The organism is Collinsella sp. SGI.184 (assembly GCF_050313415.1).
Classification (GTDB): Bacteria; Actinomycetota; Coriobacteriia; order Coriobacteriales; family Coriobacteriaceae; genus Collinsella.
Genome location: NZ_JBNPLJ010000007.1, coordinates 1 through 57,055 on the forward strand (window position 1 = coordinate 1; position 57,055 = coordinate 57,055).

At 61.8% G+C, this 57,055-nt stretch carries 51 protein-coding genes, 3 tRNA genes, 1 other RNA gene and 1 pseudogene (1 of these 56 cut by a window edge); 17 read left to right on the forward strand and 39 right to left on the reverse strand.

The window, feature by feature from the left end:
- Positions 1-107: 107 nt before the first annotated feature.
- The 23 genes from ACQRAJ_RS03600 to ACQRAJ_RS03710 all read right to left on the reverse strand — a co-directional run bounded on the left by ACQRAJ_RS03600 (position 108) and on the right by ACQRAJ_RS03710 (position 22,364).
- Positions 108-2,939 (reverse strand): molybdopterin-dependent oxidoreductase, encoded by a 2,832-nt coding sequence (locus ACQRAJ_RS03600; RefSeq protein ID WP_427747741.1) that lies wholly within the window; start codon positions 2,937-2,939, stop codon positions 108-110.
- The gene (locus ACQRAJ_RS03605; protein ID WP_427747742.1) at positions 2,939-3,853 is read right to left on the reverse strand and encodes an FAD binding domain-containing protein; all 915 of its coding nucleotides are present in this window, start codon (positions 3,851-3,853) and stop codon (positions 2,939-2,941) included. Before ACQRAJ_RS03605 ends, ACQRAJ_RS03600 begins: the two co-directional genes overlap by 1 nt.
- A gap of 121 nt (positions 3,854-3,974) precedes the next feature.
- Positions 3,975-5,330 (reverse strand): NADP-specific glutamate dehydrogenase, encoded by a 1,356-nt coding sequence (gdhA, locus tag ACQRAJ_RS03610; protein ID WP_154515369.1) that lies wholly within the window; start codon positions 5,328-5,330, stop codon positions 3,975-3,977.
- Between the two features lie 349 nt (positions 5,331-5,679).
- A tRNA-Sec gene (locus tag ACQRAJ_RS03615) sits at positions 5,680-5,776 on the reverse strand.
- Positions 5,777-5,812: 36 nt separating this feature from the next.
- The gene (gene selB / locus ACQRAJ_RS03620) at positions 5,813-7,780 is read right to left on the reverse strand and encodes a selenocysteine-specific translation elongation factor (RefSeq protein WP_427747743.1); all 1,968 of its coding nucleotides are present in this window, start codon (positions 7,778-7,780) and stop codon (positions 5,813-5,815) included.
- Entirely contained in the window at positions 7,777-9,234 is a 1,458-nt protein-coding gene (selA, locus tag ACQRAJ_RS03625; protein WP_427727522.1) for an L-seryl-tRNA(Sec) selenium transferase, read from the reverse strand. Before selA ends, selB begins: the two co-directional genes overlap by 4 nt.
- A 140-nt stretch (positions 9,235-9,374) precedes the next feature.
- The gene (locus tag ACQRAJ_RS03630; RefSeq protein WP_427727524.1) at positions 9,375-10,214 is read right to left on the reverse strand and encodes a formate/nitrite transporter family protein; all 840 of its coding nucleotides are present in this window, start codon (positions 10,212-10,214) and stop codon (positions 9,375-9,377) included.
- A gap of 39 nt (positions 10,215-10,253) precedes the next feature.
- A complete protein-coding gene (locus ACQRAJ_RS03635; protein WP_427727526.1) occupies positions 10,254-10,463 on the reverse strand; it encodes a hypothetical protein in 210 nt (69 codons plus the stop codon).
- Between the two features lie 11 nt (positions 10,464-10,474).
- Complete coding sequence (locus ACQRAJ_RS03640) at positions 10,475-10,624, reverse strand: hypothetical protein (RefSeq protein WP_427747744.1); 150 nt, start codon at positions 10,622-10,624, stop codon at positions 10,475-10,477.
- 421 nt (positions 10,625-11,045) lie between these two features.
- Positions 11,046-11,119: transfer RNA gene (locus tag ACQRAJ_RS03645), tRNA-Gly, on the reverse strand.
- Between the two features lie 6 nt (positions 11,120-11,125).
- Positions 11,126-11,202: transfer RNA gene (locus ACQRAJ_RS03650), tRNA-Pro, on the reverse strand.
- Between the two features lie 91 nt (positions 11,203-11,293).
- Positions 11,294-12,652: a branched-chain amino acid transport system II carrier protein gene (gene brnQ, locus ACQRAJ_RS03655; protein WP_427727543.1), complete on the reverse strand. Its 1,359-nt coding sequence runs from the start codon at positions 12,650-12,652 to the stop codon at positions 11,294-11,296.
- A 67-nt stretch (positions 12,653-12,719) separates the two neighbouring features.
- Entirely contained in the window at positions 12,720-13,859 is a 1,140-nt protein-coding gene (locus ACQRAJ_RS03660) for an aminotransferase class V-fold PLP-dependent enzyme (RefSeq protein ID WP_427747745.1), read from the reverse strand.
- On the reverse strand, positions 13,856-14,107 hold the full coding sequence (locus ACQRAJ_RS03665; RefSeq protein WP_427747746.1) for a DUF3343 domain-containing protein: 252 nt from the start codon (positions 14,105-14,107) through the stop codon (positions 13,856-13,858). Before ACQRAJ_RS03665 ends, ACQRAJ_RS03660 begins: the two co-directional genes overlap by 4 nt.
- 19 nt (positions 14,108-14,126) lie before the next feature.
- Complete coding sequence (gene yedF, locus ACQRAJ_RS03670; protein ID WP_427747747.1) at positions 14,127-14,753, reverse strand: sulfurtransferase-like selenium metabolism protein YedF; 627 nt, start codon at positions 14,751-14,753, stop codon at positions 14,127-14,129.
- Positions 14,754-14,813: 60 nt separating this feature from the next.
- Entirely contained in the window at positions 14,814-15,863 is a 1,050-nt protein-coding gene (gene selD, locus ACQRAJ_RS03675; protein WP_427747748.1) for a selenide, water dikinase SelD, read from the reverse strand.
- Positions 15,864-15,947: 84 nt separating this feature from the next.
- Positions 15,948-16,388, reverse strand: coding sequence for a BadF/BadG/BcrA/BcrD ATPase family protein (locus ACQRAJ_RS03680; protein ID WP_427747749.1), 441 nt, complete (start codon positions 16,386-16,388; stop codon positions 15,948-15,950).
- A gap of 7 nt (positions 16,389-16,395) precedes the next feature.
- The gene (locus ACQRAJ_RS03685) at positions 16,396-16,710 is read right to left on the reverse strand and encodes a 2-hydroxyacyl-CoA dehydratase (RefSeq protein WP_427747750.1); all 315 of its coding nucleotides are present in this window, start codon (positions 16,708-16,710) and stop codon (positions 16,396-16,398) included.
- Between the two features lie 152 nt (positions 16,711-16,862).
- Positions 16,863-17,933: a sulfate/molybdate ABC transporter ATP-binding protein gene (locus tag ACQRAJ_RS03690; RefSeq protein WP_427747751.1), complete on the reverse strand. Its 1,071-nt coding sequence runs from the start codon at positions 17,931-17,933 to the stop codon at positions 16,863-16,865.
- 3 nt (positions 17,934-17,936) lie between these two features.
- Positions 17,937-19,418: a molybdate ABC transporter permease subunit gene (gene modB, locus ACQRAJ_RS03695; RefSeq protein WP_427747752.1), complete on the reverse strand. Its 1,482-nt coding sequence runs from the start codon at positions 19,416-19,418 to the stop codon at positions 17,937-17,939.
- 115 nt (positions 19,419-19,533) lie between these two features.
- On the reverse strand, positions 19,534-20,406 hold the full coding sequence (gene modA / locus ACQRAJ_RS03700) for a molybdate ABC transporter substrate-binding protein (RefSeq protein ID WP_427747753.1): 873 nt from the start codon (positions 20,404-20,406) through the stop codon (positions 19,534-19,536).
- Between the two features lie 205 nt (positions 20,407-20,611).
- Positions 20,612-21,091 (reverse strand): MogA/MoaB family molybdenum cofactor biosynthesis protein, encoded by a 480-nt coding sequence (locus tag ACQRAJ_RS03705; RefSeq protein WP_427719679.1) that lies wholly within the window; start codon positions 21,089-21,091, stop codon positions 20,612-20,614.
- Positions 21,092-21,101: 10 nt separating this feature from the next.
- Positions 21,102-22,364, reverse strand: coding sequence for a molybdopterin molybdotransferase MoeA (locus tag ACQRAJ_RS03710; protein WP_427747754.1), 1,263 nt, complete (start codon positions 22,362-22,364; stop codon positions 21,102-21,104).
- 210 nt (positions 22,365-22,574) lie between these two features.
- On the opposite strand from ACQRAJ_RS03710, the gene ACQRAJ_RS03715 reads away from it, so the two are divergent.
- Both ACQRAJ_RS03715 and ACQRAJ_RS03720 read left to right on the forward strand, forming a co-directional pair.
- Complete coding sequence (locus tag ACQRAJ_RS03715) at positions 22,575-23,996, forward strand: chloride channel protein (protein ID WP_427747755.1); 1,422 nt, start codon at positions 22,575-22,577, stop codon at positions 23,994-23,996.
- Between the two features lie 87 nt (positions 23,997-24,083).
- Positions 24,084-25,046, forward strand: a complete 963-nt coding sequence (locus tag ACQRAJ_RS03720) for a diacylglycerol/lipid kinase family protein (protein WP_427747756.1) — start codon at positions 24,084-24,086, stop codon at positions 25,044-25,046.
- An 87-nt stretch (positions 25,047-25,133) separates the two neighbouring features.
- Here ACQRAJ_RS03720 and ACQRAJ_RS03725 read toward each other — a convergent pair whose 3' ends face one another.
- From ACQRAJ_RS03725 to ACQRAJ_RS03740, 4 genes are all read right to left on the reverse strand, one after another.
- Positions 25,134-25,514, reverse strand: a complete 381-nt coding sequence (locus tag ACQRAJ_RS03725) for a peptide chain release factor family protein (RefSeq protein ID WP_427747757.1) — start codon at positions 25,512-25,514, stop codon at positions 25,134-25,136.
- An 83-nt stretch (positions 25,515-25,597) separates the two neighbouring features.
- Positions 25,598-26,176, reverse strand: a complete 579-nt coding sequence (locus ACQRAJ_RS03730) for a xanthine phosphoribosyltransferase (protein WP_427747758.1) — start codon at positions 26,174-26,176, stop codon at positions 25,598-25,600.
- Between the two features lie 58 nt (positions 26,177-26,234).
- Positions 26,235-26,423 carry a hypothetical protein gene (locus ACQRAJ_RS03735; RefSeq protein WP_427747759.1) on the reverse strand — a complete coding sequence of 63 codons (189 nt, stop codon included), beginning with the start codon at positions 26,421-26,423 and terminating at the stop codon, positions 26,235-26,237.
- A gap of 239 nt (positions 26,424-26,662) precedes the next feature.
- Positions 26,663-27,946 carry an O-acetylhomoserine aminocarboxypropyltransferase/cysteine synthase family protein gene (locus ACQRAJ_RS03740; RefSeq protein ID WP_427719685.1) on the reverse strand — a complete coding sequence of 428 codons (1,284 nt, stop codon included), beginning with the start codon at positions 27,944-27,946 and terminating at the stop codon, positions 26,663-26,665.
- Positions 27,947-28,175: 229 nt separating this feature from the next.
- On the opposite strand from ACQRAJ_RS03740, the gene ACQRAJ_RS03745 reads away from it, so the two are divergent.
- Positions 28,176-28,622, forward strand: a complete 447-nt coding sequence (locus tag ACQRAJ_RS03745) for a C-GCAxxG-C-C family protein (protein WP_427747760.1) — start codon at positions 28,176-28,178, stop codon at positions 28,620-28,622.
- 67 nt (positions 28,623-28,689) lie between these two features.
- On the opposite strand, the gene ACQRAJ_RS03750 is transcribed toward ACQRAJ_RS03745, so the two are convergent.
- The 3 genes from ACQRAJ_RS03750 to rpsA all read right to left on the reverse strand — a co-directional run bounded on the left by ACQRAJ_RS03750 (position 28,690) and on the right by rpsA (position 31,555).
- Entirely contained in the window at positions 28,690-29,328 is a 639-nt protein-coding gene (locus ACQRAJ_RS03750) for a YigZ family protein (RefSeq protein WP_427747761.1), read from the reverse strand.
- Between the two features lie 355 nt (positions 29,329-29,683).
- An RNA gene (gene rnpB, locus ACQRAJ_RS03755) (RNase P RNA component class A) lies at positions 29,684-30,045 on the reverse strand.
- 343 nt (positions 30,046-30,388) lie between these two features.
- A complete protein-coding gene (gene rpsA / locus ACQRAJ_RS03760) occupies positions 30,389-31,555 on the reverse strand; it encodes a 30S ribosomal protein S1 (protein ID WP_154515317.1) in 1,167 nt (388 codons plus the stop codon).
- A 313-nt stretch (positions 31,556-31,868) separates the two neighbouring features.
- Here rpsA and ACQRAJ_RS03765 point away from each other — a divergent pair, with 313 nt between their 5' ends.
- Positions 31,869-32,627, forward strand: a complete 759-nt coding sequence (locus ACQRAJ_RS03765) for an HAD family hydrolase (protein ID WP_427747762.1) — start codon at positions 31,869-31,871, stop codon at positions 32,625-32,627.
- A gap of 87 nt (positions 32,628-32,714) precedes the next feature.
- Here the strand turns inward: ACQRAJ_RS03765 and ACQRAJ_RS03770 are convergent, their stop codons facing one another.
- Complete coding sequence (locus ACQRAJ_RS03770) at positions 32,715-33,104, reverse strand: hypothetical protein (RefSeq protein ID WP_118098410.1); 390 nt, start codon at positions 33,102-33,104, stop codon at positions 32,715-32,717.
- Positions 33,105-33,402: 298 nt separating this feature from the next.
- Between ACQRAJ_RS03770 and trpS the strand changes: the two genes are divergently transcribed.
- From trpS to ACQRAJ_RS03785, 3 genes are read left to right on the forward strand one after another with little or no spacing between them, the layout of a single operon-like run.
- Positions 33,403-34,452, forward strand: coding sequence for a tryptophan--tRNA ligase (trpS, locus tag ACQRAJ_RS03775; protein ID WP_427719689.1), 1,050 nt, complete (start codon positions 33,403-33,405; stop codon positions 34,450-34,452).
- A gap of 1 nt (position 34,453) precedes the next feature.
- Positions 34,454-35,284: an HAD-IIB family hydrolase gene (locus ACQRAJ_RS03780; RefSeq protein ID WP_427747763.1), complete on the forward strand. Its 831-nt coding sequence runs from the start codon at positions 34,454-34,456 to the stop codon at positions 35,282-35,284.
- A gap of 51 nt (positions 35,285-35,335) precedes the next feature.
- Complete coding sequence (locus ACQRAJ_RS03785; RefSeq protein WP_427719691.1) at positions 35,336-35,668, forward strand: MGMT family protein; 333 nt, start codon at positions 35,336-35,338, stop codon at positions 35,666-35,668.
- A gap of 1,407 nt (positions 35,669-37,075) precedes the next feature.
- Here the strand turns inward: ACQRAJ_RS03785 and ACQRAJ_RS03790 are convergent.
- On the reverse strand, positions 37,076-38,326 hold the full coding sequence (locus tag ACQRAJ_RS03790; RefSeq protein ID WP_117799207.1) for an MFS transporter: 1,251 nt from the start codon (positions 38,324-38,326) through the stop codon (positions 37,076-37,078).
- 394 nt (positions 38,327-38,720) lie between these two features.
- Between ACQRAJ_RS03790 and ACQRAJ_RS03795 the strand changes: the two genes are divergently transcribed.
- From ACQRAJ_RS03795 to ACQRAJ_RS03815, 5 genes and pseudogenes are all read left to right on the forward strand, one after another.
- Positions 38,721-39,740 carry an SPFH domain-containing protein gene (locus ACQRAJ_RS03795; RefSeq protein ID WP_117734981.1) on the forward strand — a complete coding sequence of 340 codons (1,020 nt, stop codon included), beginning with the start codon at positions 38,721-38,723 and terminating at the stop codon, positions 39,738-39,740.
- Positions 39,741-39,804: 64 nt separating this feature from the next.
- Positions 39,805-39,996: an Arc family DNA binding domain-containing protein gene (locus tag ACQRAJ_RS03800; protein ID WP_117734980.1), complete on the forward strand. Its 192-nt coding sequence runs from the start codon at positions 39,805-39,807 to the stop codon at positions 39,994-39,996.
- A gap of 346 nt (positions 39,997-40,342) precedes the next feature.
- Complete coding sequence (locus tag ACQRAJ_RS03805; protein ID WP_368145195.1) at positions 40,343-40,963, forward strand: helix-turn-helix domain-containing protein; 621 nt, start codon at positions 40,343-40,345, stop codon at positions 40,961-40,963.
- A gap of 100 nt (positions 40,964-41,063) precedes the next feature.
- Positions 41,064-41,417, forward strand: coding sequence for a hypothetical protein (locus tag ACQRAJ_RS03810; protein ID WP_427747764.1), 354 nt, complete (start codon positions 41,064-41,066; stop codon positions 41,415-41,417).
- A 146-nt stretch (positions 41,418-41,563) separates the two neighbouring features.
- Positions 41,564-41,734 (forward strand): annotated as a pseudogene (locus ACQRAJ_RS03815) (helix-turn-helix transcriptional regulator); the annotation flags it as partial.
- Positions 41,735-42,100: 366 nt separating this feature from the next.
- On the opposite strand, the gene ACQRAJ_RS03820 reads toward ACQRAJ_RS03815, so the two are convergent.
- A complete protein-coding gene (locus tag ACQRAJ_RS03820) occupies positions 42,101-43,423 on the reverse strand; it encodes a serine dehydratase subunit alpha family protein (RefSeq protein WP_427747765.1) in 1,323 nt (440 codons plus the stop codon).
- Between the two features lie 270 nt (positions 43,424-43,693).
- Between ACQRAJ_RS03820 and rpiB the strand changes: the two genes are divergently transcribed.
- On the forward strand, positions 43,694-44,161 hold the full coding sequence (gene rpiB, locus ACQRAJ_RS03825) for a ribose 5-phosphate isomerase B (protein ID WP_427747766.1): 468 nt from the start codon (positions 43,694-43,696) through the stop codon (positions 44,159-44,161).
- Between the two features lie 176 nt (positions 44,162-44,337).
- Here rpiB and ndk read toward each other — a convergent pair whose 3' ends face one another.
- From ndk to ACQRAJ_RS03845, 4 genes are all read right to left on the reverse strand, one after another.
- Positions 44,338-44,742 carry a nucleoside-diphosphate kinase gene (gene ndk / locus ACQRAJ_RS03830; protein WP_055251725.1) on the reverse strand — a complete coding sequence of 135 codons (405 nt, stop codon included), beginning with the start codon at positions 44,740-44,742 and terminating at the stop codon, positions 44,338-44,340.
- 384 nt (positions 44,743-45,126) lie between these two features.
- Positions 45,127-46,557 (reverse strand): argininosuccinate lyase, encoded by a 1,431-nt coding sequence (argH, locus tag ACQRAJ_RS03835; protein ID WP_427747767.1) that lies wholly within the window; start codon positions 46,555-46,557, stop codon positions 45,127-45,129.
- Between the two features lie 118 nt (positions 46,558-46,675).
- The gene (locus tag ACQRAJ_RS03840) at positions 46,676-46,846 is read right to left on the reverse strand and encodes a hypothetical protein (protein ID WP_427747768.1); all 171 of its coding nucleotides are present in this window, start codon (positions 46,844-46,846) and stop codon (positions 46,676-46,678) included.
- Between the two features lie 232 nt (positions 46,847-47,078).
- The gene (locus tag ACQRAJ_RS03845; protein ID WP_035138001.1) at positions 47,079-48,305 is read right to left on the reverse strand and encodes an argininosuccinate synthase; all 1,227 of its coding nucleotides are present in this window, start codon (positions 48,303-48,305) and stop codon (positions 47,079-47,081) included.
- A 554-nt stretch (positions 48,306-48,859) separates the two neighbouring features.
- On the opposite strand from ACQRAJ_RS03845, the gene ACQRAJ_RS03850 reads away from it, so the two are divergent.
- A complete protein-coding gene (locus ACQRAJ_RS03850; protein WP_427747769.1) occupies positions 48,860-49,687 on the forward strand; it encodes a Cof-type HAD-IIB family hydrolase in 828 nt (275 codons plus the stop codon).
- Between the two features lie 272 nt (positions 49,688-49,959).
- Here the strand turns inward: ACQRAJ_RS03850 and polA are convergent, their stop codons facing one another.
- Entirely contained in the window at positions 49,960-52,710 is a 2,751-nt protein-coding gene (polA, locus tag ACQRAJ_RS03855; protein ID WP_427747770.1) for a DNA polymerase I, read from the reverse strand.
- A gap of 166 nt (positions 52,711-52,876) precedes the next feature.
- On the opposite strand from polA, the gene ACQRAJ_RS03860 reads away from it, so the two are divergent.
- On the forward strand, positions 52,877-54,274 hold the full coding sequence (locus ACQRAJ_RS03860) for an aminopeptidase (protein WP_427727595.1): 1,398 nt from the start codon (positions 52,877-52,879) through the stop codon (positions 54,272-54,274).
- Positions 54,275-54,377: 103 nt separating this feature from the next.
- Complete coding sequence (locus ACQRAJ_RS03865) at positions 54,378-55,187, forward strand: YaaA family protein (RefSeq protein ID WP_427747771.1); 810 nt, start codon at positions 54,378-54,380, stop codon at positions 55,185-55,187.
- A 40-nt stretch (positions 55,188-55,227) separates the two neighbouring features.
- On the opposite strand, the gene ACQRAJ_RS03870 is transcribed toward ACQRAJ_RS03865, so the two are convergent.
- A complete protein-coding gene (locus ACQRAJ_RS03870; RefSeq protein ID WP_427747772.1) occupies positions 55,228-55,743 on the reverse strand; it encodes a hypothetical protein in 516 nt (171 codons plus the stop codon).
- A 171-nt stretch (positions 55,744-55,914) separates the two neighbouring features.
- Here ACQRAJ_RS03870 and thiC point away from each other — a divergent pair, with 171 nt between their 5' ends.
- Positions 55,915-57,055, forward strand: the 5' portion of a protein-coding gene (gene thiC / locus ACQRAJ_RS03875; RefSeq protein WP_099431544.1) for a phosphomethylpyrimidine synthase ThiC. It continues 194 nt past the right edge of the window; only the first 1,141 of its 1,335 coding nucleotides appear in the window; the start codon lies at positions 55,915-55,917; its stop codon lies beyond the right edge, outside the window.

Consider the following 57,055-nt stretch of genomic DNA (forward strand, 5'->3'; position numbering starts at 1 on the left):
CCAAATTAGCTACCCCCATCGGCTATCTCCCGCAGCCCACAATTCGGTTGAAAAGTGGGCTGCGGTTTCCCCGGGCTAGGCAAAGAGCGTCGACAGCGACTCCTCGCCTACTCCCCCAGCAGGGCCTTCTCGGGCGTGATCGGCAGCGAGCGAACCTGGTGGCCGGTGGCGTGCGCCACGGCCGAGGCAACGGCGGCAAGCGGTGTGTTGATGACGACCTCGCCGATCGACTTGGCGCCAAACGGGCCCGTCGGCTCGTAGCTCGGCTCAAAGGCCACGCGAATGCTGCCGATATCCAGGCGCGTGGGCAGCTTGTAGCTCATAAAGTTACCGGTGCGCAGGCGACCGCGGTCGTCGTGCTCGACAATCTCGTAGAGTGCGTGACCGATGCCCTGGGCAATGCCGCCCTCGGCCTGGACGCGCGCGAGTGCCTCGTTGATCACGGTGCCGCAGTCCACAGCCGCCGCATAGTCCACCACAGTCACCTTGCCGGTGGCCTTGTCGACCTCGACCTCGGCAATGCCGGCCATAAACGGCGGAGGCGAAACGGGCAGGCAGGCAGAAGCATGCGAGGTGAGTGCGTCGCCGCCCGCGATGTTCTTGACGCACAGGTTGGCAAAGTCGCGCAGCGTGAGGTAGCGGCCGCACTCGCGAGCGGCGCGCTCGTCAAACAGACGCACGTACTGGCCATCAAAGACCACGTCGGCGGCGTCCACGTCCCACATCTGGGCGGCCTTGGCGCAGATCTTCTCGCGCAGCTCGGTCGCGGCATTCTTGGCTGCCAGGCCCGTCACGTACGTGCCCGAGCTCGCGTACGAGCCGGCATCGAACGGCGAGACGTCGGTGTCCACGCCGCGCACCACGATAAGCGAGCTCTCCACGCCCAGCTCCTCGGCGGCAATCTGCGCCAGGATCGTGTCGACACCCATGCCGTTATCGGTAGCGCCGGTCGAAAGCGTAATGAAGCCGTCCTCCTCCAGGCGCATGTCGATGCCGCCGATATCCACGTTGGAGATGCCCGAGCCCTGCATGGTGAGCGCGCAGCCCAGAGCACGCACGCGGTCGCCCAGGTCCACGGCCAGCGGCTTGTCGCGCCAGCCGATCATGTCCATCGCACGCAGCAGGCAGCGGTCGAGCGCGCAGGCGTTGAGCTTTTCGTTGTAGTACTGCGGCATAATCTCGCCCTCGCGCACGATGTTCTTAAGACGCAGGTCGGCGGGATCCATGTGCAGCATGTCGGCGAGCTCGTTGACGGCGCTCTCCACGGCAAACTGGCCCTGGGTGGCGCCGTAGCCGCGATACGCACCGCCACGGTTGGTGTTGGTGTAGACGGCGTCCCACCTAAAGCGGCTCGCCTTCACGTGGTTGTAGATGGGCAGGCTCTTGTGGCCCGAGAGGCCGATCGTCGTGGTGGCATGTTCGCCATACGCGCCGGCGTTGGACAACGTGTGCAGGTCGATGGCCGTGATGGTGCCGTCTTTCATGGCGCCCAGCTTGACGGTCATCTGCATCTGGTGACGCGAGTTGCCCGCAGTGATGGTCTCCTCGCGGGTGTAGCAGCAATAGCTCGGACGGCCAGTCTGCTGCGTCACGAACGCCACGAAGATCTCGCAGCAGCCCGTCTGCTTGGAGCCAAAGCCGCCGCCGATGCGCGGCTTAATAACCTGCACCTGCGACTGCGGAATGTCGAGCGACTGCGCAACCATGCGGCGCACATGAAAGGGCACCTGCGTGGAGGTGGTCACCGAGATGCGGCCGAACGCGTCGGTCGTCGCGAAGGCACGGAAGGTCTCCATGGGCGCGGTCTGCGTGGCCTGGCTGGTGTAGGTGCGCTCAAAGACGATGTCGCTCTGGGCGAAGGCCTCGTCCAGGTCGCCAAAATCGCTGGTACCGCTGCACACCAGGTTGCGAGCAACGTCGCCGCCCTGCGGGAACATAAAGGTCACGTCGCCCTCGGGGTGGACCACGATGTCGTTATCGAGCGCCTGGGTAAAGTCGAGCAGAGGCTCGAGCACCTCGTAGTCGACCTTGATGAGCTTGAGCGCCTTGTCGGCGGCCTCCTCGGTCTCGGCGGCGACGATCGCCACCTCCTCGTTTTGGTAGCGCACCAGGTTCTCGAGGATCAGGCGGTCGTAGGGGCTCGGCTGCGGATAGCTCTGGCCGGCGATAGTAAAGCGGCGCTTGGGCACGTCCTCGTAGGTGTAGACGCCCACCACGCCGGGCACCTTCAGGGCGCGCGACGTATCGATGGAGCGAATCTTGGCACGGGCATACGGGCTGCGCTTGAGCTTGACGATAAGGGCGCCGGCGGGCACCAGGTCTCCTGTGTAGACGGGGCGCCCCTCGAGCAGGGCCTTCGAGTCCTTCTTGGGCTGCTTATGGGTGATCTGCTTGTACGAGACGCCATCGCAGCTGGTGTCGTTGACCGGAAGCTCGGGCATCTCAAAGCCCACCTGCACGCCGGACTCGTTAAGGAAGCGGACGATGGCGCGCAGCTGGCTCTCGTAGCCGCTGCAACGGCAGAGGTTGCCGGCGAGCTGGCGCGAGAGCTCCTCGCGCGTGGCGACGAGGCTCGGGTCCTCCTTGGCGGCGCGGGCAAGCGCCAGCACGTTCATGATGAGGCCGGGGGCGCAAAAACCGCACTGCTCGGCGCCTTCGGCAGCCATTGCGTGGGCGAGTGCCTCGGACTCGGCCTTGAGGCCCTCGAGCGTGGTGACGGAGCGGCCCTCGACGCGCGCAGCGGGAACCGAGCAGCTCAGCACCGGGTCGCCGTCGAGCCACACCGTGCACAGACCGCAGTTAGTAGTCTCGCAGGCGCAGCGCACCGACGCGCAGCCCTGCTCGCGCAGCAGCGCAAAGAGCATGGTGTCGGGGGCAATCTGAACCTTGACCTTGCGGCCGTTGAGCGTAAAGGAAAGATCGATGAGTTTGGCAGCCATTAGCGCACCTCGCTAGAATCGACGCCGGGCACGCGGCGGCAGGAATACTCGTCCGTGGCAAACTTAGGCACTTGCACGCCCTCGAGCTCGCAGGCAAGCGAGGCCGAAAGCTCGATGCCGGCGGCGCGGCGCACGGCCTGCACGGCAAGCGGCGCCGAGATGCAACGGCGATAGTCGGCCGAGCCCCACAGGTTGGTGCCGTAGCTCAGTGCGCGTACGGACGCGGCCAGGGCGCGCAGCTCGTCCTCGGGAGGCTGCTCGCTCACCAGGCCGCACGCCTCGCCCTGCAGCGGGGTCGCGCGCAGCGGGCGTGCGCCCACGGTGACATGCCAGCTGTTGTCCCACCAGGCAGCGGTGACGTTTAAGGAGGGGAAGTCGGTCGCGGCCTTGCGCACGGCCTCGTAGCTTGCGCGGTAATCGTGCTTAACGACCACCACGTGCTCGATCACGTCGCGCACGTAACCCATATCCACGAACTCGGCGAGCGGCACGCGGCCGGCACCCGTCAGCTCAACGTACGAATCGAGCGCCAAAAAGGCCGAGAGCACGTCCGAGAAACCAAAGCGACCGTAGATGCTGCCGCCCACCGTGGCGGTGTTGCGCAGCTGCACGCCCACGATATCGTGGACGGCGAACTCAAAGACATGGTTGACAAGCGCGTTGAGCTCGGCATGGCGCTCGAGCTGGCGCAGGGTGCACATGGCACCGATGCGAAACTCGGTCTCGGTCTCCTCGATCTGATCGAGTCCGCAGGCCGAAAGGTCAATCGCCGTCGCCACGCGACGCGAACCCAGGCGCATCCAGATGCCGCCACCCACAATCTTGTTGTTGCGGTTCTTCTGTAAGAGCTCATAGGCTTCGGCCGCGTTTCCAACGCGAACGTAGGTACCGAACTTGAGTACGTTCTCCCCCATCTCTTCACTTGTCCAGTACCTCTAAGTGTACCAAACGAGGGCGCACAGCCCTCGCCACCATAGAAAAAGGCTCCCAGCCGGATGGCTGGGAGCCTCATCACATGCTATGTCGAGCGAAGATTTAGCAGACGCCCTGGGCGAGCATGGCGTCGGCGACCTTCAGGAAGCCGGCGATGTTGGCGCCCATGACAAAGTTGCCCTCCTGGCCGTACTCCTTGGCGGTGTCGTCCACGTTGTGGAACATGCCGCGCATGAGCTGCTCGAGCTTGCCGTCGACCTCCTCGAAGGTCCAGGACAGGTGCTCGGCGTTCTGGCTCATCTCCAGGCCGGACACGAGCACGCCGCCGGCGTTGGCAGCCTTACCGGGCATAAAGGCGACGCCGTTCTCCTGGAAGTAAGTCGTGGCCTCGATGGTCGTGGGCATGTTCGCGCCCTCGCCGACCACCTTGCAGCCGTTGGCGACGAGCGCCTGGGCGTCCTCGAGCAGCAGCGTGTTCTCGCGAGCGCAGGGCAGCGCGATGTCGCAGGGCAGCTGCCACACGCCGCGGCCGTCGCCCTCGTGCCACACGGCGTTGGGCTTCTCGTCAACATACATGGCGAGCGTAACGCCCTTGTCGTGGCCGGAGCGCTTCTTGTTGTAGACGTGCTCGAGCACGGTGTAGTCGATGCCGTCGGGATCCTCGACCCAGCCGTGGGTATCGGAGCAGGCGAGCACCTTGCCGCCGAGCTGGGCGACCTTCTGGACCGCGTAGATAGCGACGTTACCGGAGCCGTGAACGACAACGTTCTTGCCCTCGAAGGAGTCGCCGCGGCTCTTGAGGTACTCGTCCACAAAGTAGACCAGACCGTAACCGGTGGCCTCGGTACGGGCGAGCGAGCCGCCAAAGGAGAGGCCCTTGCCGGTAAGGACGCCGGTCCACTCGTTGGTCAGGCGCTTGTACTGACCGAACATGTAGGCAACCTCGCGGCCGCCAACGCCCAGGTCGCCGGCGGGAACGTCGGTGTTGGGGCCAATGTGGCGATAGAGCTCGGTCATGAAGGACTGGCAGAAGTGCATGATCTCGTTGTTGGACTTGCCCTTGGGGTCAAAGTCGGAGCCGCCCTTGCCGCCGCCCATGGGAAGGGTGGTCAGGCTGTTCTTGAGGATCTGCTCCAGACCCAGGAACTTGAGCATACCCAGGGTGACCGTCGGGTTAAAGCGCAGGCCGCCCTTGTAGGGTCCAATGGCAGAGTTGAACTCGACGCGGTAACCGCGGTTGACCTGAACCTTGCCCTGATCGTCGACCCAGGGAACACGGAACATAACGATGCGCTCGGGCTCGACGAGGCGCTCCAGCAGGGCGGCCTCCTCGTACTCGGGGTGGGCGTCGAGCGCCGGCTGGATGGTGCCGAGGATCTCGGTCGCGGCCTGGATGAACTCAGGCTGCTCGGGATAGCGGGCCTTGAGCTCTTCGAGAACTTTCTGCGTGTAGCTCATGCTTCCTCCAATGATGGGAAACGAAAATGTCGGTCACGGCACCCCATGCGCCGCGAACTTTATCGTGTATGGATAATATCGCACTGTTGCAGCAAAGTTTCGCATAAGCCGACGAGCAGATGTTTCGTTTTGATTACGATGCAGGTAGAAGCGTTTTTGAGCACCCGACGTACAAATCGCGTGTTTCGAAGCTGTTTCGTCCACATGTTCCAAACCACCACATTGGGGACACATGATGCGCCCGGGCACACCGGCGGCAAGACAGACGACACGGCCGACCCGCACAAAAACAAAACAGCGCCTTTGCGGCACGCAGCAAGACCGCGAGCACAAAAGCGCTGGTGGCGTGTGGCGGGAACGTATGTGAATCGAACACATCCAAGACGTTTTGCACGCCTCGCAACGGTTTTGAGGACCGCGGAGCCCACCGGAGCCCATCCGTTCCCAAGTGCGGCGGTATTTTACCAAACCGAGCAGCCAGTCTAGCGTAGGGACCTCAGGCCGCCGGCTTCCTTGTCGAGCACCGTAAAGCGCACGGCATCCAGGTGCTCCAAGATGCTGATGGCACGTTTGCGCGACACGCCCAGCGCCTCGCGCAGCACACTCGTGGTGGCAGCGCCGCCGGCTGCCTCAATGGCAGCGGCGACAAGCTCGCGCGCATGGGCTTCCGAGATGGCAGACAGGGCAACGTCGCGCTCGACCTTAACGATCGAGCGGTTGAGCGAAAGCTCGCGCAGGGCGCGCGTCATGGTGTCGCGGTCGAGCTGCAGTCGCTCACCCACCTCGGGCAGCGTCGGCGCATCGAGGCCGGCCCCGTCGAGCAGCGCCACAATGCGCTCACACGCCTCGCGCACCACACGCGCCGCGGCGGCAACGGAGTGCGGGTCGAATATCTCGGCGCCCTCGGCGGCGCACACGCCACGCGAGCAGCCCTCGGCAATCAGAGCCGCGGCAACGCCTTCATCGGCGGCAGGCCACGCAGCATGGGCAACGGCGCCGGGCGTAAAACCCGTCTCCCAGGGAGCCGCCGCGTGCATGGCAGACAGGGTCGCCGCCAGCACGTCCATGGCGGCATCGAGCACGGCGCCATTCGCATACAACGTGCCGCCCGAGCCGGCAAGCTCGCAAACAACACCTCGCGCCACCAACTCGCCCAGTGCGGCATCGACCTCACCGGCAACAAGATCGAGCGCCTCGGCAACATCAGCCGCCGCAACCGGCAGCGCTTGCAGCGCCAGCCACGCGTCTACGCCAGCAACGGCATCGCCGGCTTCAAGCGCCGCAAACAGCGCACGCTCGCCGGCCGAAAGCTCGCGCGAGCGACGGCAGCGCGAAAGCAGCACACGCCCGCCGCCGATGAGCATAACGGGCGAATACGACAGCACCACGGCATGGTCTCCGGCGCGCAGCGGCAATGGCTCCTCCAGGCGCACCTGCACGGTACGGGTCTCGCCCACCGCCATGGGGGCCTCGCCCTCCAAAAGCATAACGCGGCCGACGACCTCGGCCGTGCCGGCCATCACGTGCACGCGCGCGCCCGACTCGAGCACGCGCGGCTTGGCGCCCTCGCGGCCCAGGTAGGTAAACGTCATCATAAAGCTCAACGTCTGACCAAAGCGACCCTCCACGCCCAGCATCTCACCACGGTCAAGCGCCGCGACACCGTCACCGACCAGGTTGAGCGCCACGCGTTGCCCAGGCAGCGCGCGCGGCGTATCGCCATGCACCTGAATCCCGCGCACACGACAGACCGTACGCGACGGCAAAGCCATCAGCTCGTCGCCCACCGCAACCGGCGCATCGTGCAGCGTTCCCGTAACGACGGTGCCGACACCCTTGATCGTAAAGCAGCGGTCAATCGGCAGGCGAGACGAGGCATCGCTCCGATCGGAACGGTCGCGGCAAGCATTCCAGCAGGCACTTACCTGCTCGTCGAGCACCGCAAGCAGCCCGTCGATCCCCTCGCCCGTCTTGGACGACACGGGCACAATCGGCGCGCCCGCAAACACGGTACCCGACAAAAAGTCATCGACATCGAGCTCGGCAAGCTCGGTCATCTCGGCATCGGCCAGGTCGCACATCGTCAGCGCGACCACCATATGCGTAACGCCCAGCAGCTCCAGCACATTCACGTGCTCGCGGGTCTGCGGCATCACGCCCTCGACGGCCGAAACCACCAGCACGGCCACGTCGATACCCGTGGCGCCCTGCACCATGGCGCGCAAGTAGTGGGCATGTCCAGGCACGTCGACCAGGCCGACAATCTTGCCACTCGGCAGCGCCAGCTCGCCAAAGCCAAGCTCAACGGTCATACCTCGACGACGCTCAACCTCCAGACGGTCGGGATTCTTGCCGGTCAGTGCCTCGATCAATGCCGACTTACCGTGGTCGACGTGGCCCGCCGTGCCAACGATAACGGGACACTCCACCAGCGCCTGGACCTCACTCATCGAGCAATCGCCTTCTCAACGCATGCGGCAAGCGTCGACGCCGCCGTCTCGATATCGCGGTCGCCCACGAGCGTACGAACGTCAAACAAAATGCGATCGTGCGAGGTTCGCGTGACGACCGGCGTGTCGAAGTCCTGGACAAGCGAGCGCTTGAGCGCATCGACCGTCAGGCGCGCGTCAACAAGACGCACGGCAACGCACATCGTGGGCAACTCCATGGTAGGCAGCGAGCCGCCACCGGGGGTCGACGATTCCTCGACGATCTCCACCTGAACGGCGCACGGGCAACCGGCCTTATCGAGCCCGGCGACCATACGATCGCGCAGCTTGCGGGCACGTCGCTCCAAATGGGCCTGCGGCAGCGTAAGCATGCTGAGCACCGGAATATCGCGATGGGCAACATCGGCGCCGTCCATGTAGATACGCAGCGTGGCCTCGAGCGCCGTAAGCGCCAACTTGCCCGGACGCAGAGCGCGCATGAGCGGATGTGCGCCGCAGGCCTGGACCAGATCGCGACGGCCCATGATGATGCCCGCCTGCGCCGCGCCCAGCAGCTTATCGCCCGAGCACGACACGATATCGAGCCCCGCCGCGACCGAAGCCGGCGTGGGTTCCTCGCCACCGCGTACCAGGATGTCATCGGGCAGGAGCGCGCCCGAACCCTGGTCCTCATAGAACAGCAGGCCATGCTTGTGAGCAAGCGCCGCAAGCTCCCGAGAGCTCACCTCCTCGTGAAAGCCCTCGATACGATAGTTGGATGGATGGACCTTGAGAATCATGGCCGTATCGGGCGTGATGGCTTGCTCATAATCTGCTAGGTGCGTGCGGTTGGTGGCGCCGACCTCAACGAGCTTGGCGCCCGAAGACGCCATGACATCGGGGATGCGAAAGCTGCCGCCGATCTCGACAAGCTCGCCGCGGCTAACGATGACCTCCTTGCCTGCGGCATGGGTCGCCAGAACCAGCAGCACCGCGGCGGCGTTGTTGTTGACCACAAGCGCGTCCTCGGCACCAGTGAGCGAGCGGATCAGATGCGCGGCGTGCTCCTTGCGCGACCCGCGCGAGCAGGTGTCCACGCTGTACTCGAGCGTACTGTACCCGCGCGCAACCTCGGCCACGGCCTTTGCCGCCGACTCCGCGAGCGGGGCGCGGCCCAAGTTGGTATGGATGACCACGCCCGTGGCGTTGACGGCAGGGCGCAGGCTCGGCAGCGCGGAGCGGTGCGCACGCCACTCGATCGCCGAGGCCAGGTCGCGCTTAGAGCGCGGGACGGCACCGGCGCGAATGGCGGCGCGTTCCTCGTCGAGCTCGGCCGTGACGGCGGCATGCACCACCGCGTCGCAGGTCTCCCCCGCCGCCTTCACTACCGGCCACTCGGCGAGCAGCTCGTTGACGGAGGGAATGGCGCGCAGGCGGGCGCGAACCTCATCGGACATGTTCTGGCTATCGCTCATGTGCGGCCTTTCAAAACCAAAGGTGAATCAATCGTTCGAACGTCAAACTATCGGCCGATTCGATCGGCTGAATCAATCAATCGCTATTATCCCCGCACGGCGACGCCCCGCGGGAGGTCCAACGTCAAACAGACGGTACCCTACGCCTCAGACTTCTTGGCGTAGATAAACCAGTAGCCGAGCGCGACCAGAACCGCACCGCCCACGATGTTGCCCAACGTGGCGGCGGACAGGTTAAACGCAATGCCCGCGGCGTTGAGCGCATCGGCACCGGCGACGTCGGCACCATAGCCGCACGCGTGCATCACGGCACCCATGGGCAAAAAGTACATATTGGCAATGCAGTGCTCAAAACCGCAGGCCACAAAGGCGGCGATGGGCAGCAGAATGCCCACGACCTTATCGACCACGGTCTTGCCGGCGGTACCGATCCACACGGCCAGGCACACAAAGATGTTACACAGGATGCCGCGGAAGAAGATCGTCAGCCAGTCGATCGTCACCTTGCCGGCGGCGACACTCACCATGGAATTGGCGACCGCCTCGCCGTTGAGCTTGTAAATGCCGGCCATGTACACCAAAAAGACGATGAACAAGGCACCGGCAAAGTTGCCAAGCCATACAACGACCCAAGCCTTGAGCATCTGGACCAGGGTGATCTTTTTGCTCTTGAGCGCGCAGACCATAAGCGAATTACCGGTGAACAACTCGGCGCCACACACCAGCACCAGCACCAGGCCCAGGCAAAAGCACAGGCCGCCCACGACGCGCTGGGCACCCCAGCCCAGCGTGCTGTCGCTCAAAAACACCGTAAAGAACAGACCGCCGAAGGCGATAAACGCACCGGCGAACATTGCCAACAGAAAGGCCTTATCGACCGACAGGTTAGCCTTGGTCACACCGGCGGCCTCGGTCTTGGCCTCGATCGCGGCGGGCGCCAGGCAATCGGGAGCAGGGTACTCCACCTTGGAATCTGCCATGTCAATCACTTCTTTCCTAATCACCAGGGACAAGCGCTGCTACAGCTCCTGTCCCAAGCGGACAAAGTGGGAAAAGTCGTTGGCGGCCACGGCGTCGTACACGGCGTCAACGGCGTCAAAGACTTCCGGGGACATGGGATTGTAGAACTCCGTGTCGCCCGGCTGAATCCCTATGAAGAAGATATCATCGCACGATTGCTCGATTTCTTCGATCAGAATCGACAAAGGGAGCGAATGCGTGGTAAACATCGACTTGCGGGCTACGTCGCGTTTGTCGAGCAGGCGGATGGTGCCACCTGCTGGGCATGCAGGCCAAAGTCGTCGTCAAACACCGAGATGCCGGCCTTGGCCGACCCGCGAAAACCGCGCTCGTCGAGCAGCGCATCGCAGGCCTCGAGTAGCGACGGCACGTGCCAACCATAATCTGCCAGATAATAGCCGGCGTTTCCTGGCCGAGCAATCTCAACCTGAAGCTCAGGTGCAAGTTGCGGTGAAATACGGACTACATGGGCCATAAAAGCCGGAAAACAGTCCGTATTTCACCGCAACTTAGGAGGGGATGTGGGGTCCACGGCAGGTATATGAAAATGCTCTGCTTCCAAAAGGAAGCAGAGCCATTCATCAATCTTATGGAGCGGGCGACGGGAAGTCCAAGGGTTTGCTTCGCAAACCCTTGTTTTGCTGCGGGCCATTGGCCCTTGCGTGCTGCGTTGGAAAATGCTCACGCATTTTCTCAGCTTCGCACCCTGCCGAGTTCGATTCCCGTCGCCCGGCACGCTTATGAAAACGGCTCTGGCACCAAATAGAGCCAAAGCCGTTAAAACTATCCTATGGAGCGGGCGACGGGAATCGAACCCGCGTCATCAGCTTGGAAGGCTGGGGTTCTACCATTGAACTACGCCCGCAAGATATGGTCGGGACGACAGGATTTGAACCTGCGACATCCTGCTCCCAAAGCAGGCGCGCTACCAAACTGCGCCACGTCCCGAAGGTGTTGAGCAGCTAAGGTCTAAACCTTGCGTGTCCCAAAGCGAAGGAAATTATAGGGGAGACTTCCCGCTTGTGCAAGCGACGATACCCTAGCTCCTCGAATGTGTGACAAACTGGCTATGGAGCAGGCCAATCACAAACGCCACAACGGCGGCCGGCGCCCATGCGGCTCCAATATCCGCCAGCGGCAGCGCATCGAACGGCAGCCACGCGCCCGCAAAGAACGCGTCGCGGACCGAGGTGATCACGCTCTGCACCGCGACAACGCCGCCGACCCAGACCCACACCTGCGGATGCGCGTCGCAAAAGCCGTGCACCAGGCCCATAAGTACCAGCACGATGGCAACGGGATACAGGGCATTGAGCATAGGCACCGAGAACATGAGGATCGCGTCGAGGCCCACGTTGGAGAGCACGCACGAAAACGCCGCGAACACAAAGGCGAGAACCGCGAAGGGGCGGCGCATAGCCTCCTCGGAAGCCTCCGCTCCCCCTTCGACCACATACGTCTCGCAGAAGTAGCGCGAGCAGCAGCTGATGAGGCCGATGCACACGTTCATGCAGGCGAGGAAAAAGATCGCAAAGACCACGACCGTGCCGGCAAGACCAAAGTGCATGGAGGCAGAGCGGGCAAGGATGGCGGCACCGTTGGTGGCATCGGGCACAACCGTGCCGAGCTGCATGCCGGCAAGCGCCAGGCCGCAGTAGATGATGGCCATGAGCACGCCGGCGATCACACCGGAACGCGAGATCTCGAAGGCCACGCGCTTGTCATCGGTCACGCCCAGCTCGTGGATGGTCTCGGCGATGATAATGCCAAAGGCGAGCGACGCAAGCAGGTCCATGGTTTGATAGCCGGTCAGAAAGCCCTGCACGGCGGCGCCCGCATCGTAGGGAGCCTGCGGCGCGGCAGCCGGACCCAACGGCGAGACCACGGCGGCACCCACGACCAGCACGATGAGCGCAATGAGCGCGGGGCCCGTAATGCGGCCGAGCACGCGCGTGATAACGCCCGGACGCAGCGTGAGCACAAACGCGACGATAAAGAACCCGATGGCAAACACCAGACGTGCCGTGCCGAGCGAGACGCCCTCCGGCAGCAGCGGCACCAGCATCTCGAAGGCCGTGGAGCTCGTGCGCGGAATAGCCAGGCACGGGCCGATGGCTAGATACACCGCCGCAACGAAGAATTCGCCAAACTTAGGATGCACACGCCCGGCCAGCTCGCGCGCCGTTCCGGCAAGCGCCACGGCGATAAAGCCCATGACGGGCAGGCCGATGGCGGCAATCAGAAAGCCGAGCATGGCGAGCGGCGTGGCAGAGCCTGCCTGCAGCGCCAACAGCGGCGGAATAATGAGGTTGCCGGCGCCAAAGAGCATCGAGAACAGGGCGATGCCGACGGTAACGACATGGTCGGAGCGCAGGCCGCGCGGGGCGGATGAGGCCATGGGACCACCTTTCGGGTCGAAACAAAAACGGGACGGGCAAAAGACCCGTCCCGCAAGTATATACGCTCTAGCAGGCTAAATCGCGGAGCGCGTCAATCGCGGCGTCGACTTCCCCGTCCGTGTTGAAATACCCAAACGAGAAACGAACGACACCCTGACGCTCAGTCCCGAGCGCGCGGTGCATGAGCGGGGCACAATGGGCGCCGGGGCGCGTCGCAATCCCCCACCCCTGCATGAGCGCGTCCGAAATCTGGGCAGAGTCGATATCACCCACGTTGAGTGAGACGATCGCCGAGCGCACGGGCTGGTCAAAGGCACCGTAGAGCTTAATCCCCGGAATATCGCGCACGCCGGCAAGGAAGCGCTCTGCAAGCGAGCGCTCATGCGCCGCAATCGCCTCGACCCCGCCTTGTGCCTCGATAAAGTCGAGGCCGGCAGAAAGGCCCGCGATACCGTGACCGTTGAGCGTGCCCGCCTCAAGGCGCGTGGGCCACTCAAGCGGCTGCAGCTCATCGAAGCTGTGCACGCCCGTGCCGCCCATGGCCCACGGCGCCACGTCAATGCCTTCCACCACGGCCAGGCCGCCGGTGCCTTGAGGTCCCATGAGCCCCTTGTGGCCGGTAAAGCACACCACGTCGAGCCCCATAGCATCCATGTCAATCTTCGCCGTGCCGGCAGACTGCGAGGCGTCGACGATCACCAGCGCACCTGCCGCATGGGCCATGGCCGCTACGCGCGCAATGTCGACCGCGTTGCCGGTTACGTTGGAGGCGTGCGTCACCACCACAGCACGCGTGTCCGGCGTCACCAACCGCTCGAGCTCGTCGTAGTCGAGCACGCCGTTCGCGTCGCAGCCCGCATGCTCAACCGCCACACCCTGTACCGCCGACAGGCGATTGAGCGGGCGTAACACCGAGTTGTGCTCGAGCACCGTCGTGACCACACGGTCGCCGGGGCGCACCACGCCACAGATGGCGGTGTTGAGCGCAGCCGTGGAGTTGGGCGTAAAGCACACATGGTCCGCTCTCGGGCAACCCAAAAGGCGCGCGAGCTTGGCACGGCAACCGTGAATCGTACGAGCCGCATCGAGAGCACCCGACGTGGCGCCGCGCCCGGCATTGCCGAGCGAGCACATCGCCTGCGTCACGGCATCGATGACCGTCTGAGGCTTGAGCATGGTCGTCGCCGCGTTATCCAGGTAGATCATCGCACGACCTCCCACATGTCAATCAACGTAAAACCCTCGGTGGGAACACCAGCTGCGGCAAGCTCGGCGCGCAGCAGCTCCTCATCGGCAGGCAACGCCTTCCACGCCAAGCCACAGCCGGCAGCGACCTCCCCGGGCACGGGAATCGTGCGCCCGGGAAGGCCGCGCTCGATGCATAGGGTCTCGCACCCCATGGCGGCCGCCGTGGTGGGAAACGTGATGACAAGCGCCGGACGCTTCTCCCTCATGGCAACTCCAACCAATACGCTACGGGCGCACGACGCGCACGGCCTGCTCCATCTTCTCCACGATCACGTACATGTTGGTGACCTCGCCCACCGCAAGCTGGTCTTTGATGCCAAAGTGGTCCAGGCAGGTACCGCAGGTGAGAATCTCGACGCCCTGCTCGGCCAGGCCCTTCAGGTCATCGAGCACCGGAGAGCCCTCGACGGTGAGCTTGGCGCCGCCGTTGTAGAACAGCATGGTCGCGGGCAGCTCCTCCTGCTGCGTCACGGCAAAGATAAACGCCTTCATGAGCTTGTGGCCCAGCTCGTCGTCGCCGCGGCCCATGCAGTCGGTGTAGACGGAAATGACGAGTTTGCCCTTGCCGGCGCTGGCATCACAGAAGGCAGCGCCATCCTGCTCGGGGTCCGCAACGGCCACGGCACCGGCGGTCGCCACGGTCACGTGCCACTCGGCGTCAGAAACCTTCTCGAACGAGGCCGTGCAGCCCTTCTCCTGCGCCATCTTGGAGATGTTCTTGACGGCGGTCTCGTTATCGACCGAGGTCACGACAACGCCCTCGCCATCGAGCTGCTTGAGCGCCTTAAGCGTCTTGACGACGGGCAGCGGGCAGGCATCGCCCATGGCATTGACTTCAATCTTGGTAGACATAGCATTTCCTTTCGAAAGAACCGTTCTAGAGAACGGTAAACAGTTACATAAACGTGCGGGCTAGCGGACAACGTGGACGGCAGGACCGCCCGGCACCGGCTCGCACACGCGGCCGACGACGGCGGCAACGCGCCCCTCGGCATGCAGACGGCGCGCAAGCTCATCCACATCGGCAGCAGGCGCCGCGATAAGCAGGCCGCCCGAGGTCTGCGGATCGTACAGCGCGTCGAGCATCCCCGGCTCCAGACCATCGTCGACTGCCACGCGCGGGCCAAAAAAGTCCTGGTTACGGTAGGCGCCGGCAGGGATAATGCCAAGGCGTGCCATGTCGAGCACCTGGTCAAAGAGCGGCACCGCCCCCGACACAAGCTCAATCTGCACGCCCGAGCCCTCGGCCATCTCGCACGCATGTCCGATCAGGCCAAAGCCCGTGATGTCGGTGCAGCCATGAAGCTCGAGGTCCTCGGCCAGACGAATCGGAGCCTCGTTGAGGGTCCGCATCGAGTCGAACATCGGGCTGGCATCATCCTGTTCGATGAGCTCGCCCTTAATGGCCGTAGTGATGATGCCCGAGCCGATCGCCTTGGTCAGCAGCAGAACATCGCCTACGCGTGCGCCGCTGTTGGCGAGCATACGGTCAAGCGCGACAAAGCCACTCACGGACAGGCCGTACTTGGGCTCGTCGTCGTTGATGGTGTGGCCGCCCGCGATGGCACAGCAGGCCTCGACGCACTTGTCGGCGCCGCCCGCCAGAATCTGGCCGGCAACCTCAACGCCCAGGCAACTGGGTATGCAAAGCAGGTTCATGGCATGGCTCGGCCGTCCGCCCATGGCGTATATGTCCGACAGCGAGTTTGCCGCGGCGATCTGGCCAAACAGGAACGGGTCGTCGACCATCGGTGGGAAGAAGTCGATGGACTGCACGAGGCCCAAGTTATCGCCAACGCGGAAGACACTCGCATCGTCGGAGGTATCGAACCCCACGAGCAGGTTGTCGTTATGCACATTGGGTAAGTCGCCCAGGACCTGGGCGAGGGCTCCAGGAGCCAACTTAGCGGCTCAACCGCTCGCGGCAGTCATCTGCGTGAGCTTCATGAGATCGTCAGCCATCGATACCTCCTCTCATCGGTCAATCAGTTCCTCCCAGTATACGCATGGCGGCGCCGAGAGCGGGCAATTTATCGCACCGGCCCCCTACGCGAGCGCCTGGGCTCGAATGGCCGCGCCGATGGCACCGGCAAAGCGGGCCTGGGGCGAGGTGGTGACCGGCGAGCCCACCAATGCGCCAAGACGCTCGACGACATAGGCATTTTCGCACAGACCACCGGTCAGATAGTACGGGGCGCCCGCGGCTTGCGAGGCCATGGTCGCCACACGCGACACGACGCTCTCGATCACACCGCGGGCAATGTTCTCGCGCGGCTCGCCGCGACCGATCAGACTAATGACCTCGCTCTCGGCAAACACCGTGCACATGCTGGATATCTTGGTGGGCTCGCCGGAACGCGCCAGGTCGGCAGCCACGTCATAGCCAGCCGCTGCCAGTGCCTCGCGCAGCCGCTCGGAAGCATCGACCGAGGAGAACCCGGTTGGCTGCACGCAGGTCCACGTCACCGAATCCACCCCATCGACCACAGCGGCCTTAGCCGCCGTAGAAGCCCTCGAGCTCCTCCTTGAGCAGGCGGCACTCCTCGTACCAGCCTTCACGCTCGTAGGCGCGGTCGCGACCCTGAGGAAGATGCAGAATGTGCGTACGCTTGAGCTCCCCCAGCAGCTCGTACATCTTCTTCTTGCCGTCGCAGGTGGTCTCGCCGATGATCATGTCGCTAAAGTACGTAAACGGGCACTTTTGCGAGTAGGCAAAGCCGTACGTCGACTTGATGAGCGGACACAGATTTGCCGGCAGCACCTTCTCGCCCTCGGGAATCACCTCGTCGGACGTACCGCACAGAGCCACGCTTGCAGCCCCCGCGGCATCGTCGTACGACAGCGTCGTGTGCCGTCGTTTAATAAATAATTATCTTAATTGATAAGAATTTGTCATCCCTCATTCGGCGAACGGCAAGACAAAGCCGCCGAGACTTATATCCCCGACGGCATTACCCGGCGCTATCGACAGACCAAATGAATCCTGCTCGCATCAAAATGCATGCGCAGCGTCTCGCCCGCTTGCGGCAGCCCGTCGACAGGTACGCTCACCTTGTTGACCTTCCACTGCAGACGCGTTGGCGCATCGACGCGCGGTACGTCCAGCAGCACCAGGCGCTCAAAGCGCGAATCGCTCACTCGGGCCACGTGCAAATCATAGCTGTTGCGGCCCCGCTCGGCACGGTTGTCCACATGGAAGTAACTTGCGCGAATGCCCAGGTACACCACATTATCGGGAACCTCGCGACCCACGTTAAAGGTCATGCCCCAGTCGAGGGCCTCAACTTCCTCGGGCCCGATCTTTCGTGCGCGGCTTGTGTTCTTGCAGCCCGTCAGGCGCAGCGCCGCCAGCGTCTGCGGACGGCGGACCACGTCCTCGACGGAGCCGATCTCCTCCACATGCCCGTTATGCATCACGCAGATGCGCTGGCAGAGGCGGCACGCTTCGTCAATGTCATGGCTCACGTAGAGCACGGTGCGGTTGCAGACATCGAACAAGTCGAGCATGTTCTGCTCGAGGGCGCTCTTAAGATAGGAATCAAGCGCGCTCATGGGCTCGTCGAACATAAAGATGCCCGGATGCGCCGCCACCATGCGGGCGAGCGCCACGCGTTGCTGCTGCCCGCCCGAAAGGCGCGCGGGGTAGCGGTCGGCAAAATCGGCCAGGCCGAAAATGCCCAGATAGCGCTCCGCCAACCTTTTGCGCGCCGCGGCGTCGCCCGCGTCCTTTACGCCGGCACATACGTTATCGGCCACCGTCATGTTGGGAAAGAGCTGATAGTTTTGGAACAGCAGGGCACATTTTCGCTCCTGGGGCGACAGGTTGATGCCCGCCGCCGAGTCAAAAAAGGTCACACCGTTGACGACGATCTTGCCCTCGTCGGGCGTCTCCACGCCGGCAATGCAGCGCAACGTACAGCTCTTGCCGCAGCCCGAGGCGCCCAGCAGCGCCACACGCTCCTCGCCGGCCTCAAGCTGCATGTCGAGTGTAAACCCGGGATAGTGCTTTTTGATATCCAGAACGAGCGACATGGCCTATCGACTTCCCTCCGAGACGGCGTCATCGCGCATGAGCTCGGCCAGCGCCTCGCGATCGATACGCAAGGCATCGCCGCCCGCCGGGTCGAGCGAATCGCCCTGTCCGGCGAGATCTTTGGCCTGCTTGCGCTCCGCACGGGAAAGGCCGCGCTCGCGGCACTTTTGCGAATGCGCCGTGTACATGTTGATGAACAGGATGACCAGGAAGCAGAACATGATCACGACGGCGACCCAAAAGAGGGCCACCGACGTGTTGCCGCCCATCCATTCAAAGTAAATGGCGATGGGAATGGTCTGCGTAATGCCGGCGTAGTTGCCCGCAAAGAACAGGGTGCAGCCAAACTCGCCCATCGCGCGGGCAAAGGCGAGCACCGTGCCGGCGGCGATGGAGGGCCAGCCGAGCGGCATCATGAGCTTGGCAAAGATGCGACGTTCGGACCATCCCAAGGTTCGCGCGGCGTCGAGCATCTGCGTGTCGAGGCTCTCGAAGGCACCGAGTGCCGTACGGTAGACCAGGGGAAACGACACCACCACGGCAGATATCACCGCCGCCGGCCACGTAAAGACAATCGAGATGCCGTGCGCGATGAGCCACTGGCCCGCCCCGGTCGAGCGGCCAAACAGCATGAGGAGCAAAAAGCCGCAGACCGTGGGCGGCAGCACCATAGGAATCGTAAAAACCGAATCGAGCAGGCCCTTGATGCGACTCGAGGTACCCATAGTCTTCCACGCGGCAAACAGGCCCAGCGCAAAGGAGATCAGCAGGGCAAGGCCGCTCGTTTTAATGGACACCCAAAACGGGCGATAGTCGATGTCGCCAAAGAAGGCTGCGGCGCGCTCCGCCAGCGACGGCGGCACCGTCGTCGACACGTCCGCATACCGCACGAGGGCGGCGTTATCGCTCCACAGGACGCCGTCACCCAAATCTAGCTCGGCATTCGCGGCGTCGGCGGCATTCACTACCGTGTAGTAATCGCCGTTGCCGCCCTTCACCTTAAACTGATAGCGGTAATCGCTCTGCACCAGCGCGTTATCCGAGGTAAAGACCCATTCGAGATTAGAGTCCTCCAGCAACGCCCCACCCATGGAGTGCGACTTGTCGAGCCCCACGAGCATCTTCTTGAGCGCCTTTTGGTCATCTGCCTTTGAGATATCGAGCCCCGCGTCTTTGGCGGCATGGGCGTCGAGCCAGACCACGATGCTCTCAGGCGTCGTCACCGTCACGAGGGTCGTCTTCTTGTAGATAGGAAAACGGTAGCCCTCGGGCTGACCCGCAAACGCACGGGCCGTGCCCTTGGCATTGCGCTCAAACGCGTTGAGGCCAAACCCGACGCCATCGATAAGCGCGGAATCTTCGGTCGCCTGGCGGCCATCGGCGGTGGTGAAGAGTGCCTCGGCCCGAGCAACCCCGGGCGGTGCGGTCAGCACGCACAGAACCGCAGCCAGCACGGCGAGCAGGCGAATCGTTTTCCTTGGCACGGGCGACTCCTCAAACACAGGGCAACGGCGCGCGGACACGCCGGTTCAATCAAAAGGGCGGGCGATCGCGAGAACGCCCGCCCTCAAGCATATCGTTATGCAGCGATGTTGCGAACTACGCGGAAAGCTCAAAGCCGTACTTAGCCCAAATCTTCTGGGCTTTCTTGTTGGTCAGGCAGAAGTCGATGAACGCCTTGGCCTCGTCGGCGTGCTCGGAGATATCGTCGACAGCGCCGGGATACACGATGGGCTTGTGCGAGTCCTCGGGGCACACGAAGGTCTCCTCGATGCCGTCGTAGCGGAAGATATCGGAGCTGTAGACAAAACCGGCCACGCAATCGCCCGTAGAGACGTAAGACGCAGCGGTGCCGACCTTGTCGGCCAGAGCCACCTTGTCGGCGAAATCGGGTGCATACTCGCCGTCGTCGCCCTCGGTGCCGGTGTAGAGGCCCACGGAGGCCAGGGCCTGGTTGGCGTACTTGCCAGCGGGAACGGTCTTGGCGTCGCCGATGGCGATCTTGCCGTCCAGGTTCGCGACGTCGGCGATGGCCTCGACCCTGGTGTCGGAGCCCTCGGCGCGAATGATCACGAGGTCGTTGACGAACATGTCCTCACGCGTGTCGGCGTCGACGAGCTCGGCGGCCTCGGCGTCATCCATGGTGCCCTTGGAGGCCGTGATGAGTACGTCGACGGCGGCACCGGCGCGCATCTGCTCGACAAGGTCGCCAGACGCCTTAAACTGCGTGTCGGCAAACGTGGTGCCGGTCTGGTCGGTATAGAGCTTCTGAACCTCGGGCAGGGCCTTCTCGAGCGAGTTGGCAGCAAAGACTTGCAGCTCGACAGCCTTCTTGGAAGATGCCTTAGCAAAACCGGCATCGGAGCCAGTCGGCCCAGACGTCTTGTTGCCGGAACAGCCGGCAAGGCCAAGGCCGGCAGCGGCGACAGCGGAAAGTGAAACGAACCCGCGGCGAGAAACCGTATCGAACATGTTCAACCCTTTCGAACGCTACGCCCGGGCACCCCGCCGCAAGCTTTATTCTGTTACTAGATTATACTTTTGCACGAATAGTGTTTGTGATAAATATTTCTCGTCTAATAATTTTCCTTTACCGATAACCACGAGACGGCCCGCACTGTCGCTGCATAAAAAAGGCGGAGCAGCCCGTAAGGTCACTCCGCCGCAGGTAATGCGCTTATTTGGCGTGCCCGCCCCCCGCCGTCATTTGAGCTGCGTGCTCCAGCTGGTCGCTCACAGCCTCCCAGCTTTCGCGGGCCGCTTTCGTTGATCCCGGAAAGTTGATGACAAGCGTATGCCCACGCTGCATGCACACGGCGCGCGAAAGCATAGCGCGGCGCGTCTTGGTCATGGAGTACGCACGGATTGCCTCTGCAATACCCGGTACATCGCGGTCGCAGACGGCACGCGTCGCCTCGGGCGTCACGTCACGCATCGAAAGGCCCGTGCCGCCGCAGGTAAGCACGACATTGGCGTGGTACTCATCGGCCGCTTCCACAATGGCATCACCGATCTCGCTGATGTCGTCGCGCACGACCACATGTGAGGCGACCGCCCAGCCCTGCGCCGCGATGAGTTCCTCGAGCGCAGCACCCGCCTCGTCCTGGGCAAGATCGCGCGTATCCGAGCACGTCACAATCGATATCTTCAGCTCCATAGCATTCCTCCTATAGCACCGTGCCCTCAGGCAAGTCGACACGCACGACATCCACGACGTCGCCCGCCTTGAGGTCACACGGGCCTTCGCCAATACGCAGCAGGCAGTTGGCCCGCTGCATCGTGCCGAGCAGCGCCGAATTCTGCGTCTTGGCCTCGGTCACCAACAGCTCACCGGTCTCGGGGTCGCGCAAAACCGTGGCACGATCGAAGAAGCGGCGATGCTGTCGCTTCTTCACGCCGTGTGTGAGCTTCGCCTGCTGCACGGGACGCACGCCCTCGGCAAAGCCGCGCATCTTGCGGATCGCCGGGCGGGCGAGCATCTCAAAGCCCACATACGCCGCCGCGGGATTGCCCGAAAGTCCCAAATATGGCTTGCCCCCAAGTAGGCCAAACGTGATGGCCTTGCCGGGACGCATCGAGATGCGGTCGAACAGCACCTCGCCCTCGCGCCGAACGAGCGCCGTCACATAGTCGTAATCACCCGCAGAGGCGCCACCACTCGTAATGACAAAATCGCACTCCTGCGCGGCGCGATGCACCAACTCGGCAATCGCCTGCTCATCATCGGGCGCAATGCCGTAGAACACGGGCTCGGCTCCTGCATCGAGCGCCTCGGCCATCAACGCCGACGAGTTGGAGTCGCGAATCTGCCCGCGCGCCGGCACGTCACTCGGTGCGACCAGTTCCGTCCCCAGCGAGATAATGCCCACGCGCGGCGCGGCATGCACCTTCACGCTCGCATACCCGGCGCTCGCCAGCAAGCCGGCGCCCGCCGGAGCCACAACCTCTCCAGCGTACATCACGACGTCGCCAGTATGCGCTTCCTCAGCAGCCGATCGAACGTTCTCCCCCACCTTGGCAGGCGCCGAGAATCTCACACGCGAACCCTCGTTGCCGTCACCGTCGAGCACATCGACGATCTCGTACTTCACCACGGCATCGGCACCTTCAGGTACCGGCGCGCCCGTCATGATACGAACCGTGTCGCCCGCGCCGATTGCGCCCTCAAAGACATGGCCCGCCGCCTCGTGCCCCACGACAGAAAGCGTCACGGGCGCATCGGTGGACGCTTTGGCGAGGTCGACGGCGCGCACGGCATATCCGTCCATAGCGCTGTTGGCAAACGGCGAAATGTCGATATCGGCCACCGCGTCCTCGGCCAAGGGAAGACCGGCGGCCTGCCACACGGGAATCTCGACGAAATCGGTCGGAGCAACGTGCGACAGAACAATCGACTGCGCGTCCTCCAGCGGAATGAGTTTCTCTGCCATATGCACCTCTTAATGCCACAGCGCACAACGGGGGCGCCAATTCTTTATGCTTGTCTCAGTATAATCCCCTGCCGCACGACGGCGAAACGACCCACGTTCTCGAATACATCTGTCGGCCGCAAGCCGCGAAACAGAACCGAAACCAACCTGCCGGTTTGTCACGTTTGGCACGTTCTATAATGCTCGTGTTGCAACCTAAAAGAGGAACGTATGGCTTTTACCGACAAACCCGAAAGCGCAAACGAGGCGCAGGATCATTCCCAGCCGCTCGACGACGACGGCTTTTTCTCCCTGAACGACGTCATCATGGCAGGCAGGCAACAGCTCACCCGCTCCGAGCATCTCTTGGCTGCCGACACGCGCCGCAATGCCCACAACCTACTCGCGAGCGCTAAGTTGCTCGTACTCGTCGTCATCGTCTCGCTCGCCATGGGCGTTGCCGCTTGGGCGTTTTTGGCCTCGTTGAATATCGCGACCGACTATCGCGAGCACCATACGTGGATTTACGCGCTGCTTCCCGTTGTGGGCGTTGCCACCGCATGGGCGTACAAAAACCACGGTCTTGCCGCCAAACGCGGTAACAACCTGGTCATCGACTCCGCTCTGGGCACACGCCTCATCCATAAGCGCATGGCCGTCCTCACCTTCGTCTGCTCCACGCTCACGCACCTAACGGGCGGATCGGCCGGTCGCGAGGGAGCCGCGGTGCAGATTGGCGGCACCATCGCCAGCAACATCTCAAGCCTCGCCCACCTCAAAAAGCATGACCACCACGACCTCATGCTCGCCGGCATCTCGTCGGCCTTTGGCGCCGTATTCGGTTCGCCCCTTGCCGGAGCTTTCTTTGGCATGGAGATGTGCTTTATCGGCAAGATCGACTACACCGCAGGGATCTACTGCCTGGTCGCCTCGTTTACCGGCTACTTTACATCACTCGCCCTGGGTACCGAGTACGAAGCGAATGCCATCGCCAGCGTTCCCGCCATGACGCCCAAAACGGTCGTTATCGTTGTTATCAGCGCCATTATCTTCGGTCTGACGGCACGCCTCTTTGCCTGGTCGGTTCGAACCGTCAAGAGCCTGTACGGTCGCTTTATCACCAATTACCTCGTTCGCGCACTTATAGGCGCACTCGTGGTTTTGGCTGTCTATGTTCTCCTCGACGCCTGGGACTACGCCGGCCTTTCCACGTGGCTTTCGGGCGCCGGGTTTGCCGGCAACACCACCCTCGCCGACGCCGCCATCAAGCTCGTCGTAACGGCACTCACCCTGGGTGCCGGTTTCCAAGGCGGCGAGGTCACGCCCCTGTTTGGCATCGGTGCGGCACTCGGTGGCTGGATCGGTTGCCTTACCGGGCTCGACCCCAGCTTTCTGGCGGCTCTCGGCATGCTCGGCGTGTTCTGTGCCGGCCTTAACGTGCCCATCACCACCTGCATGATGGCCATCGACCTGTTCCACGGCACGGCCGCCGGGTTCTTTGTCATCGTGGCCTTTCTCAGCTATCTCGCCGGCGGACACCGCGGCGTGTACCCTGCCCAGCGCATCATCTCACCCAAGCGCCGTTCGCTTATAGTGGATGAGGGCGGTACGGTAGCGGATGCTATCGAGCGCCATAACGACCTGATAGAGTAGACGTAAGTATTCGCCGTGCAGCCACAATCGGGGGGCAATTCGACCCGAGCGCGACCGCACCGTCACGCCATACGCCGGGAGTCGCCCATGCACGCAACTGAATTTGGTCGAACGCTCATCATCGCCAACCCAGCCGCCCAATCGGGTGCGGCGCGCGAAGTTGCCGAGCGCCTGCAACGCTTTTTGGACATGACTGCACGCGCATCCCAGTTTGACCTGGTATTGACCGAGCGTATGGGGCACGCCAAGGAGCTGGCCGCACAGGCTCAGGGCTATCGCACCGTTATCGCCCTTGGCGGCGACGGCGTGATCCACGAGGTCGTCAACGGGCTTATGGCACAAAAGGAGGACCCCCGCCCCGCTCTTGCCATCCTACCCGTGGGTTCCGGCAACGATTTTGCCCAAACGCTCGGTATAGAAGATTTCTCCGGCAAGGATTTTGGCGCGCTGCTCACCTGCGAGCTGCAGCGTCAGGACATCGGTCGCATTCGCTCCTGGAACCCCGCAAGCGGTAGCGGCGAGGCTTGCGTTGAGTACTACGACCAGACGCTCTCCGTCGGTATTGACGCCGCCATCGGCCTAGGCACCACCGAGCTGCGCAAAAAGACGGGCCTCACCGGCGCTCCGCTCTACACCCTCTCGGGACTTGAACAGTTTGGCCTGCGCTATCGCAACTACCCCATGACAGTCAGCTTTGACGGCGCGCCCGCCGAGCGCGTGAGGGCGATCATCATGGCGATTCAGCTGGGCCCCACCTATGGCTCGGGCTATCGTATCTGTCCCGACGCCGACCCGTGTGACGGCATGCTCGACGTTTGCTACGCCTGCGGCCCCGTTCCGCGCGCGGTCGCGCTTCCCATGTTTCTTTCGGCCAAGGACGGCCACCATACCAAGTTGCCGCCGGTTTGCATACGCCGCTGCCGCCATGCCGAGCTCACCTTTGAGGAGCCCGACTACCCCATTCAGGCCGACGGCGAACCTGTTATCGCCTCGCGCATCGAAGTCGACATCCTACCCGGCGCCCTCCAAGTCTGGAGCCCAACCCGCTAACCACCCCTAAGTTGGGGTGAAATAGGGACTGTTTATGCAGGTAAAGCCGCAAAACAGCCCCTATTTCACTGCAACTTATCGAGAAGATCACTCCTCCCCGCCCGGCTTGCGGCGGTTGGCCTTTTTAATGGCGTTGAAGTGCTTGTCATTAAGTCTGCGCTGGCGAGAGCGCTGAGGCACCTTGGTCTTTACGCGTCGACGCGGTGGACGCCCGCGACGCTCAAGCTCAGCGCGCAGCTTACGCAAACAGCAGCTACGATTTTGGAACTGGCTGCGACTCTCGCGCGCCGTCACGGTAATCCCCGTAGGGATATGTTTCATGCGCACCGCCGAGTCCGTCGTGTTCACGCCTTGCCCGCCCGGACCCGTCGCGCGAAACACCTGCACCTCGCAATCGCGCGCCAGCTCCTCGACCGACATCTCGACATAGCGCGCATACTCACGCCATCCCATCTTGTTCTCATCCATATCAACACCTCCCCTCATACAAAAAATGTGACAAAGGGACAGTCCCTTTGTCACATCGCATACCAATCGCTTGTGTTGCGAGCCTAGGCGAAGGTGATCTCGCCGTTCTCGCAGTCCATATCGGCGATACGGGCCAGGCTCTCAACACGGAAGCCGCGCTCGCGGAGCTTATCGCCACCGCCCTGGAAGCCCTTCTCCACCGCAATGCCAATGCCGGACACCTCGGCACCCGCAGCCTCGCAGATCTTGATAAGACCCTCGAGCGCGCATCCGTTGGCCAGGAAGTCGTCGATAATCAGGACCTTGTCGCCCTCGGACAGGAAGCGCTTGCCAACGATGACCGGGTACTCCTTCTGCTTGGTAAAGGAATAGATAGTCGTGGCATACTGCTCGCCGTCGAGGTTGATGGACTGCGCCTTCTTGGCAAAGACCACCGGCACGCCGCCAAAATGCTGGGCTGCGATGCAGGCCATTCCAATGCCCGAAGCCTCGATCGTAAGGATCTTGTTAATCTCGGCATCCTCGAACAGACGGGCCCACTCGGCGCCCATGTGGTCAAACAGTTCAACGTCGCACTGATGGTTGAGGAAAGCATCAACCTTAAGGACATTACCAGCCTTTACGATGCCGTCATGGCGAATACGGTCCTCAAGCTCCTGCATGGCGCAACCCCTTCTCGCGGCAACGATACCGCGCGATTAATAAACGTTGCTCGATAGTCTACCACGGACCGACCCCCGCCCGCCCCACAAGCCGCATCGCACCACAAAGCCGCATCGCCGCACAAGCCGCAAGCAGATACACCGAGCTTACCAGCTGAATGCGATCGAGGCCCACGCCCAGCACCTTTTGCATCACGGGCAGCGCCACGGTCACGACGGTCGAATCCAGACACACCATAAACGTCATGATGAGCACCGTAAACAGAATCGCCCATTTGTTCTTGCCATGGGTGTCCCCCTCAACAGCTATGTGTTCGTGGCGCAGTTGCTCTGCGGTTTCTCCATATCCATCCTTTCGAGTGGCGCAACACAAAAACGGGGCCCCAATCGCCTGCAAACAGTCGCGATTGGGGCCCCGCCTACGGTATCGGAGCTAAAGGTCGCCGAAGCTTTCTGCCGGCATCGGCGCCTTGCACGAACGCTAGCCTAGCACTGCTCGAGCGCCTGCTCAAGGTCGGCAATCAGATCGGCCGTGTCCTCGAGGCCGCACGACAGGCGCACCATGTCGGCGGAGATGCCACAGGCGATAAGCTCCTCATCGTTCATCTGGCGGTGCGTGGCGTTAGCGGGGTGCAGGCAGCAAGTGCGGGCGTCGGCCACATGCGTGGCGATCTGAGCGAGCTTGAGGCTCTTCATAAAGGTCTCGGCCGCCGCGCGACCACCGTTAAAGCCAAAGCTCACAACGCCGCAGGTACCGTTGGGCATGTACTTTTGAGCTAGGTCATAGTACTTGTCGCCCTCCAGACCCGGATAGCTCACGAAGCGCACCTTGGGATGGCTCTGCAGGAACTTGGCAACAGCCAGGCCGTTCTCGCAATGACGCGGCATGCGCACATGCAGGCTCTCGAGCGAGCTGTTCAGGAAAAACGCCGCCTGCGGGTTCTGCATGGGGCCGAGGTCGCGCATGAGCTGAGCGGTTGCCTTGGTAATGAAGGCGCCCTCGCGACCGAACTTCTCGGCATAGGTCACGCCGTGGTAGCTCTCATCGGGCGTGGTGAGACCCGGGAACTTGTCCGCATGGGCCATCCAATCAAACTGGCCGTGGTCGACGATCACGCCGCCCAGGCAGGCCCCATGTCCATCCATGTACTTGGTGGTGGAGTGCGTAACGATATCGGCGCCCCACTCAAAGGGACGGCACATCACGGGCGTCGGGAAGGTGTTGTCGACCATCAGCGGCACGCCGTGGTCATGCGCGGCCTTGGCAAAGCGCTCAATATCGAGCACGGCAAGGGCGGGGTTGGCGATCGTCTCGCCAAAGACGAGCTTGGTATTGGGCTCAAAGGCTGCCTCGAGCTCCTCATCGGTGCAATCGGGGGCAACGAACGTGCAGGTAACGCCCATACGACCCATGGTATGGGCAAGCAGGTTGTAGGTACCGCCGTAGATGGCCGAGCTTGCGACCACATGATCGCCGGCGCCGGCCACGTTAAAGATCGCGAGGAAGTTCGCAGCCATGCCCGAGCTCGTGAGCATCGCAGCGGTGCCGCCCTCCATCTCGCAGATCTTGGCGGCAACCAGATCGCACGTAGGGTTCTGCAGACGGCTGTAGAAATAACCAGACTCCTCCAGGTCAAACAGCTTGCCCATGTGCTCCGACGTGTCGTACTTCCACGTGGTGGACTGGTAGATGGGCACCTGGCGCGGCTCCGCGTCTCCCGGGTGATAGCCGCCCTGAACACATGTCGTACCGATGGTCTGCTCGCTCATATCTAGCTCCCTTGCCTGGGTTACATTTTTATCCGGTTCACGATACCGCTACCCCGCACCCCTCTCAACCCATCCCCAAGGTAGGTTATGGGACAAATCAACCGGGGCATTTATCGCAGATCTTGGCATTTATTCGATAGATAAAAATGAGGCATACATGAGGCTTTCGATGAACAAATGCATCGGCAAGGGTACCATAGGCGAGTACACCGTTACCGAGGAGACAACGATGAAGCAAATCGATACTGCCCAGCTCGACATCACCGCCTGTCAGGCTCAGGCTGCCGAATACCACGCCCGTGGCTTTAACTGCGCACAGGCCGTCGCCTGCACGCTCGCACCCTCCGTCGGGCTCGACCCCCAGACCGCCTTTATCCTCACCGAGGGCTTTGGCGCCGGCATGGGCGGCATGACCGAGACCTGCGGCGCTATCTCGGGCGCCGTGGCCATCATGGGCTTTGTAATGAGCGACGGCATGGATAACCCCAAGACCAAGGGCCAGACTTACAAGCTGTCGCGCGAAATCGCCAAGCGTTTTAAAACGAAAAACACGACGACCGTCTGCGGCACGCTCAAGGGCATCGGATCGGACAATGGTCCGCTCCGCAGCTGCCCCGGCTGCATCGACGACGCCATCGAGATCGCCTGCGATGTGCTAAAGCAGTTCGCCGAGTAAACGGCGGCAACAGAAAACGACGGCCGGCGTGCTTGGGATTCATCCAAAAGCACGCCGGCCGTCGCCGTTAGAACTCGGCAAATTTGGGAGCGCCGACCTCAAGCTCCTCGCGCCCCGCCATAAGCTCGCGCATCTTAGCGCAAAACGGCTCCTGCTCCCCCGCCTTAAACACCAAATGAATCGTCACGGCATCCGCGTAATCGGTATCCGAAACCTTGGCACCCGAATCCTGCGCCAAACGAACCACCTGCTCATACTGCGGATAGGCCACGTGCACGTCAACAGGCACGACGCTCGTCATCTCAACGACCTGCCCTGCCTCCTGAGCAGCTGCCACCGCCGCCTGCGTCGCCGCGGTATAGGCGCGCACCAAGCCACCGGGCCCCAACAGCGTGCCGCCAAAATAGCGCGTCACCACGCAGCAAACATTTTTGAGTCCAGCGCCGCGCAACACCTCGAGCGTCGGCATGCCGCTCGTGCGGCTCGGCTCACCGTCATCACTCTGACGCTCGCGTCCATCGACCAAAATCCATGCAGGAACATTGTGTCGAGCGTCGTAATGACGCTTGCGAACCATCTCGATGAAGGCATTCGCCTCATCCTCGGATTCAATATGGACCAGCTGGGCAATAAACCGGCTCTTGCGATCCACAAACTCGCCAGAAGCCTCAATATTCGATCGCAGAGTAAAATAGCTGTCCAACAAAGCCCCTCAACAAAACTAAGCGCGGCAACAAACAGCCTCAATAATACGGCAAAGACAGCACCGTTGTCCTCGCCAACAAGAGCGAAAACGCCAATGATGCCGTCACCAACAGCGAGAACCCGTCAGCGCGAGCAAGGTGCCTTGAAAGACGAGATTGCAACAGAAATGAGGCTGCCGATGACCAGGCAAAAACAGCGAGATGCCAAGAACGGAACCGCCGATGATTCCGTCAACGAAAGCGAGAACCCGTCAGCGCGAGCAAGGTGCCTTGAAAGACGAGGGCATTGACCTTATGGTCATGCCCGAAGGCTTGAAAGGCAGATTGTCGCGCTGACGGGTTCGCAGCGTCAACAAAGTGCCGAGTGGGCCTATAAGCCGGGTTCTGTCGTGAACGGTCATTTATCTTGTCTGCACGTTACCGTGCAGCTCCACGCACGCTACCCGAACGCGGACCGGGCCGGCCCATAGCGTTCCTATTCGCGCTTGCTCCGGATGGGGCTTGCCAAGCCGCCGTGTTGCCACGACGCTGGTGGTCTCTTACACCACCGTTTCAGCTTTTCCCTTTACGCCTTGCGGCGCAGGTGGGAGTCTTCTTTTCTGCGGCGCTTTCCGTCGGATCACTCCGCCCGGCCGTTAGCCGGCATCCCGCCCTCTGGAGCCCGGACTTTCCTCACGCGTGCCGCAAGCAGCACATCGCGCGACCGTCTGGCCCACTCAGCAGTGCAAGAGTGTAACACACCGTTGCCGCAGGCAAAGGCACAACACAAGCGTTCGACACGATATACCAAGAACCATGCCATGCAGTACAATAGGGTTGTCGATGGGCAACGTCGCCAGTCGAGACGCGACCGCGCTCCGCACCCCTCCGTCTACTCGGTGCGTTCCCGCCTCCTCCCCGAGGCGGGATGTCGGCATTTTCATGCACCGACAACCCAATAGCCCCCGTGAACAGCCCGGACAGCGTTGCGCACGAGTAGCATTGCGCACCTCACCGGCAAACGCAAAAAGGGACCCGTCCATTGCGGACGGATCCCTTAAAGCAAGTGATCGTCAAACCGATTTACTCGGCGTCGGTCTCCTCGTCCTTCTTCTCGGAAGGCAGCGGGGTAACCTCGATCTCGACGCCCAGAGTCTCAGCAGCGGACTTCATAGACAGGGAGATACGACGACGGTCGAGGTCGATCTCCATGACCTTGACCTGAACCTTGTCGCCCACGTGGGTGACCTGAGAAGGCTGGTCGACGTGCTTGTTGGCCATCTCGGAGATGTGCACCAGGCCCTCGATGCCCTCGCCCAGATCGACGAAAGCGCCAAACGGGACAAGCTTGGTCACAGTGCCCTCGACGATAGCGCCGACGGGGTACTTCTTGACCAGTGCGCGCCACGGATCCTCGGTGGTCTGCTTGAGACCCAGGGAGATGCGCTCGCGGTTGAGATCGACGTCGAGAACCTCGACCTCGACCTCCTGGCCGACCTTGACAACCTCGGAAGGATGGTTGACGTGGTTCCAGGAGAGCTCGGAGATGTGGATGAGACCGTCGATACCGCCGAGGTCGACGAAGGCGCCGAAGTCGACGATGGAGGAAACGGTGCCCTGGAGACGCATGCCAGACTTGAGCTTGGACAGGATCTCGGAACGCTCGGCCTTACGGGACTCCTCAAGCACGACGCGACGGGAGAGAACGACGTTGTTGCGGTTGCGGTCCATCTCGATGACGCGGGCCTCGATGCGGGTGCCCATGTAGGAGGTGAGGTCCTTGACGCGACGGAGGTCGACGAGGGAAGCGGGCAGGAAGCCACGCAGGCCGATGTCGAGGATCAGGCCGCCCTTGACAACCTCGATAACCTCGCCCTCGACGTTCTCGCCGGAGTTGAACTTCTCCTCGATGCGGTTCCAAGCACGCTCGTACTCGGCACGCTTCTTGGAAAGGACCAGACGACCGTCCTTGTCCTCCTTCTGGAGAACCAGGGCCTCGATGGAATCACCGAGTGCAACGATGTCTGCAGGGTTAGCGTCCTTGCGGATGGACAGCTCGCGGACCGGGATAACGCCCTCGGACTTGAATCCGATGTCAACGAGCACCTCGTCATGCTCGATCTTAACGACAGTACCGTTAACGAGATCGCCCTCATCAAAGTCGGTAATCGTACCGTCGATGAGGTTGTTCATCTCCTCCTCGTTGACATCGTCAAGAGAGAAAATGGACGAGTTCTGAATCTCACTCAAAGGTGGACCCCTTTCGAACTACGGGGCCCCGATTGCTAGGACCTACAGAAGGGTGCGACAAGCACACAACGTTTAGGAACACTCGGGAGCCGACAGATACTAATGTGACGCTTATGCAATCACGTTCGTATAGGTTACGTGGAAATCACTTCGATTTCAAGCGTGAACTGCGATTTTTTACTCGTATGGAGACTTTTTCGCAATCTTGTGAACGACCGTCTCCATAAGTTGACGATAAGCAGTTGAGTATACGGCTTTGGGGTAAAGTATCCGGAGCCAACGTTCTAAACAATTTTTCGAGAAAGGTGCCCGCGTGCTCAAAGCAGTCGTTTTCGATATGGACGAGACGCTTCTCAGCATCAATCTCAACGCGTTTATCCTTCGCTATTTTAAGGATGTCTCGTCAATGCTCGCGGATATCGGACGATGCAGCCGCGGTGGCACGATGGCACGCCTCGGCACCATCCTGGTCGACCTCAACGCCAATCGCCGAAGCGGCACGGACAATCGCACCAATCTTGAGTTTTACCGCACCGAGGTCGAGCGCAGGTGCGGCATCTGCCTCTCGGACCCACTCATCTATGAGGCTTTTACCTACTATGAACGCGAAGTTCTCCCGTACAAGAATGACGATGCCATCAATGCCCACGCCATGCCGGGTGCACACGCCGCACTCCAGGCTGTACGGGACGCAGGACTGCGTTGCGCACTCTTTACCAACCCCAGCTTTCCCCAGGGGGCCATCGAATGCCGCATGGGTTGGGGTGACCTGGCCGACGCCCCCTTTGAGCTCGTGACGCACATGGGAAACGCCACCCGTTGCAAGCCCGATGCCACCTATTACCTGGAGCAGCTGCAGGCCATGGGGCTCGAACCGCACGAGGTCCTTATGGTGGGCAACGACCCCAAGCGCGACTTCCCCAGCCCCGACTGCGGCATTCAAACCGCCTATGTGGGCCAAGGAAAGCCCGGCCGAGCCACCTGGCGTGGAACCATGGAAGACTTCGCCCGCGACTTTAACGCCGTAGTAGAAGCCTTCTACGAGCACCAAATAGCCGACGAACTAAGCTAGTCCCCAAATCAGGAATGGGGCGCACATTTGCCCCACGCTTCGTTACGTGGGCAACGGCTTGAGGGCAAGATGCGATGCCCCAGTGTCCTAGGCCGTGATCATTTTGACGCGTTCGCCGATTTTGGCGTCGCGCTTGTCGGAAATAACAGTAAAGCCCTCCAGGTCGCACACCTTTACATTTGAAAACACGTGGAACTTGGAGCTATCGGCGAGTACGTAACTCGCTTGGGAATTCTGCATCACGATACGTTTTTTGATAGCCTCGGGATAACCTGGCGTCATGATGCCGCGGTCCTCGTCCACCGCGTTGACACCTATAAACGCCCGGTCAAAGTACAGCTCGCGCAGCGCGCTCTCAACCATAGGACCGGTGAGCGAGCAGGTAACGGGGTTGAAGTCGCCGCCAATTACCACCACCTTAGCAGCAAGCTCGCCCGTAAACCGACATGCATAGCCGTTGGTGGTGTAGATAGTCACCGGCTTGTCGACGAGCAGGCTCAGGAGCGCCGTCGCGGTGTTACCGGAGTCGACAGCGAGATGAGACCGTCACGCCCGAAGACCCCGCTTTCGCCGCCGAGGAACGCGCGGCGCACGTGGCCCATGAGGAGCGGCTCGAGCATATCGAGGGGCTCCTTCCCAAGAAGGGAAACGACCCTGCGGGACGACACGGCGAAAACCATCGTTGATTCCGGCAAGAGACGCCGTTTCTCTGGTACCTTCATCTTCAACCCAGACCGACAATGCCGGCCAGGCACTTAACCCAAAAGGACACAGCATGCCCAACGAGCTCAGCTATGAGGTCAGCCTCGAGCGCAGCAACCAGATCCGCGCCGACCTGCCGCAGCACCCCGAGAAGTACACCATGCTCACCGGCGACCGCCCCACCGGCCGTCTGCACCTGGGCCACTACTTCGGCACGCTCAAGAGCCGTGTCGAGCTGCAGAACATGGGCGTGCACACCAACGTGCTCATCGCCGACTACCAGGTCATCACCGACCGCGACAGCACCGATAACATCCAGGACAACGTCTACAACATGGTCATCGACTACCTGGCCTGCGGCCTGGACCCCGACAAGACGATGATCTACACGCACTCCGCCGTGCCCGCGGCAAACCAGCTTATGCTGCCGTTCTTGTCGCTCGTCTCCGAGGCCCTGCTGCAGCGCAACCCCACCGTCAAGGCCGAGATGGAGGCCAGCGGTCATGAGCTCACCGGCCTTTTGCTCACCTACCCCGTGCACCAGGCGTGCGACATCCTGTTCTGCAAGGGCAACGTGGTGCCGGTCGGGCGCGACCAGCTGCCGCACATCGAGCTCACCCGCACCATCGCACGCAAGTTCAACAACCGCTACGGCAAGGTGTTCCCCGAGGTCGACGCGCTGCTGTCCGATACGCCGCTGCTGCCCGGCCTTGACGGGCGCAAGATGAGCAAGTCCTACGGCAACGCCATCAACATCTCCATGACCGCCGAGGAGACGGCCAAGCGCATCAAGAAGAGCCAGACCGACGGCGAGCGCATGATCACGTTCGACCCCGAAGCCCGTCCCGGTGTGTCCGGCCTGCTCTCCACCGCCGCCATCTGCACCGGCCGCTCCGAGGTCGAGATCGCCGAGGAGATCGGCATGGGCGGCGCAGGCGCGCTCAAGAAGTACGTCACCGAGAGCGTGAACGAGCACTTCGCCCCCATCCGCGCGCGCCGCGAGGAGCTCGTGCAGGATATGGACTACGTCAAGGACGTCCTGCACGAGGGCAACCGCCGCGCTAACGAGGTCGCCGAGGCCACGCTCGCCGAGGTGCGCGAGGCCATGGGCATGGTGTACTAGCATGTACCGCCTTGTTGCAAGCGATATGGACGAGACCTTCCTCGACTCCAATCACGCCATCCCCGAGGCGAACATCCGCGCGCTCAAGCGCATGAAGGAGCTGGGGGTTCTGTTCGTCCCCTCAAGCGGGCGCTGGTACTCGTCCATCATGCACAATTTCGCGGCCGTCGATGCGTCGCTGCTCGAAGGCGGATACGTTCTGTCGTACAACGGCGGGTTTATCAACCGCGTGGGCGACCCCTGCCCGCTCACCACCTGCGGACTCTCGCGCGACTGTGCCGAGCAGCTCTATCAAAAGGGCCTTGAGCTGGGGCTTAGCATGCACATCAACGTCGCTGACGGACACGTCTTCGTGCCCGATGCGGACGACGACGAGCGTGCGTACCTCACCTCGATCAGCGGCGTGACGCATATCTCGAGCGCAGACCACCCCGACCTGTCCTTCCTGGATGGGCGCGACATCGTGAAGATCCTGTTTGTGAACAGGGACTTTGACGCGCTGCAGAAGCTCGGGGGCGATCTTGAGCCCCTGGCGCAGCGCCTTGGCGTCGAGATCACGTTCTCCTCGAAGCGCTACCTCGAGTTCATGCCCGCAGGCGTGAACAAGGGAGTCGGCCTGATGCGCCTGGCCGAGATGCTCGGTATCCCCATGAGCGAGGTCATCGCGGTGGGTGACTCCGCCAACGACCTCTCCATGATCCAGGCCGCCGGACTCGGCGTGGGCGTGGCGAACGTCACCGACGACGTGCGCCCCCACTGCGACGGCGCGCTCGAGACCACGGGCATGGACGGCGCGTTTGAGGAGCTTGTCGAGAGGTATTTGGAGGCGTAGCGCGTCCGCTGCTCGCGGGCGCGCCGATACCCGCGCACTGAAAGGTTTGTGATGGCTGATAGCAACCGCGAGGGCTTTTTCGGGAGCGTCTACGAGATGGTCGCACAGGTTCCCGCGGGCATGGTCGCCACCTACGGGCAGATCGCCAAGCTCGTCGGCGAGCCCAGGCGAGCCCGTTACGTGGGATATGCCCTGCACGTCAACCCTCAACCGGGCGTCATCCCCTGCCATCGCATCGTGTTTGCCGACGGCCGCCTCGCGGAGGGGTTCGCCTTCGGTGGGCCCGAGGCGCAGCGCACACTGCTCGAGGACGAAGGCGTTGCCTTCCTCGCCAACGGACATGTCGACCTGCAGGCCTCTCGCTGGCCAGCGGGCCTGGTATGACAAGGGGCGCCGACAGCGCCCCTTCCCGTTTTGGATCCTTGGCAGGCAACCCAATCAAACGGTCGCCTCGAGTGCGTCCCCCGCGCGGTCGAGTGTGCTTCTGACCTTGGCACCCTGTTTGAACCACGTGCGCAGGTCCTCGAGCGTGCTGCCCGCTTGCATACACCTTGATTTTGCGACCACCCCTCGTGGTCACCGTGCAGCGGTCGCCGCTCTCGCTGTTCTCGTGCGCCGTGATCTTCTTGAGGTAATCGCGGCGAAACGCCACGACGCGGGCGTTGCTGATCTCGATGAACCAATCGTCATCGACAAGCGAAGTACCCGTGGCACCTCGGCTTGCCATCTCCTCGGAGAAGGAGAAACCGAGCGCGCGCTCCTGCCTGCCGATCTCGAGGATGCCGCGGGCCGGCATGCCGAGCATGAGCAGGGGCAGGAACCCCCCTATGAACAGGAACAGGAACGGGATGAGCACGAGCAGGCGCGCACCCTCGTCGGTGAAGACCGCCATGAAGGCGAGGACGAGCGAGAAGACGAGGGCCATGCCGTTGAAAACAATCGTCAACGGCTTGATGGCAGACCAACACAGGCCCGCCTTGGTCATGGGACCGTCGACGGCGTCCGAGACTTCGATGCCCTCTTCCTCCAGACGGGCGAGGAGGTTGAGCGAGCACACCCCCTCGAGGCTTATCGAGCAGAACTTCCGGTCGCCCTCGAACAGGTCGATCCTCATCATCTGCGCGTGAAGCGTTGCACGGGTGATGTTGCCAAACGTCGTCTCCTTGCGGATGCCGAAGGCGTTACGCGAGAGAATGCGCCCACCGTCCACGTCGATACGCGGGATGCTCAGCAAGGCCCAGATAGCCATACCCGCGAGCGCCATGGCATGACCGAACCACACAAGTTCGTGGTCCCACTCGCCCAGCGAGACGCCCTGCCAGACGTAGACACCCAGCATGAGCAGTTCGAACGCGACGGCGCAGCAGGCGATGATCGTGCGGATGGCTGCGGGCATGCGCACCGTGAAGCAATCGAGGCTGTCCGTTGCCTCGCTGCGCTCGCGCGCGCCGCGGCGGGCGACCCATGCAGTGAGCGGGCCGACGATGAACACGGTCATACCGACGCGCAGAATGGATTCGAGCAGATTACTCATAGGGGCCACCGCCTCGGGCTCTGGAGATTAACTGCAGGAAACGCTGCCAGAACGATGGGATGCGCACAACGTAAGGAGCCGCGTATCGGCAAGCGGCGGCATCGCAATCGCCCGGCGAACAGATGATGATCGGCGCCGGGCCAGACGAATTAAACAAAAGGGTGGTCGACGGCGCCCTCGCAGGCGCACCGTCGACCACCCTTCACGTCGCAGCGACCCTACGAGCCGTCCGAAACGAAACGCACTCCGCCAGAGCGCTACCCAATCTTGCGGATGCTCGGGATCGCCCAGGTGATGCCTGCTAGGATCACCATTGCAGCACCGATGAGCACGAAGCACGCGCTTACGCCGATGGCGTCCGCGAACAAGGTCGATGCGACGAGCCCCACGGGCATAGCCCAGCTGCAGACCGCTCCGTACAGACCGAAGACGCGGCCCATGCACTCGGGATCGACGCGCTCCTGCATGAGCGCCATCTGCGGCGCGCTGTACAGCGGACTCGAGACCCCCATCGCGAACGTAAGCCCCAGAAACACAACGAGCGCGGAAGGGGGCACGAGGCCGCCCGCGAGCGTGCCCGCTCCGAAGAGGCCGATGGCCAGCGTGCACGAAAGAGCGCGGTTCTTAAGGCCACCCGTCGCCCCGATCCAGCCGCTCGCCGCGATCATGCCGACCGAGAACGCGATCTCCGCGATAGCCGACTGCGTAGTGGTGCCCCCAAAATGGTCGAACACCATGAGCGGGAACAGCGCGGATATGGGCGAGAACAGGACCGAGAAGGCGAAGCCGATCCAGAGCATGGCGAACAGACCGTGATGGCGTTTGAGCTCGCGGTACCCGTTGGCCGTCTCCAATAGGAAGGCCCGCACCGCGCGGTGCGACGCCTCGGCGTTCTCCTCGGGCGTATGGCGCTCGGGCGCCGGCGTCTTGATGCCGGAGGTCGCCACCGCGATGCTCGCGAGCACCGCCCCGGCGACATCGAGCGCGATCATGAAAGTCAGACCAAACGCCGGGTAGACCGCCGCGGCGATGGCGTTGCCGATGATATAGCTACCCGACTGCATGAACTGCAGCATGCCCGCCAGCTTGCCGAGCACCTCGGGCGGGGCGATGAGCGGTGTGAGCGCGTTGAAGGCGGGCGTATGGAGCGTGCTGCCCAGCGCACGGACGAACAGCACCGCCGCCACAACGGCGACAGAAAGGTCGCCCCGAAGCGAGCCGAAGACAAGCGTGAGGCTCACGGCCGCGATGAAGAGATCGGCGCCGATCATGAGACGCTTGATGGACGTGCGGTCCACGATGGTGCCCGCGAAGGCGCCGAGGAGCGCCATGGGCAAGAAGGCCGCCAGGCTCACGAACGACAGGGCGCTCGCGGAGCCGGTGGTGAGGGTGACGTGCCAGATGAGACCCATCTGCAGAATGGAGCTCGTGAGCACGGAGAAGAACTCGCCGATCCAGACGATGGCGAGCGAGCGCTTCCAAGAAGCGCAGGGATTCGGTTGTGTCATGGAATAATCCTTTGATGCGATCGGTGGTATGCAGCGAAGTACCGGTCGCTCACGCGACCGTGGCTAGAGCCAAATCCTCATGGAAGCAAGCATGGTGCAGCTCCCCTTTCCAAATCTCGAGGTAAACCTTCAGCCGTGAGTGGGGCTATTATAGGGACTTGCGAGCCAAGATGCAACAGGAAGACCTCTACGGAGCGTAGATGCCGGGCGCCCCGAACCACTTATGCCATGAGAGACGGCATCCGATTCTCCTTGACTTGGTCTCAATGTGATATCACAATGCAATCAGCAGCCGCACGGACTGCTCGGGGACTCGCCTCCTCCCCATCGCAATCTGGAGCGCGGCGCCGGGGACGTCACGCAAACGCCGGCGCAGTCGTGAAAGGAACTCACAATGAGCGTGGAAAAGCAACTCAAGGCCAAGTCGGGCTACGGCATGCTCGTCGCCGTGGCGGTGGCGCTCATCGCCATCATCGGCCTCTTTATCTGGAGCACCATCGGGCTCGCGAGCACGCCCGACGGCGTCGACGCGCCCGCAGTCTACGGATGGGGGCTCGGCCTCAGCATCCTCGCGTTTTGCCTGTGGTTCATCCCACTCAACGGATTCTTCTCGCTGCAGCCCGGCCAGGCGCGCGTGTGCATCCTGTTCGGCAAGTACGTGGGCACCGTCCGCGACGAGGGCTTCTTCTGGGCCAACCCGTTCTTTAGCAAGAGCATGGGCGGATCGGCCGGGATCGGCGAGATGATCGAGCTCGAGATGAGCGATTCCAAGGCCGCCAAGGCCGCGGCGCAGAAGGCCGCCAAGGGCAACCCCACCACCATCTCCACCCGCGTGCGTACCCTGAATGGCGAGCGCCTGAAGGTCAACGACAAAATGGGCAACCCCATCGAGATCGCAACCGTCGTGGTGTGGCACGTCGCCGATACCGCCAAGGCGCTCTTCGACGTCGACGACTACCAGAGCTATGTCGCCATGCAGGCCGAGACGGCGCTGCGCCACGTGGCGAGCGTGTACGCCTACGACCACCTGGAGGACGAGTCCGATGCCGCCGGCGCCATCACGCTGCGCGCCAATGTGGAAGAGGTCTCCGAAGCCCTGCGCCGCGAGCTCGCGATGCGCCTGGCGCCCGCCGGCGTCGAGGTCGACGATGCACGTCTCACGCACCTCGCCTACTCCCCCGAGATCGCCCAGGCGATGCTGCGCCGCCAGCAGGCCGAGGCCGTCATCGCCGCACGCAAGAAGATCGTCGAGGGCGCGGTCTCCATGGTCGACATGGCCGTGAAGGAGATGGCTGCCGGCGGCACCATCGAGCTCGACGACGAGCGCAAGGCGCAGATGGCCAGCAACCTCATGGTGGTGCTCTGCGGTGAATCCGAGGCGCACCCGGTGCTCAACGCAGGCTCGCTGTACTAACCCCAACACCAATGAGTAATTTGGGGACGGGTGCAAAATTGCACATTCGACAAGAAGGCACGTCATGGCACGCAAGCAGTATCCACTCCGTATAGACCCCGCTATCTGGGAGGCCGTCCAACGCTGGGCGGACGATGAGATGCGCAGCGCCAACGGTCAGGTGGAATGGATCTTGCGAGACGCCCTCAAACGCGCGGGAAGGCTGCCAAAGAAAGAGCCCTCGTTCAAGGGCACGCCCAAAGGCGAAGAGGGCTAAGCCGGGAAGACAGGGCTCAGCCGCTGCCGACGTCGGGGCAAAGCCGCGCTCTGCCTCGCCAGCGCCGAGGCAGAGCTGAGCCCCGCCGCTCCAAAGTCGAGCCGAACGGCGGGGCCAACACCAACCCAAAGCAAGCTCGCCCCCTCTATACGCACCAACCGGTCCCCGGAGGCATCCGCCTTTGGGGACCGTTCTTTTCCCAGCTAGATGTCGTATATAAAGCCTTTTGACAGCTCGATTTTGCCCCGTGGGGGTCAAATATAAAGACCTTTGATGGTACGATGCTCGCGTCAATGACATGGTGGCTCTCGACAGGGGTCACCCCGACCCTCTAGGGAGCAAACGCATGGAGCTGGGCTCGCACATCAAGGAGCATCGCACGGAGCTCGGACTGTCCCAAGACGATCTGGCGGAGCGCATCTACGTGTCGCGCCAGACCATCAGCAACTGGGAGTGCGGCCGTACGTATCCGGATGTCCAGAGCCTGCTGCTGCTTTCCAACGTGTTCGGGGTGACCGTGGACTCCCTCATCAAAGGAGATGTGGAAACCATGGCACAGGTAATGAACGAAGCGGTCAAGAAGTACAACGCCCTCTCCACAATCACGGTCGTGAGCGCGGTCGTGTTTTTGGTGCTGAGCGCGTGGGCGGCGTTCCAGCTCGAATGGGGCTGGGGCATGCACATCGCGCCCACCGCGGCGTTTGCCGCCGTGGCGCTCGTCGTGATGCTCGTGGCGTTCGTGTATATGGAACGCATGAAGAAGCAGCACGACCTCGTCACGTACCGCGAGGTGTTGGCGTTTAGCCGCGGCGAGCAGGTCGATCGCGACACGCTCGAGGGGCGCCGTGAGCGCGAGATGAACCCTTGGGTCAAGGGCACGCGCAACGCGGTGCAGATCATCATCGGCGCCATCGCCGGCGGACTGGTGGGCGTCGGCATCGGCATGCTCGCCAAGATGCTGAGTTAAAAGCGCGGGTACGCGCCCGTTCCCCGAAATGGTATCCCCCTTAGCCCCCATTCTGAAGATGTATGCCAGAATGGGGGCGATTCCCGTTAGCAGGTGCCCCATGAACGTCACCGTACGCGCGTCCCTCATCGCATTGATCGCAATCGTTGGCGCCTGCTGGGCAATCCCCGCCCTCCTGGTGAGCTTCGTCCCATCCGATGCCGGTATGATCGCCATGATGGCGCTGATCTACCTCGTGCTCCCCGTAACTGCGATCGCCCTCGGCCTGCTCGCCGCAAACTCCGCGAGGACGCTCTTCTGGGTACCCGCGGCGCTCGGAATCGGACCCGCGGTCCTGTTTCCCCTCGCGGTCGAGGGCAGCCAGGACCTTGCGTTCCATGGGGTTGCCTATACCGCAATCGGCTACGCCGCCATGGGCCTGTACACTTGGATGACTGCTCGACAACATCGCTAAGCCATCGCAGCAACAATCATGCAGGTAAACCCCGTGCAAAACAGTTTTTGCAGCGCCCGGCAAGCCTTGCCGCATATGATGTACAACAGATTCGATAGCGCACCCGGCGTGTTCGCGGGACGCTCCTTCACGACCGGGAGGTGACGATGGACATCAGCAACCAGATCAAGACGAGGCGCGAGGCGATGGGGCTCTCCCAAGAACAACTCGCCGAGAAACTCTACGTGTCGCGTCAGACGATCAGCAACTGGGAGCGGGACAAGACGTATCCGGACGTCCAGAGTCTGCTCATGCTGAGCATCCTATTCGACACCTCCATAGACACGCTCGTGAAGGGAGACGTGACCGTTATGGAAGAGGCAGTCGAAAGAGATCGCAAGCGCATGGGAACGCGGATGCTATGGCTGGCCGTGCTGATGCTCGCGTTGCTGGCGGTGGCGTTCGCGCTGATACTGTCGCCGGCGTTTAACTGGATGGAGGGCACCTGGGGCGCCGGCGTCGCCGCGGCAGCGGCGTTCCTGCCGGCGATAGCGGCGCTTGTTGTCGCGACCGTCCTCGAGCGCATCAAGCGCGAGAACGACCTGGTGACATACCGCGAGATCCTCGCTGTCCGCAATGCAGACAGGTGCTTTACAGCCACAAGCGCGATAGTTTCAACAACAAGATGCAGTGCCCCAGAGCCCCTAGCAGTCGACGATGGTCTTGCCGATCATGATGTTGAGGATTTCGACGTCGGTGTCCTTCATACCCACGCGACCCACATAGCCCATGCTGGCGATCGTCTGCTCAACGGTATCTTGGATCAGGCCCTCGCCGGCGCGGAAACCGCGGCCCTGCATGGCCATATCGTGGCCCAGAATCGCCGCATCAACGGCTGCGGAAATCTTGGCGGCACAGCTCGCCTTGGCGCCATCGCACACGATGCCGCCCACGTTGCCGAGCGTGTTCGAAACCGTCGCGCCAATCTGCTCGCGCGTGCCACCGCACAGCCAGGTAATCGCGGCGCCGGCGCCGCATGCGGCGCAAATAGCACCGCAAAACGCCGAGAGCGCACCAATATAGCTCTTGATATGCACGGCAATAAGATCGGACAGCATCACGGCGCGCACCAGGCGCTCGTGGTCGCAGCGCAGGTACTCGGCATATTCCATAACGGGCAATGCACAGGTAATGCCCTGATTGCCCGAGCCGCACACAATGGCGACCGGCAGTGCGCAGCCGTTCATGCGGGCGTCGGACCCGGCGGCTGCACGGGCACGGGCACGGCAGGCGACGTCATCGGCACGAGCGCCCAGCAGCGTACGGCCCACCTCGGCGCCCCAAGCGTGCGCCAAGCCCTCTGCGCTAATGGCGCCGTTCAGCTCGATCTGACGCTCAACGGCAGCGCGAGCACCCTCAACATCGCCGTCCTCAATAAAGTCGATGATGGTCTCAATCGACATGGGCGTGTCGGCGCTATCTGCCGCGCGCTCGGCCACCACGCGCTCGGCGCAGGCGGCACACTCCCCCACCGACTTGCCGCATACCGGAATACCGTCGAGTGTATGGCACGTGACATTGGTGTGGTGGTCGGTAATCTCGACGACCGCGGTATGCCCCCCAGCCGTGGCAGTCACCTTGATGTAGAGGTTGGGCACGTCCTCGACAAGCGACACATCGCAGTAGCCGGCATCGGCGAGGAGCTCGGCCACGCGAGCACGGTCTTTATCGTCAACACTCTCGAGCACCTCGAGCGCGCTCTTGGCGTCGCCGCCCACGGCACCCAGCACGGCCGCGGCTTCAATACCATGCATACCGCCCGAGTTAGGCACGGTCACACTCTTTACGTTCTTGATGATGTTGCCCGAGCAGGCAACATCCATATGATCGGGTTCGCAACCGAGCGTCTGGCTCGCCAGCGCCGCTGCATAGGCAACGGCAATGGGCTCGGTGCAGCCGAGCGCACAGACAAGCTCGCGGTTCAAAACATCGCAAAACGCGGTATCACGAAGGGAATCGGCAGGCATAGGTATCTCCTACTTGTATAACGGGCTGGGCTCTCAAAATAGTTCGCTATTTTATTTGATAACAATGCATCAAAAACCACAACCATGGTTCCGGCGGACGGCGCTCGAGCACAAATTAGCGGCATTATTCATGAGAAGCCGGTCTTATTGCATGCTAAAGCGTTTGAGCAAAAAACACCCGAGCGTTTACACAAAAGTCGCGCTATCATGCAGTCGAACGCGGTAAAACCTTTAGCAATCTCCGCCGCACAGACCAGAGAGGAAGCATCCATGAAGATCGGTATCGGTAACGACCACGCCGCCGTCGAGCTCAAGAACATCATCTCCGAGCACCTGAAGGAGCGCGGCTGCGAGGTCGCGAACTTTGGCACCGACACCTCCGAGAGCTTTGACTACCCCATCGCCGGCTACAAGGTGGGTAAGGCCGTTGCCAACGGCGACGTCGACCTGGGCATCCTCATCTGTGGCACCGGCGTCGGGATTAGCCTGGCTGCCAACAAGGTCGAGGGCGTACGCGCCGTCGTGTGCTCCGAGCCCTTCAGCGCCAAGCTCTCCCGCATGCACAACAACACCAACGTGCTCGCCTTTGGTGCCCGCGTCGTGGGCTCCGAGCTCGCCAAGATGATTGTCGACGAGTGGCTCGACGCCGAGTTTGAGGGCGGCCGCCACGAGCGTCGCGTCAATCTCATCAACGAGATCGACCAGACCCGCGGACTCAAGGTCGTCGACGAGGCCTAAAGACCTACAAAGCCATATGCTAACGCCAGCCCCCGCCCGGAAGAAACATCCGGACGGGGGCTGTTTAGTAGATTTTGGGATATACCTAGAAATCTACTGGAATAAAAAGGGCGCCGCGGATGGAATTCCGCGGCGCCAAAGCCACACGCTAACAGCTTTGAGGAGTCAAAGCTGGTTTAGCCAAAGAAGCGCTTGATCTCGATCTCGGCGTTCTCCAGGCAGTCGGAGCCGTGGATCACGTTGGCGTTGACATCGACAGCGAAGTCGCCGCGAATGGTGCCGGGGGCAGCGTCAAGCGGGTTGGTAGCGCCCATAAGGGTGCGCATCTTGGAGACAGCGGAGAGACCGGAAACGACCATCTTGACGACCGGACCGCTCGTCATAAAGTCGCAGAGACCGCCAAAGAAGGGCTTGTCGGCCAGATGGGCGTAGTGCTCCTCGACGGTAGCACGCTCGAGCGTGGTCATCTCCATGCGCTCGATGACAAGGCCGCTACGCTCAATGCGAGCGACGATCTCGCCGATCTTGCGATCGCGCACAGCGTCGGGCTTAATCATGATGAAGGTCTTCTCGATAGCCATAAGGTAGCCTTTCAAGTAGGTTCGCGCGTGCCCAAGTCCCATTCCGGCACCCGCCTGGACTGCATCGTAACAGAGTTTTAGCTGCAGTTAAACAAAAAGCTGTTTTTTGAACACTACAATTTATTAAAACGTTCCATATGTGTCACTTCTGTTTCGAAGCCCGATTAGAGTACCATCCGACCGCGCATCAACCGCACCGAACCGAGCGGACGGTCGGTTGCCGCCCGTGAACGTAGCCCCTTCACAACCTGCCCAAAGGTCCTACAGAAGTTATCGACAAGCCCCTTTCCCATTGCAACAAAATACGGGCGTCCGCTGCAGCAGACGCCCGTAAAGGCAAAAACGATTTATCAATAAATGGCCAAAGCCGCTTCAACTAAACCCTTACTTTGCCCCGTGGCCCATCTCGACGACCTTGGTCAGCGATCCAAGCACACCTTCGTCGGCAACGAGTTGTGCCTGGGCACGCTGCAGCTGCACGGCAACGGCGGCAGGGGCGGTACCGCCCTCGGTCGTGCGTGCAGCGACAATCGACGGAATGTCGAGTGCCTCGGTAATGTCGTGCTCAAAGAGCGGGCTTGCCTCTTGGAACACCTCAAACGGCAGGTCCTCAAGATTGCAGCCGCGCTTCTCGCACATCAGGACCAAATGGCCCACCACGGCGTGGGCCTCGCGGAACGGCAGGCCACGCTTGGCCAGGTAATCGGCAACATCGGTGGCGGCAAGGTGCCCCACGCCGCACTCGCGCGCCATGGCATCCTCGTTGACGGTCCAGGTCGAGATCATACCGGCCATAACGGACAGGCACTGCATGAGCGTATGGGCGGTATCGAGCGCACCCTCCTTGTCCTCCTGTAAGTCCTTGTTATAAGCGAGCGGCAGGCCCTTCATGGTCACGAGCAGCTGCACCAGGTTGCCATAGACTCGGCCGCTCTTGCCGCGGATAAGCTCGGCAAAATCGGGGTTCTTCTTCTGCGGCATGATGGACGAGCCAGTGGAATACGAGTCGGAAAGCGTGATAAAGCCAAACTCGGAGCTCGACCACAGCACGATCTCCTCGGAAAGACGCGACAGGTGCATCGCCATGACGGAGCCGGCGTAATGCAGGTCGAGGAGGAAATCACGGTCGGAAACCGCATCGAGCGAGTTGGGAATCACGCCCGCAAAGCCAAGTTCGGCGGCCGTCATCTGACGATCGAGCGGATAGCTCGTACCGGCAAGCGCGGCAGCGCCCAGCGGGCAGTTGTCGGCAGCATCAAAGGCGGCCTTCAGGCGTGTAAAGTCGCGCGCGAACATCCAAGAATACGCCAGCAGATGATGCGACAGCAGCACGGGCTGAGCATGCTGCATGTGCGTGTAACCCGGCAGAATCACCTTGTCGTACTGTTTGGCCGCATCCACCAGCACGTGGCGCAGCTCAAGATTGGCCTCCATGAGCTCCTTGGCCAGCGCCTTGACGCCCAGGCGCGTATCGGTCGCCACCTGGTCGTTGCGCGAACGCCCGGTATGCAGGCGCTTGCCCGCCTCGCCGATGCGACGGGTCAGCTCGCTCTCGATGGACATATGAATGTCCTCGTCGTTGATATCGAAGGTGAAGTTGCCGGCATCGATATCCTGTTCGATTGCGGTCAGACCCTCGGCAATCGCCTGCTCGTCCTTTGCACTGATAATGCCCTGGGCCGCCAGCATCTTGGCATGTGCCTTAGAGCCAGCGATATCCTGCTTATAGAGATGTTTGTCGACCGGCAGCGACGCGCCAAACTCCTGCGTGACCTCGGCCACGCCTGTCTCAAAACGACCGCCCCAAAGAGCCATGGAACCGTCCCCTTTCTCTAAATACCAAAACAAGCGCCCAAAGCAAAGCGCCATGTCGCTAAAGCGATTTATCAACCGCTAGTTTTGCACATTCCCCACCGAGCGCGAGACCATGTGGCTAATTTGCAAAGAAGTGACGCACCAGGCACTTGGCGCCCATCGACTCCCGCCAGCCGTTGCTCGCCGAGCCGTCAATCCATGCCTTCAGGCTCATAGGGACATCCTCGACCTTTGCAGCATCGAACTCGGACGCGAGGGCAAGTAAAGCGTGCGCGATAGCATTGAACATAATGGATACTCCTCATATATATAGGCGCAGAGCCGCCAAATTGATAGAAGGAGCCCCGCCGGACAACCCCGGCGGGGCTCGGACTCAGCCGCAGGCGCGGCATCATATATGCGGGCGGAATGTAGGGGCCACCGATGTTAAGAAGTGTCAGCAAGCATAACGAAAGGTAGGGACCCCATGCGCCCGTTATGTATCACGCGGATGGGCCGCGCGGATACCAAGGGAGAAAGACTTAAGCCTGAGCGGCAGCAGAGCTGGGACCCTGGACCTTGGCCCACGTCTTGAGCGACAGCGTGTCGATCTCGATAAAGCCGGCGCTGGCCTTCTCGTCAAACGTGGTGTCGCGGTCGTAGGTGGCCAGACCGTAGTCATAGAGGCTGAAGGGGCTCTTGCGGCCGACAACATGGCAGTTGCCCTTAAAGAACTTCAGGCGGACGGTACCGGTCACGAACTTCTGGGTATCGGCCATAAAGGCGTCGAGTGCGTTTTTGAGCGGGCTGTACCACTGGCCGTTGTACACGGCGGTGGCCCAATCCTGCTCGAGCTTAATCTTGGTCTTGAGCAGATCGCCCTCGACGCAAATATCCTCGAGCGCCTTGTGGGCGGTGATAAGCGTCAGGGCGCCGGGAACCTCATAGCACTCGCGGCTCTTGAGGCCCACCAGACGATCCTCGACCAGGTCAAGACGACCAAAGCCGTTATCGCCCGAAATCTTGTTGAGGGCGATGACGATCTCGGAGAGCTTCATCTTCTTGCCGTCGACGGCGACGGGCTTGCCGGCCTCAAACTCAATCTCGGTGTAGGTCGGGGTGTCGGGCGTGTCCTCGGGATTCTTGGTCATAACCCAGGCGTCGTCGAGCGGCTCGTTCCAGGGATCCTCCAGGTGGCCGCACTCAATGGCACGACCCCACAGGTTGTCGTCGATGGAATAGGGGTTGTCGTTGGCACCCTCGGGAACCGGCACGTTGTGGGCGTGAGCATAGGCGACCTCGTCGGGACGGCACTTCAGATCCCACTCGCGAACCGGGGCGATAACCTTAAGCTCGGGGTCGAGGGCCTTGACGGCAGCCTCAAAACGAACCTGGTCGTTACCCTTGCCGGTGCAGCCGTGGGCGACGTAGGTCGCGCCAAACTCGTGGGCGACCTCGACAAGCTTCTTGGCGAGCAGCGGGCGAGACAGAGCGGAAAGCAGCGGGTACTTGTTCTCGTACATGGAATTTGCGGCGATGGCCTTGGTCAGGAACTCATCGGAGAACTCATCGCGCAGGTCGAGCACCTGGCAATCAAGAACGCCCAGGTCGAGCGCTTTCTGTTTCTTGGCATCCAGGCCGGTCTCCTCCTGGCCCACGTTGCCGCAGACGCAAACGACATCGAGATTCTTCTCGTCCTGGAGCCACTTGACACATACGGATGTATCAAGTCCACCGGAATATGCGAGAACGACTTTTTCCTTGCTCATGGCTGTTTCCTTTCGCCCTTGGTAGCTAGTTAGAACATCGGTCAGTTGCAAGTCATTTCAAGGTCACGTACCGTGCAATATCAGGTTAAATAGCAAAAATCAGCACATACATGCCCTAGAAACATGCAGCAATGTCGTGCTAAAACCCAACGACCTTAAAATGACTCTGTTGAGGCAATTCGCCCCATGCGGACAGAGACGATTGTTATCGTCGTCGGGAAATTGCGCGCTGGCGTCGGATGGCATTGTCTGCAGTGGTGATGATCTGTACGAACTGCATCTGCCTCTCCTTTCACACATCGCCGGGCGCAATTCTAATATCGCAAACGGTACCTTTTCCTCGGTAAGCGGCTCTTTTGCCGTCTCCGTTTTCGATGGTCGCTATATTACGCTAAAGTGCCCGCTGCACAAGCGACAAATTCAAATTTCTGAAAAGTTTTTTCATTAGTTTGTGAAATGCAGTGCAAATACGCTCCGTTCCTGCGAAAATACGCCTGGTTACGAGTTGTTGGTTATAACGTCTGAAACAATTTCGAAACGAAAGGCTCGCTTTTATGCAAACTTACGAATCGGACGCCAATATCGGAAACATTAAGCTCATCGCCGTCGACATGGACAAGACGCTGCTGACCGACGAGCGCGTGCTGCCGCAAGGCCTTGACGAACGCCTGGACAAGCTCGCCGAAGCCGGCATCGTATTCTGCCCCGCCAGCGGACGTCCCGCCCCCAAGCTCGAGGAGATGTTCGAGGGCATCAAGAACCGCATCGCCTTTTGTCCCGACAACGGAGCCTGCGTCATCTATCGCGGCAACTATATCTATAAGAGCAACATCGATGTGGCGCTGTATCAACAGGTGCTCGCTCGTGCCTCAGAGGATTCTCGCGCCGTTCCCGTCCTGTGCTGCTTCGACGAGTTCTACGTGCTTGCCCGCGACCATCAATACCACGACGAGATCAGCGTCTACTACAACACAATCAACTACGTCGACAGCTTTGAGGGCATTGATTTCGAGTCCAACAAGATTTCGATCTTCTTCCCCGCCTACGACGCTGAGCCTGCGTTCCGCGAGACCTATAACCCCGCGTTCTCGGACAAGCTCTACGTCACCAATGCGGGCCGCGAGTGGATCGACTTTATGAACCTGGGCGTCGACAAGGGCGCCGGCGTCGCGCACCTGTGCGAGCACTTGGGCATCGATATCGCCGATGCCGCCGCCGTGGGCGACACCTACAACGATATCCCTATGCTCGAGCGCGTCGGGCATAGCTTTATCGTGGACAATGCCGAAGAGCATATGAATGCGCACGCCAAGTGGCGCATTCCGAGCAACAACGACGGGGGCGTACTGACGCTCATCGACGCCATCTTGGCGGCTCGGTAATCTATCTCGTCGCCATGCCCGGGGCCGGCCGTTTGATTTTTGCTCGGTCAGGTCCTGGGCTCGCTCGAAGGCCACATTAAGTGGCCTTCGGCTCGTGCGGAATCTACAAAAATCAAACGGCCGGCCCCGGGCATGGCTATGTTGACTTGCTTGCCGCCTAGATGGCGTCTTGGGTGTCTAGATACTTGGCTGATTTTTTGGAATGAAGGGGGCTCCTTGTTGGCAAGGAGCCCCCTTCTGCCTTTAGTTACTTTGGAATTGTGGGCGCTTTCCTATTTCGCGTCGGCCCAGGTTATGCCGGTGCTGGCTTCGGCGATGAGGGGTACGCGGAGGTCTACAACGTGTTCCATGACGTCTTGGACCATGGCGGTGAGGCGCTCGACTTCGTCGACGGGGCACTCAAAGTCCAGTTCGTCGTGCACTTGCAAGATCATGTGGGCGGCAAAGCCCTCTTCTTCCAGGCGGCGGCTTACGCGGGCCATCGCGATCTTGATGATGTCGGCCGCAGTGCCCTGCATGGGATGGTTCATGGCCGTGCGCTCACCAAAGCCGCGGAGCTGTGGGTTTTTGGCCTTGAGCTCTGGAATATGGCGACGACGGCCATACATGGTCTCGGCGTAGCCCGTCTGCTTGGCGCGCGCCACCACATTGTCGAGGAACGTGCGCACGCCCGGGTAGGCCTCGTAGTAGCGATCGATCATGCCACGCGCCTCGGCCATCGAGATGTGCAGCGACTGCGACAGACCGTACGCCTGCTGACCATACACAATGCCAAAATTCACGGCCTTGGCGCGACTGCGCAGGTCGGGCGTTACCTCGGACACGGAAACGCCAAACACGCGCGCGGCCGTCTCGGCATGGAAGTCCTCGCCCTCGTTAAAGGCGCGCACCAGGTGCTCATCACCCGAGAGATGCGCGAGTAGACGCAGCTCGATCTGCGAGTAGTCCACCGCCAAAAAGACGCTGCCCTCGCCTGCCGAAAACGCCGTCTTAACGGTACGGCCCAGCTCAGAGCGCGTCGGGATGTTCTGCAGGTTCGGGTCGCTCGAGGACAGGCGACCCGTTGCCGTGATGGTCTGGTTGTACGTGGTGTGCACGCGACCGTCACCACGGCGCAGCGGACCTAGCGTGTCCAGATAGGTCGACTTAATCTTGGACTTCTCACGCCAGTCCAAAATCAGGCGCACGATTTCGTGGTCACGGGCAAGGTCGCTCAGCACCTTGGCGTTGGTCGAATAGTACCCGCGCTTGGTCTTTTTGAGGCCCTTGGTCGGAAGCCCCATAACGTCAAAGAGCACGTGCGAGAGCTGCATGGGACTGCCGATGTTAAACGTCTCATCACCTGCCAGGTCGCGAATGCTGCGCTCGACCTCGGTGATCTGGGTCGCCAGGCCCTCGGACAGGCTGTGCAGCCGGTCGGGATCTACGAGCATGCCCGCGCGCTCCATCTTGGCAAGCACCGGCACGAGCGGCATCTCAATGCCATCGAACACGTTGGCGGCGTTCTCGCGGGCCATGCGGTCGCGAAGCGGCGCCACGAGTGCCAGCGTCAACGCCGCGGTACGGGCAGCAGGAGCAGGAGCGTCCTCGCCAGCACCATCCGCACCGCGCGCCGCAGGCAGCGCCATCTGCAGATAGGTATCGGCCAGATATGCCTCGTCAAACTCGGAACGGTCGGAATCCAACAGGTACGCGGCAACCACGGTATCAAAGATGCGCACGGAATCGACTGCCAGCGGGTCCATGAGCTCGGGCTCAGAAGAATCGATGGGCGAAAGCTCATGCAGCAACGCCTTCATGTCCGGGCTCGCCACGCGGCCCTCCATAAACAGGCGCGCGAGCACGCCAGCGATAACGCCGTGGGCAGAATTGAAGCCCTCGACAGCGGCAGGCGTGCCGTCATCGGCTTCCTCGAGCGCAAAGAGCCCCTTGGGCGTCGCCAGCCACAGCGTACGCGTCAGGCCAAAGAGCGCACCCTCCTCCTTGTCATCGTCCACCACGGCGGCGACCCACTCGCCCGCATCAATCGCGCGAGAGATCTCGGCCGCCACAGCAACAAGTGCCTCAGCATCGCCGGCGGCGGCACGCGAAACCGCGGGTATCTCGAACGCGCTGGCAGCGGGCACGACCCCGCCCTCGCCGCCAATCAGCGCCAGGAAGCGGTTCTGCATGGCCGTAATGCCAAGTGCGCCCAGTGCCGCGGACACCTCATCGGCAGAAAACGATGGGAAGGACGTCGCGTCAAAGTCGAGCTCGACAGGTGCATCGGTGCGGATGGTCGCAACCTTGCGGCTCAGCAGCGCATCGTCGATGTGTGCACGCAGGTTCTCGCCCATCTTGCCCTTGACCTCGTCAGCATGCGCAATGACCTCGTCCAAGCTGCCGTACTGCGCGATGAGCGCGCTCGCCTTTTTGGGGCCGATGCCCGGTACGCCGGGAATGTTGTCCGACGTATCGCCCTTCAGACCGTAAAAATCGGGCACGAGCGCCGGCGTAATGCCGTGATACAGGTCGTCCACGCTCTCGGGCGTCATGATCGCCACGTCGGACAGGCCCTTGCGAGTCGAGACCACGTTGACGTGCTCGGTCACAAGCTGATACATGTCACGGTCGCCGGTCACCAGCAGCATGTCGCAGCCGGCCTCCTCACCCAGGCGCGCCATGGTTCCCAGGATATCGTCGCCTTCCCAGCCCTCGGACTGCAGAATTGGCACGTTGAGCGCCGTGAGCAGCTCCTTAATCATGGGAAACTGCGCATGCAGATCGGGGTCCATGGGCGGGCGCTGCGCCTTGTACTGCGGCAGCATCTCCATGCGCACGCGCGGCTTGCCCTTGTCAAACGCCACGACCACACCGTCGGGGTTAAAGGCATCGATCATCTTAAGAAACATGTTCAGAAAGCCAAAGATCGCGTTGGTGGGGCGACCGTCCGGCGCGTTCATGGTCGGCGGCACGGCGTGGAAGGCGCGGTGCATGAGCGAGTTGCCGTCGATAACGGCAAAGGTGCGGCGCTTGTCAGACATATTGAATACCTCGCTTTGGACTGGGCACGGCTTGCTCACTCCAGTTTACACGCTCCCCGCCCCGCGGCCACCGCACATCAAGCTCCCCCGCCACCGCGCGTTCCCGAGTGATACGATGGCTCACGGTACAACAACCAGCACGATCGATCCGAAAGGAGCCTGCGTCATGGAGCGTCCCTGCGCATGGAAAAAGTACACGCCACAGCAAATCGAGGAGCTCGAGGAGCTTTGCCGCGGCTATAAGCAGTTTTTGAGCGAGAACAAGACCGAGCGCCTGTGCGTCAAGACCGGCATCAAGATGGCCGAGGAGGCGGGATACGTCGACCTGGAGACCGTGATCGCCGAAGGACGCGCGCTCAAGGCAGGCGACAAGGTGTACGCCGCCAACCACGGCAAGGATCTTATGCTCGTCAACCTGGGCACCGCCCCGCTCGAGCAGGGCTTTAACATCCTGGGCGCCCACGTGGACTCGCCGCGCCTGGACCTCAAGCAGAATCCCGCCTTCGAGGCCGGCGACATGGCCTACCTCGACACGCACTACTACGGTGGCGTCAAGAGCTACCACTGGGTGGCCTCCCCGCTCGCACTCGTGGGCGTCATCTGCAAAAAGGACGGCACCACCGTCGACATCAACATCGGCGACAAGGCCGACGATCCGGTCTTTACCATCTCCGACCTGCTGATCCACCTCTCGAGCGAGCAGATGTCCAAGCCCGCCAAGGACGCCGTCGACGCCGAGATCCTCGACGTGATCGTGGGCGGCCGTCCCGTAAAATTTGACGAGGACGACAAGGACGCTCCCACCGAGCCCGTCAAGCAGATGTTCCTGGATATCCTCAAGGAGCAGTACGACGTCGAGGAGGAGGACTTCCTCTCCGCCGAAATCGAGGTCGTGCCCGCCGGCCCCGCCCGCGACATGGGCCTCGACCGCTCCATGATTTTGGGCTATGGCCACGACGACCGCGTCTGCGCCTACCCCTCCATGCTCGCCCAGATCAATGTGGCCAACGTGGAGCGCACGAGCATCACGCTCATCGTCGACAAGGAGGAGATTGGCTCCGTGGGCGCCACCGGCATGACAAGCCGCTTCTTCGAGAACACCGTCGCCGAGATCATGACGCTCGCCGGCGAGGGCAGCCCGCTGGCCCTGCGCCGCGCACTCGCCCGCAGCCGCATGCTCTCCTCTGACGTGTCCGCCGGCTTCGACCCAGGCTACGCCGGCAAGTTCGAGACCAAGAATGCAGCCTTTATGGGTCGCGGCCTGTGCTTTAACAAGTACACGGGCAGCCGCGGCAAGGGCGGTTCCAACGACGCCGACGCCGAGTATATGGCCCTCATCCGCGACATTATGGACGAGGCCGGCGTGGACTTCCAGACCTGCGAGCTCGGTCGCGTCAACGCGGGCGGCGGCGGCACCATCGCCTACATCATGGCCAAGTACGGCATGAACGTCATCGACTCCGGCGTTGCCGTCCTGTCCATGCACGCCCTGTGGGAGGTCGCCAACAAGGCCGATATCTACGAGGCCTATCGCGGCTACAAGGCCTTCCTCGAGCGCGCCTAACCAACCCTTCATCAGTTGCGGTGAGATACGGACTAAACTGGCCCATAAACGGCCAAAACAGACCGTATTACACCGCAACTTCCTTTTTGACAGAGGAGAGTCCATGCTGCAGGTCATCATTTCGCCCGCCAAGCAGATGCGCGCGGCCCAAGATGCTTTTGAAGTCCTGGGCATTCCACCCTTTGTGCGCGAGACGGCTCGCCTCCACCGCGCACTGCTAGATATCGAGCGGAATGAAGGCAGCGGCAGCCTGCAGGCGCTGTGGAACGTGAGTGACAAACTGCTGGGGCCCTGCCTCAACACCCTGCATGAGTTCGAGCCCATCTTGCAAAACGGCGATCTCGACAATCCCGCACTCGCCCGTCACCTCTCCCCTGCCGTCATGTCCTATCACGGCATTCAATACCAAAGCATGGCGCCCGAGGTGATGGATTCCGCACAGCTCGCATGGCTGCAAGACCATCTGTGGATCCTCTCGGGCCTTTACGGATGCGTACGCCCCTTTCATGCCGTTGAACCGTATCGGCTGGAGATGGGCGCGAAGCTTGCCGTCGACGACGCCCGAGACCTCTACGCGTTTTGGGGCGACAAGCTCGCACGGGTCATCGCTCCGGCAGGCTCCAACGCCACGATCGTCAACCTCGCCAGCGCGGAATACGCCAAAGCCGTTCTGACCCGCCTCACCACCGACGCCACGGTCGTCACATGTCTCTTTGGCGAAGGCATCCGCAACGGCAAGCCCATCCAACGCTCGACCGCCAGCAAAAAAGCGCGCGGCTCCATGGTGCGCTGGATGGCAGAAAACAAGTTCGAGGATGTAAGCGGGCTCACCGCGTTCGACGTTGGTTATCGTTACTTTCCCGAGCTTTCAAATAAAAACACTTTGGTCTTCCTGAACGAACAGGCCTTGTAGGACTACCGCTACTTTTGAATGTGCTGCCTAGGCACGGCGTCTATTCCGCCAGGCCGTCGGCTTTTGCAATCTCGGTCGTCGAGCCATCTTGGTAGGTAACCTTAACGTGCTCCACCTCAGACGCCTCAACACCCGACGGAGGCTCCAGGCGCCATTCCGTCAGGGCTATATCCATGGTCGTGGGTACATCCCCCTGATCTTTGAGCTCGACCGACAGCGTCCTAAGCGACGCATCGAAGGTCACGCGCTCGATCTCTTCACCAGGAATGGAACCACCGCTCAGCTGCAGTTGCACAAACTTGTCGCGCGGATACCAATAGTCGCCCGGCGCGGCAACGGTATTGCCACCCGCGACCTTCGCCGTCATAATCGGCAGGCTATCGTCCGCCTCAAACGTCCAGGAAACTCCCCCACGCCCGCCAAATGTCCAGATACAACAGGCAATCACCATCACGACAAGAATCGCGAAACCAATTGCGACCAGCCCATGATGGGCGCGGCTCTCCTCGGCCGACACATCCCACTGCGTCTCTCGATACAGATGCTTGTCTTCCATGTTCGCCTCCCCGCGGGCATGCTCGTCGCGTCAATCGTACCCATTCGAGCTATACTTGAGCCCACCACATAAACGGGGAGCTTGCAGGACAAGACGGCAGGCTGAGACTGGGCGCGCCCGCCCTGACCCGCAAACCTGATATGGGTAATGCCAACGAAGGGAGCCGTGCCAATGAGCACACAGACCGAGCCCAAGCTCGTCACGCAAATCGACTTCGCCCGCGCCGGGCAAATCACACCGCAGATGAAGGAGGTTGCCGAGCGCGAGCATCGCGACCCCGAGTACATCCGCGAGCGCGTGGCCGACGGCCGCATCGCCATTCCCGCCAATATCGTGCATATCAAAAAGGGCATGCGTGCCTTTGGCGTCGGCGAGGGCCTGTCTACCAAGGTCAACGTCAACCTGGGCATCTCGGGCGACAAGGCCGATGCCGCTGAGGAATGGAAGAAGGTCAAGATCGCCGAGGACTTTGGCGCCGACGCCATCATGGACCTCTCCAACTCGGGCAAGACGCGCCAATTCCGCCAGCAGCTCATCGACGAGACGCCGCTCATGGTGGGCACCGTCCCCATGTACGACGCCATCGGCTACATGGAAAAGCCGCTTGTCAAGCTTACCAAGGACGACCTGTTCGAGGTCGTGCGCGCGCACGCCGAGGACGGCGTGGACTTTATGACCATCCACTGCGGCATCAATAAGTCGGTCACCAAAACCTTTAAGGAGACCGGCCGTCTCATGAACATCGTCAGCCGCGGCGGCTCACTGCTGTTTGGCTGGATGGAGGTCACCGGCAACGAGAACCCCTTCTACGAGTACTTTGACGAGCTGCTCGAAATCTGCCACGAGTACGACGTGACGATTTCGCTCGGCGACTCCTGCCGCCCGGGCTGCCTCTACGACTCCAACGACGCCACCGAGACCGCCGAGATGATCGAGCTGGGCAAGCTGTGCAAGCGCGCTTGGGCCGCCGGCGTCCAGGTCATGGTCGAGGGCCCGGGTCACATGGCGCTCGACGAGATCGCCGCCAACATGAAACTGCAGAAGCGCCTGTGCCACAACGCCCCGTTCTACGTGCTCGGGCCGCTGGTGACCGATATCGGCGTGGGCTACGACCACATCACCGCAGCCATCGGTGGCGCCATCTCCGCGAGCTCGGGTGCCGACTTTTTGTGCTACGTGACACCGGCAGAGCACCTATGCCTGCCTAACGCCCAGGATGTGCTCGACGGCCTCATGGCCACCAAGATTGCCGCACACGCCGCCGACATCGCCAAAAAGGTGCCCCACGCCCGCGACATGGACGACAAGATGG

What these genes read in the sequence shown, in the direction of transcription:
- ACQRAJ_RS03795 (WP_117734981.1), top strand. Translation starts at nt 38,721, where the DNA reads ATGAGCGTGGAAAAGCAACTCAAGGCCAAGTCGGGCTACGGCATGCTC.
- ACQRAJ_RS03660 (WP_427747745.1), bottom strand. Translation starts at nt 13,859, where the DNA reads ATGATCTACCTGGATAACGCGGCGACGACCATGCTCAAGCCTCAGACG.
- ACQRAJ_RS03860 (WP_427727595.1), top strand. Translation starts at nt 52,877, where the DNA reads ATGGAGCGTCCCTGCGCATGGAAAAAGTACACGCCACAGCAAATCGAG.
- ACQRAJ_RS03820 (WP_427747765.1), bottom strand. Translation starts at nt 43,423, where the DNA reads ATGCCTGCCGATTCCCTTCGTGATACCGCGTTTTGCGATGTTTTGAAC.
- selA (WP_427727522.1), bottom strand. Translation starts at nt 9,234, where the DNA reads ATGAGCGATAGCCAGAACATGTCCGATGAGGTTCGCGCCCGCCTGCGC.
- ACQRAJ_RS03850 (WP_427747769.1), top strand. Translation starts at nt 48,860, where the DNA reads ATGCAAACTTACGAATCGGACGCCAATATCGGAAACATTAAGCTCATC.
- rpiB (WP_427747766.1), top strand. Translation starts at nt 43,694, where the DNA reads ATGAAGATCGGTATCGGTAACGACCACGCCGCCGTCGAGCTCAAGAAC.
- ACQRAJ_RS03745 (WP_427747760.1), top strand. Translation starts at nt 28,176, where the DNA reads ATGAAGCAAATCGATACTGCCCAGCTCGACATCACCGCCTGTCAGGCT.
- brnQ (WP_427727543.1), bottom strand. Translation starts at nt 12,652, where the DNA reads ATGGCCTCATCCGCCCCGCGCGGCCTGCGCTCCGACCATGTCGTTACC.
- modA (WP_427747753.1), bottom strand. Translation starts at nt 20,406, where the DNA reads ATGTTCGATACGGTTTCTCGCCGCGGGTTCGTTTCACTTTCCGCTGTC.
- ACQRAJ_RS03630 (WP_427727524.1), bottom strand. Translation starts at nt 10,214, where the DNA reads ATGGCAGATTCCAAGGTGGAGTACCCTGCTCCCGATTGCCTGGCGCCC.
- ACQRAJ_RS03870 (WP_427747772.1), bottom strand. Translation starts at nt 55,743, where the DNA reads ATGGAAGACAAGCATCTGTATCGAGAGACGCAGTGGGATGTGTCGGCC.
- ACQRAJ_RS03790 (WP_117799207.1), bottom strand. Translation starts at nt 38,326, where the DNA reads ATGACACAACCGAATCCCTGCGCTTCTTGGAAGCGCTCGCTCGCCATC.
- ACQRAJ_RS03605 (WP_427747742.1), bottom strand. Translation starts at nt 3,853, where the DNA reads ATGGGGGAGAACGTACTCAAGTTCGGTACCTACGTTCGCGTTGGAAAC.
- ACQRAJ_RS03715 (WP_427747755.1), top strand. Translation starts at nt 22,575, where the DNA reads ATGGCTTTTACCGACAAACCCGAAAGCGCAAACGAGGCGCAGGATCAT.
- yedF (WP_427747747.1), bottom strand. Translation starts at nt 14,753, where the DNA reads ATGTCTACCAAGATTGAAGTCAATGCCATGGGCGATGCCTGCCCGCTG.
- ACQRAJ_RS03710 (WP_427747754.1), bottom strand. Translation starts at nt 22,364, where the DNA reads ATGGCAGAGAAACTCATTCCGCTGGAGGACGCGCAGTCGATTGTTCTG.
- ACQRAJ_RS03800 (WP_117734980.1), top strand. Translation starts at nt 39,805, where the DNA reads ATGGCACGCAAGCAGTATCCACTCCGTATAGACCCCGCTATCTGGGAG.
- ACQRAJ_RS03690 (WP_427747751.1), bottom strand. Translation starts at nt 17,933, where the DNA reads ATGTCGCTCGTTCTGGATATCAAAAAGCACTATCCCGGGTTTACACTC.
- ACQRAJ_RS03735 (WP_427747759.1), bottom strand. Translation starts at nt 26,423, where the DNA reads ATGACGTTTATGGTGTGTCTGGATTCGACCGTCGTGACCGTGGCGCTG.
- ACQRAJ_RS03740 (WP_427719685.1), bottom strand. Translation starts at nt 27,946, where the DNA reads ATGAGCGAGCAGACCATCGGTACGACATGTGTTCAGGGCGGCTATCAC.
- ACQRAJ_RS03600 (WP_427747741.1), bottom strand. Translation starts at nt 2,939, where the DNA reads ATGGCTGCCAAACTCATCGATCTTTCCTTTACGCTCAACGGCCGCAAG.
- ACQRAJ_RS03845 (WP_035138001.1), bottom strand. Translation starts at nt 48,305, where the DNA reads ATGAGCAAGGAAAAAGTCGTTCTCGCATATTCCGGTGGACTTGATACA.
- ACQRAJ_RS03635 (WP_427727526.1), bottom strand. Translation starts at nt 10,463, where the DNA reads ATGTTTACCACGCATTCGCTCCCTTTGTCGATTCTGATCGAAGAAATC.
- ACQRAJ_RS03780 (WP_427747763.1), top strand. Translation starts at nt 34,454, where the DNA reads ATGTACCGCCTTGTTGCAAGCGATATGGACGAGACCTTCCTCGACTCC.
- ACQRAJ_RS03730 (WP_427747758.1), bottom strand. Translation starts at nt 26,176, where the DNA reads ATGCAGGAGCTTGAGGACCGTATTCGCCATGACGGCATCGTAAAGGCT.
- ACQRAJ_RS03840 (WP_427747768.1), bottom strand. Translation starts at nt 46,846, where the DNA reads ATGTTCAATGCTATCGCGCACGCTTTACTTGCCCTCGCGTCCGAGTTC.
- gdhA (WP_154515369.1), bottom strand. Translation starts at nt 5,330, where the DNA reads ATGAGCTACACGCAGAAAGTTCTCGAAGAGCTCAAGGCCCGCTATCCC.
- ndk (WP_055251725.1), bottom strand. Translation starts at nt 44,742, where the DNA reads ATGGCTATCGAGAAGACCTTCATCATGATTAAGCCCGACGCTGTGCGC.
- ACQRAJ_RS03665 (WP_427747746.1), bottom strand. Translation starts at nt 14,107, where the DNA reads ATGAGGGAGAAGCGTCCGGCGCTTGTCATCACGTTTCCCACCACGGCG.
- ACQRAJ_RS03720 (WP_427747756.1), top strand. Translation starts at nt 24,084, where the DNA reads ATGCACGCAACTGAATTTGGTCGAACGCTCATCATCGCCAACCCAGCC.
- selB (WP_427747743.1), bottom strand. Translation starts at nt 7,780, where the DNA reads ATGAGTGAGGTCCAGGCGCTGGTGGAGTGTCCCGTTATCGTTGGCACG.
- ACQRAJ_RS03725 (WP_427747757.1), bottom strand. Translation starts at nt 25,514, where the DNA reads ATGGATGAGAACAAGATGGGATGGCGTGAGTATGCGCGCTATGTCGAG.
- polA (WP_427747770.1), bottom strand. Translation starts at nt 52,710, where the DNA reads ATGTCTGACAAGCGCCGCACCTTTGCCGTTATCGACGGCAACTCGCTC.
- ACQRAJ_RS03805 (WP_368145195.1), top strand. Translation starts at nt 40,343, where the DNA reads ATGGAGCTGGGCTCGCACATCAAGGAGCATCGCACGGAGCTCGGACTG.
- ACQRAJ_RS03705 (WP_427719679.1), bottom strand. Translation starts at nt 21,091, where the DNA reads ATGGAGCTGAAGATATCGATTGTGACGTGCTCGGATACGCGCGATCTT.
- trpS (WP_427719689.1), top strand. Translation starts at nt 33,403, where the DNA reads ATGCCCAACGAGCTCAGCTATGAGGTCAGCCTCGAGCGCAGCAACCAG.
- ACQRAJ_RS03785 (WP_427719691.1), top strand. Translation starts at nt 35,336, where the DNA reads ATGGCTGATAGCAACCGCGAGGGCTTTTTCGGGAGCGTCTACGAGATG.
- ACQRAJ_RS03865 (WP_427747771.1), top strand. Translation starts at nt 54,378, where the DNA reads ATGCTGCAGGTCATCATTTCGCCCGCCAAGCAGATGCGCGCGGCCCAA.
- ACQRAJ_RS03810 (WP_427747764.1), top strand. Translation starts at nt 41,064, where the DNA reads ATGAACGTCACCGTACGCGCGTCCCTCATCGCATTGATCGCAATCGTT.
- argH (WP_427747767.1), bottom strand. Translation starts at nt 46,557, where the DNA reads ATGGCTCTTTGGGGCGGTCGTTTTGAGACAGGCGTGGCCGAGGTCACG.